The following is a 57671-nucleotide window of genomic DNA, read 5'->3' on the forward strand; positions in this document are numbered from 1 at the left end:
ACCAGCCCTCCGACCCCACCACCCCGGAGCCCGCGAGAGCGGGATGAGCCGGCCCGCACACCGCTCCCGCGCACGTGCCCGTGACGACGATGGAAGAGGACACCGGTGCGCTTCGAGGTCACCCACTACCTGTCCGGTCATGACGCCCCCACCAGCACCCTGACCGACGCCGCCGGGGTCGGCGCCCTGCTGGCCCGGGCCGAGACCCTCGGAACACGCCTGCACGTCCGCCCCCGCCCCCGCAGCGCGGGATCGGCGGCCTCCACCATCCGCGCCACCCTCCCGCACAGGGCGCTGTTCCTTCGCTTCCCCGCCGGTGAGGCCGAGCACCGAACCGACACGCCGTGAGCCCACCCGCCCGCCACAGAGAGCCGACAGCATGACAATCAAGTGGCACTACCAGACTCTGCCCGGCGTCGGGCTCCTGTCCCTGGCCGGCTACCTGGGCCACGACACCACCGGCCGTTTCTCCGGCGCCATGGGCTGGGCCCTCGCCCGAGGACACGGCCCCCTCCTCCTGGACGTGAGCGCCCTGTACGGCTGGTCTCCCGCCGGACAGGACATCGTCCACGCCGCAGCCCTGCGCGCGGCCGAACACCAACGCCCCCTGGAACTGGCCGGGCTACCGGTCAGCGGGGTCCCGCTGGCCTCCGGCGCCGGTCCTCAGATCCGCACCCACGCGGCTCTGGCCGAAGCCCTGGACGCCCACCACATCCCCGAGCCCCACCAACAGTCCGCTCTGCGGCAATTGAGGACGACAGGATGGCACGACACCCCCGCCTCCCCCGGTCCGTGACCCGCACACCTCACCCCGGCAACCGGAACTGCTCACCCGGCCGACAGACGCCCTTTCCCGAACCGGAGACACCTGTGCCCTACCAGCCTCCCAATGACACCGACCACCAGCTGGCCGAGGCCGCCGACCTGCTGCACAAGGCCCGCGCGGCGGGAGACAGCGCCGAGGTCGCGCGGTTGATGGGCTGGATAGACCAGCGCCTGGACCAGCGCTTGGAAGCCGGCCGGGACTGATCGCCGGCGCAGCTTCGCACCGTGCCGTTCCCACGGTCCGGGAGCCAGCCCCCCCCCGGGCCGTGGGAACGACCCCCCACCAGCAAGGAAGTGACCTACGACCACCATCCAGGCCCAGGAACCCACCGCTGCCGACGTCATGACCCCCGCCGACCTTCAGACCAGCGACCACACAACCGTCGACAAGGCCCTGTCGATCCTGCGCAGCGCGCACGCGGAGAGGGCTGACCACCGCCGTGCTCTTCGAACTGCACGACGAATGAATTGCCTTCCGCCGCCGCTACCTCCCCGACGGCAGCATTGACTCGCAGGCCGTCGCACTTCTTCGGGTCGTGGAAGGGGCGCCGCAGTCGTCTCTTTGGAACAGTGTGGTCCGAGTCGACATGCATGCCGTCATAGTGGGCACCAGACCCTCACCTTGTTCTCCACACTAAGGCGGCATCTGTGATCCCCTCCGTGAACGCCCCCGAAGCGACTGCTTCCAGTGCGGGAGCTCCGGAGGCTGTCGGTGACCTGCCGTGGATCGAGGACGGCGGCAAGATCGCTCCCAAGGACGCGCGGGCTCTGTCCCGGCTGTTCCTCGACCGGCTGCAGGAGCTGGAAGAGGGCACCCACGCATACCAGTACGCCCGCAACACGCTGATCGAGATGAACCTGTCCCTGGTCAACTTCGCGGCCCGCCGGTTCCGCAACCGCGGCGCCGGTGACATGGAGGACGTCATCCAGGTCGGCACCATCGGCCTGATCAAGGCCATCGACCGCTTCGACCTGTCGCGCGAGGTCGAGTTCACCTCCTTCGCCATCCCGTACATCGTCGGCGAGATCAAGCGCTTCTTCCGGGACACCACCTGGGCCGTGCACGTCCCGCGGCGGCTGCAGGAACTGCGCGTCGCCCTGGCCAAGAGCAAGGAAGCGCTCGCCGCCTCGCTCAACCGCCCGCCCACGGTCAAGGAACTCGCCGCCCACCTGGACCTGTCCGAGGAAGAGGTCATCGAGGGTCTGGTGGCCGCCAACGGCTACGTCGCCGGCTCCATCGACAGCTCGAACGGCGACGACGACTCCGGCGACGGCGGGCCGAAGTACGCCGACACCCTCGGCGAGACCGACCCGGCGATGGACCTCTTCGAGGACCTGCACACCCTCGCCCCGCTGCTGCAGGAACTCGACGAGCGGGAACGGGCCATCATCGAGATGCGGTTCGGCCAGGAGATGACCCAGGCGGAGATCGGCCGTGAGCTGAACCTCTCCCAGATGCACATCTCCCGACTCCTCACCCGCACCCTCGACCGGCTCCGCACAGGACTCCTCACCGCGTGACGGGACTCCTCGCCGCGTAGACGGCCTGAGCGCCGACTGAAGGCCTCCCTTCCCGCTGTCCGTGCCCATTGCCTGTGCCCGCTGTCCGTGCCCGCTGTCCGCGGACGGATGCCCTGCTCGGCGTTCTGCGTTTCGCCGGGCCGGCCCGGGTTGCACAGCATCCGCCCTCGGCCTCCACCTCAAGGTCGTGACTGTCTGCTATGGCAGGTGCCGGTAGGCTTTGCGGGTCAGCTTTGACACGCACAGAGGATCATTGAAGGAGCGCCTGCATGGCGAAGCGAGACAGCGCTGTTGACCTGGTGGGGCTCTTGTCGGTAGAGGGACAGGACCTGGCTGCGACGTGGGTGCGGGAGGTGTCGACGTCGCTGGGCGGGCGGATCGGCACGGCCGAACTCGACCGCGAGTTGCGGGAGTTGTACGAAGCTCTGGTTGACGCGTTGCGGCTGGGTGCCACCGATGTCCACTCGGAACAGATGTCCGAGGTGCGCGCCCTGTTGACGGAACTGTCGAGGAACAGGGCCCGTCAGGGTTTCCTGCCCACCGAGACCGCGATCAGTGTCTTCGCGCTGAAGCGGGTTCTCGAACCCGTCTTGCAGGACGGTTCTGCCGACGAGATCCGTGCCTATCTGCAACTCGGCCACATCCTGGACGGTCTGGGCCTCTTCGTGATCGAGACCTACACACAGACGCGGGACGAGATCATCACCGCGCAGGCCGAGCAACTCCTGGAACTGTCCACGCCGGTGGTGCGGCTGTGGGACGGGGTCATCGGCGTGCCGCTGGTCGGCACGCTGGACTCGGCCCGGACACAGGTGGTGATGGAGAAGCTTCTGCAGGCCCTCGTGGACACGGGCTCGGAGCAGGCGATCATCGACATCACGGGCGTTCCCGCGGTGGACACCCAGGTCGCGCAGCACCTGCTCAAGACCATCGTCGCCGCCAGGCTGATGGGCGCCGAATGCACCGTGTCCGGCATCAGCCCGCAGATCGCGCAGACCATCGTCGCGCTGGGCATCGAGTTCAACGACATCGTGACGAAGGGCAGTCTGGCCGACGCCCTGAAGCTGGCGTTGCGCAGGTCCGGCGTGGAGCTGGTCACCCACCAGGGTGCACAGCGATGAGTGAGCGTATTCCGATCCTGCGGATCGGCGAGACCCTGCTGGTGTCCGTCCAGTTCGATCTGGAGGACCAGATGGTGCTGAACCTCCAGGAGGATCTGGCCGAGCAGATCGTGGCCAAGTCGGCCCGGGGCGTCATCATCGACATCACCGCCCTGGAGATCGTCGACTCCTTCGTGGGACGCATGCTGGCGACGGTGGCCGCCATCTCGCGTCTGCTCGACGCCAGGACGGTCGTGGTGGGTATGCGGCCCGCGGTGGCCATCACCCTGGTCGAGCTGGGCCTTTCCCTCGGCGGCGTCGACACCGCCCTGGACCTGGAGAAGGGGCTGGCGAAGCTGAGCGGGCCCGCCAGTTCGGCCCTGAGGTGACAGCGCCCTGGACTGCGGGAGAAAAGCCGCAGGTCTATCCCATCGCGCGCAGCGCCGACCTCGTACACATCCGGCAGGCCATAAGGGCGTTGTCCCAGCAGTGCCGTCTCTCCCTGGTCGACCAGACGAAAATGGTCACCGCGGCCAGTGAGCTCGCGCGCAACACCCTGATCCACGGTGGCGGGGGCACGGTCAGTTCCGGACTGGTCAGTGTGAACGGCAAGCGTGGCGTGGCTGCCGTCTTCGAGGACTCCGGCCCCGGTATGGCCGACGTCGAGCTGGCCATGACGGACGGCTGGACGTCGGGCGCCGGTCTGGGTCTTGGTCTCAGCGGTGCCCGGCGCCTCGTCGACGACTTCCGGCTGGCCAGCGCGCCGGGCGAGGGCACGACCGTGACCATCGTCAAGTGGTCGCGGTGAGCGCCGCCGTCACGCTGGACAGCGAGGACGGAACATGGTTCCGGGACGGAGCGTCGCTGGCCGTGGTCGCTCGGAGCGCGGCCACCGCGCTGGCCAGGCGCATCGGGCTCAGCGGCCACCGGTCCGCCGAGGTCGCCCTCGCTGTCACCGAGGCCGCCACGAACGTGCAACGGCACGCCGTGGACGGGGCTCTGCTGCTGCGTGTGGTGCGCTCCGGGGACCAGGCCGGCGTGGAGTTCGTCACCGTCGACTCGGGGGCCGGAATGACGGATGTCCCCGCCGACCTGGCCGACGGAACATCCAGCGCCGGCAGCCTCGGTATCGGTCTGGGCATGGTCTCCCGCCTCTCGGACCACTTCGACCTGCATTCCGTTCCGGGCCGCGGGACGGTCATGACCGCGCAGTTCTGGCCGCGCACCGTGGACGGCCGAGCCGTCGTCGCCTCCCCGGGTTCGTTCCCGGCCGGCGGCGTGACCAGGCCCATCAGCGGTGAGAGCGTGTGCGGGGACGCGTGGGCCGTCCGTAACACTGTCGGCGACGACACCGGACACCGCCCGGCGATCCTGGTCATGCTCTGTGACGGTCTGGGGCACGGGCCCCTCGCGGCGCGCGCGAGTCAGGCAGCGGTCAGAGCGTTCCACGCCACCCGTGATCCCAGCCCGGAGGGTGTCCTCGGCGCGGTTCACCTCGCCCTGCGGGGAACGCGTGGCGGGGCGGTCGCCGTGGCGCGGATCGAGCCCGCCGCGGGACGACTGCTGTACTGCGGAATAGGCAACGTCAGCGGCTTCCTCGTCGGTGACGGCGGACGCAAGGCCCTGATATCGGCCCCCGGAATCGTGGGCTCGCACATGCGGCGGCTGCGGACGTTCGAGGAACCGCTTCCGCAGCACGGCGCCCTGGTGATGCACTCCGACGGGTTGACCGAACGCTGGGACCACGGGTCCCTGCCAGGCCTGCTGCAGCACTCACCGCTCGTCATGGCCGGCCAGTTGCTGCGCGAGGCGGGGGTGCGGCGGGACGACGCCGGTGTCGTTGTGATCAAGGGGGCATGGTGATCAGCGCGGAGCCGGACGAGCATGGTGTTTGACCCGGGCGCCCGCGGCGGTGCGCCCCACGACGACCGCTCGTCCGCCTCCAGGTCCGCCGACCCGGTGGCGTCCTTCGCCCTGACCTCGGCACAGGATGTGTTCGGCCTGCGCCGAAATGCGCAACAGGCGGCGGCAGCACTGGCGTTGGACCGCCAGGACCAGGTCCGTCTGGCGACCGCGCTGAGCGAACTCGGACGGGACCGGTGCGGATGCCGCGGGCTGGAGGTCTCCTTCAGTCTGGTCCCACCGGACCGACCGGTGTCCCTCCTCGTCACGTTCACCTGGACCGGCGGGCCACCCCCGGTGAAGGAGACGCTCGACCTGGCCGCGAAGCTCGTAGGAGTCCACTGCGAGGCAGGCCCGGCGGCCGGCCGCATCGTCGTCAGCCAGCCGATCGCCGCGGACAGCGGCAGCGCGGCCGAGCAGCACGCCCGCCTGACGGAGGTGCTCAAGCGCGCCTCCCGTTCCACCGAGGCGGACGATCTGCGCGCCCGGACCCGCGATCTGATCGCCACTCTGGAGGAGACCCGCGCCCAGCGGGAGGAACTCCTTCGCCTCAACGAAGAGCTGGAGGAGACCAACCGGGGCGTGCTCGCGTTGTACTCCGAGCTGACACAGGAGCTGGAAGCGACCAACAGCGGCGTTCTGGCGCTGCACTCGGAACTGGACGACAAGCGGCGCCAGTTGCAGGAGGCGAGCGAGGCCAAGACCCGGTTCTGGACGAACATCAGCCACGAACTGCGCACCCCGGTCAACTCCGTGGTCGCGCTCTCCACGATGCTGCTGGCTACCGGTTCCCCCGCTCTCACCGACGAGCAGCACGATCAGGCCGAACTCATCCTGTCCTCCGGCCATACGCTGCTGTCTCTCGTGAACGACCTGCTGGACGTCGCGAAGGCCGAAGCCGGTCACCTGGAGATCCACCCGGAACCGGTGGACCTGCGGCTGCTCGTCGCGCACCTCAGCGGCCTCCTCCTGAGCGGCCACGGCCACGACCGGGTCACCCTCGTCACGCCTCACCTCGAACCGCAGCCGACCCTGGTGACCGACGAGACGTTGCTGATCCGTATCCTGCGCAACGTCCTCTCCAACGCCTTGAAGTTCACCGAGCGGGGCGAAGTACGCCTGGAGATCGACGCCGACCCCGAACCACCGGTGCCCGCCGTGCTGTTCACCGTCACGGACACCGGGATCGGCATCCCGCCCGACGAACAGGGCCGTGTGTTCGAGGCGTTCTACCAGGTCCGCGGCCCTCATCAGAGCGGACAGCCCGGAACCGGCCTGGGCCTGCCCTACGCCCGTACGCTCGCGGAACTGCTCGGCGGCTCACTCACGCTCACCAGCACCGTGGGTGTCGGCACCCGGGTGGAGGTTCGCCTGCCGGATCTGGGTCATGCGTACACGAAGGAACCGCAGAACCGAAAGGGCGCCCCGTGACCGACAGCGCTCAGGAGCGTCTGCCCGCGACCGTACTGGTCGTGGACGACAACGAGACGAACCGCTACATCCTCACCAGCTGGCTGCAGCGCGCCGGACACATCGTCATCAGTGCCGACACGGGAGAGCAGGGCCTCACCCGGCTGCACGCCGGGCCGGGCGTGCTTCCGGACATAGCGATCATCGACGTCCTGCTTCCGGACATGAGCGGCTTCGAGGTCAGCGAACGCCTCAAGAGCAGCCCGCGGACAGCCCATCTGCCGATCATCCAGATCTCAGCCGCGGCCATCAGCCCCGCCGATCACGCCGAAGGACTGAGACGGGGCGCGGACGCCTATCTCGACCAGCCCATCGACCCGGACGAACTCCTCGCCACCGTCACCGCCACCCTGCGCTACGCCCGAGCCCGACAGCGCGCCGAACGGCTCGCCCAACGCCTCATCGCGCTGAACCGGGCCACGATGGACGTCTACAGCGCCGTGGGCTTCCACTCCTTCGCGGCGGCGGCCACCGGCGGCGCGGCCGCCCTCCTGGACACCCCGGCCAGCGCGGTGTTCCTCTCACCGCAGGCGCAGGCCGTCCACAGTATGATCGACGATCCGCAGGCCGCCGTACGCATCCATCCCGCTCACGCGGCTCTCCTGAAGCAGTTGGCGGCCCACGGTCTGAACCAGGACACCGGCGTCACGATCGTCCGGGTTCCGCGCGGACAGTGGCGGGCCATGCTGCCGGGCGACCACCTTCCCGGAGACATCGCTCTCGCGGTGTCCCGTACCAAGCGCGGCCGTCCCCCCGTCTGTCTGGCCGTCCCCGCGACGGCCCTGCAGAGCGCTGACGACGAGCAGCTCCTGCAGCAACTGGCCAACGCCAGTGCCCTGGCCCTCGAAGCCCTGCGGACCTACAACGAGGAACGCGCCCTGGGACTGGCCCTGCAACGTTCCTTCCTCCCCAAGGAGTTGCCGACCGTCCCGGGCGTCGAGCTGGCCTTCCGCTACCTCCCCGCCTCCGAGCACGCGGAAATCGGCGGAGACTTCTACGAAGCGGTGCAGACGGTGAACGGTCTGCTGCTCGCCATCGGCGACGTCGTCGGTCACTCGGTGACGGCCGCGACCGTCATGGGCGAGGTGCGGCACGCACTACGGGCCTACGCCATCGAAGGCCACCCTCCACACCACATACTGGAGCGCCTGGAGACGCTGCTGGGCCAGTCCCAGCCCGGCATCACCGTCACTCTCTGCCTCGTTCTGGTGGAACCGGACGGACGCCGCCTGCACATCGCCAACGCGGGTCACATCCCCCCGCTGCTGATCGACCCGCAGGACGGGCCACGGTTCCACCATCCGCACGGTCCGCTGATCGGCATGGGGCAGCGGCATCCGCAGCCCACCGTCGTACGGGCCCCGCCCGGCACCCGCCTGCTCATGGTGACGGACGGCCTCGTCGAGGTACGGACCGCCCATCTGGACGCCACCCTCGCCGAGTTCCGCGAGACCGTGGCCGACGGGCCGGACGATCTGGAAGAGATGTGCGACCTGCTCCTCGCGCGCTTCGGGCAGAACAAGGACGACGACATCGCCCTGATCACGGCCCTGTTCATCTAGGGCGTGTTTCGAAAGTAGCGTCGTCCGCCCGGAGGGCGGGCCCGGCGGCGTCAGGTGCGTGCTCTCGGTGTGCCGGGCGTAGGCCCTCGTACTGGACGTACTTGGGTCTGCGCCCGGTGCGGCGAGTGGGGGCACCTCCCACGCCCTTGAGGCAGTGGGGGAGCGTGCATGGCGTCGCCGGGCAGACGGGACTTTCGAAACACGCCCTAGTGCCGCGGCATTGGCTTCACAGCCAGGTCGTCGCCGGCCAGACGGTCAGGGCGGCAGCCAGAAAGAGTGTGATGTTGAGGGCGATCCGACGGTCTCCCCGGTTCAGGTGAACCCTGGCCGCGGCGAGCTGCAGAACCACGAACCCGATGGCCGCGGCGAGGGCCAGCCAGGGCGCGATGCCGGTCAGCGGCGGGAGGATCAGCCCGATCGCGCCGAGCACCTCGATCACACCGATGGCCCTGACGGCCGGCATCGGTATGTCGTCCACCCAGGCCATCATCGGGCGGAGCTGCTCCCGGCCGCGGACCACCTTCAACCCACCGCCGTAGAGGTAGAAGAGAGCGAGCAGGCCGGCGACGATCCAGTACGCGACGTTCATGATTCCCATTCAGGGCCACCGCACCGTGGCTGTCCAAGACCCGTTCCGACACCTCGATACCGTACGGGTATCGTGGCGACGTGGCAGCGATGGAGTTACGCACACTGCGGTACTTCGTGGCGGTCGCCGAGGAACTCCACTTCGGCCGGGCCGCCACCCGGCTGCACATGAGCCAGCCACCGCTGAGCCGGGCGATCAAACAGTTGGAGACGGAGCTCGGCGCCGCGCTGCTGGAGCGGTCCTCCGCCGGTGTCACGCTCACCGCGGTGGGCGCCGTGCTGCTCGACGAGGCGCGCGCCCTGCTCGACCGGGCCGACCGGCTCCGCGCACGCGTGGCCGGGGCCGCCGGCGCCGCGACCCTCACCATCGGCATCCTCGGCGACACCACCGACCCCGCTGCCGCCCGGCTGGCCGCCGCCTGCCGCCGGCGGCACCCGCACATCGAGGTCCGGGTCCGCGAGACCGACCTGACCGATCCGACCTGTGGTCTGCGCGCCGAGTCGGTCGATGTGGCCCTGACCCGCGGACCGTTCGACGAGACCGGCCTGACCGTGCGCGAACTGCGCGCCGACCCCGTCGGGGCGCTGCTGCGCGCCGACGACCCGCTGGCCCGCCGCGACAGCCTGGGACTGGCCGACCTGGCCGACCGCCGCTGGTTCCGGTTCCCGGCGGGCACCGACCCGTTCTGGCAGTCGTACTGGAACGGCGGGGAGCCTCGCGAGGGCCCGGTGGTGCGCGCCGTCCAGGAGTGCCGGCAGGCCGTTCTCTGGAACGGCACAGTCGGTATGACCCTGCTGGACCACGAGCCGGGGGAGGGCCTCACCGTGGTGCCGCTGACCGACATGGAGCCGAGCCGCGCGGTGGTGGCGTGGAACCAGGGCGACACGAACCCCCTGCTCCGCTCTTTCGTCCGGATCGCGATCGCCGCCTATCGCGACTGACCGCCGGCGCCCCGCGGGCGGCTGACGTCCGCAGGCTCCGCCGAGTAGTCTCCGGCACATGCGGATCTCCGTCTCCTCGGACATGGACGAACCCGTGGCCCGCTCGCTGCTCGCGGAACTGCGCGAGCGGGGCCACGAGGTACTGGCGCACGGGGCTTTGCGGCCCGGGGACGACGCGCGATGGGCGGTGTGCTCGGCGGCGGCCGCCCGCGACGTCGCCGCCGGGCGGGCGGACCAGGCGGTCGTGTGCTGCTGGACCGGCACGGGCTCGTCGATCGCCGCGAACAAGGTGGCGGGCGTACGCGCCGGGCTGTGCACGGACGCGTACACCGCCCGCGGCGCCCGCCGCTGGAACGACGCCAACGTGCTGGCCCTGGGACTGCGGCTGACGTCCGAGCCGCTGCTCAAGGAGATCCTCGACGCCTGGTTCGACACCGAGCCGAGCGCCGACGCCGACGACCGCGAGAACGTGTCCCAGGTGGCCCGTCTCGACGGCGACGACGGCAGCGATGGCAACGACGACGGCAATGGCGCTGACGGAACGGCTTCGTAGCCGCGTCAGGTTCGTAGCCGCGTCAGGCCAGACCGCTCGGGCGGCCGGTTCCGTTGTGCTGCGCCGAGGTCGCTATCAACTCGTCTATCAGTGCTATCAGCACGTCCCGGCACGAGTCCCGGTCCCGGGCGTCGCACAGGAGCACGTGAGCGTTCTCGGGCAGGGCCAGGGCCTCCCGGATCTCCTCGGGCGAGTAGGGGTGCTCGCCATGGAAGCCGTTGACACCGACGACGAACGGGATGCCACGCCGCTCGAAGAAGTCGATGGCGGCGAAGCTGGACTCCGGGCGGCGGACGTCGACCAGGACCACGGCTCCCAGGGCGCCGATGGCCAGGTCGTTCCACATGAACCAGAACCGCTGCTGCCCGGGCGTGCCGAAGAGATACAGCACGAGTTCCTGGCTGAGCGTGATCCGGCCGAAGTCCAGGGCCACCGTGGTGGCGTGCTTCTCCGGGATACCGCCCAGATCGTCGACGCCCAGGCCGGCCGCCGTGAGCGGTTCCTCGGTGCGCAACGGCACGATCTCACTGACCGCGCCGACCATGGTGGTCTTGCCGACGCCGAACCCTCCGGCGATCAGGATCTTGACCGAGTCGGGTGCTGAGGTACCCCGGATGACGGGGTCAGAGCCGGCCAAGACCCTCCCTCACTTTCTGCAGTAGGTCCAAGTCCGAGGTACGGGAGATCTCGCGCGGCGCCCGTGCGGTGATCCGGCCCGCCTCCAGCAGGTCGCTCAGCATGATGCAGACCACGCTCACCGGCAGATCGAGGTGGGCCGCCAGCTCCGCCACCACGACCGGCTTCACACACAGCCGCAGGATCCGCGCGTGCTCGGGCTGCGGCTTGGCGGCCCCGGCGGGCGGCGGGTCCACCGTGGTGACCGCCGTGATGAGAGTGAAGTCGGCGCGGCTGGGCCGGGTGCGGCCGCCGGTCAGCGCGAACGGCCGTACGAGACGGCCCGCCGAGTCGCCTCCGTTCACCTCACTCGCCGTTGTCGGTGGTGACGCCGGCGCGCGGTGCCGCGCTGAGGTGCTCGCCGATCTTCTTCACCAGCATGTTCATCTGGTACGCGACGACTCCGACATCCGCGCCCTTGCTGGTGAGCACCGCCAGATGGGCGCCGGGACCGGCCGTGGTGAGTATCAGATAGCTGTTGGCCATCTCGATGAGCGCCTGGCGTACGGGCCCGCCGCGGAAGTCCATGCTGACGCCTTTGCTGAGGCTCATCAGGCCGGACGCGGTCGCCGCCAGCCGCTCGGCGTCGTCACGCAGGAACCCCGTGGACCTACTGACGACCAGCCCGTCCTCGGAGAGCACGACGGCCTGGTTCACCTCGGCGACCCGTTCCACCAGTCCGGTGAGCAGCTGGTCGAGCTGGCTGTGAGTGGCGGGGATGGGGGGTGTCATTTCTCTGTCCTTCATGAGCGGTCTGCGGGCGGAGTCGAGGTGACGGATGCACCTTCGGGCGTGGCTTCTTCCCCTTGGTCGTACGTCGGATCCGCGTCGTTGTCACGTGCCTGCAGAGTTCCGCGCTGGAATCCGGCTAGGGAGGAGGCCGCGTGTTCCGCGGTGAAGTCGTCCAGGGAACTGTCGGCCTCGCCGGGCTCGTCGACCGCCGAGTCCTCGCGCAGCTCGGCGGCCAGGCTGGTCTGCGGCACCCGGCGCGGCAGCGGAGTGATACCGCCGCGTCGCTCCGCGGCACCGGAGCCGGAACGGGGTGGGACGGTGGCGGTCCGCGCCGTGGGAACCTCGGCCGTCCGCGCCCGGGCGACGGGCTGCGCCTCCCGTGAGCGTTCGTGCGTGGGCCCGTCCGGCTCGGGGCCCGTGGCGTCGGGGTCCGTGGCGGTCGTGCTCGTGCTCCTCGTTCCGGTCCGGGCCGCCTGCCCGACCGGCGACCGCGTCTCCTCGGTGTGCCGCGCGGCGCTCTCCGCGTTCCCGGAGCCCTCCGGGGACTCGCGCACCACGACCTCGTGCGGGATCAGCACGATCGCGGTCGTTCCCCCGTACGGCGAGGGGCGCAGCGTGACGGTGATGCCGTGCCGGTTGGCGAGCCGGGCGATCACGAACATGCCCAGCCGCAGGTCGTCGGCGAGCGCCACCACGTCGAACTGCGGGGGCATCGCCAACTGGGCGTTGAACGAGGCGTAGTCCTCCTCGGACATGCCCAGACCGCGGTCCTCGATCTCCACCGCCAGACCCTTGGCCACCAGACCGGTCCGCACTCCGACCACGCTGGGCGCGGGGGAGTACGTGGTCGCGTTGTCGATGAGCTCGGCCAGCAGGTGGATGACGTCGGCCACCGCGGGCGGGGCGAGGAACACTTCCTCCTCGGTCTGCACCTCCACCCGCTTGTACTCGGCCACTTCACCCACCGCGCTGCGCAGGATGTCGATCAGGGCGACCGGCTCGGTCCAGCTGCGCCCCGGCCGCTCACCGCTGATGATGACGAGGTTCTCCTCGTAGCGGCGCAACTGGCTGGCCGTGGAGTCGAGTTCGTACAGCCCCTTGAGGATGTTCGGGTCCTGGTGCTCGCGTTCCAGCGCGTCGAGCTTGGTGAGCTGGAGGTTGACCAGGTTCTGGCTCTGCCGGGCGATGCCCAGGATGACCTTCTGGAAGCCGCGCCGGGTGTCGGCGAGTTCCACCGCGGTGTTCACCGCCGTGCGCTGGGCGGCGTTGAACGCGTGTGCCACCTGCCCGAGTTCGTCCCGGCCGTAGTCCAGCTCAGGGGTGGCGGACTCCACGTCGACCGTCTCGCCGCGGTCGAGCCGCGCGACCACGTCGGGCAGCCGCTCCTCCGCGAGGCTGAGGGTGGCGAGGCGCAGCCCGCGCAGCCGCCGGGAGAGGGAGCGGGTGATGCGCCACGACATCACGACACACACCAGCAGGGCGACGAGTCCGCCGGCGCTCAGGGCGGCCGCCTTGACCAGCAGCGCCTGCGCCTGGTCGTCGCTGCGGTCCAGCAGCGCCGACGTCTGCTGGCGGATCAGGGCGCTGTACTGGTCCGAGAGCACGCTGAACGCCGTGTTCCAGCGTTTCCGCGCGTCCGGAAGGGCAGTCTTTCCACCGGCGCCGTCCTTCGCCCGGGCCGCGAGCACCTGGTCCTCGACGGTTTCGAGGGACTTCCACTCCGGGCCCTGGAGGATCCGCTCGGTCTGCGTTTTCACCGAGCCGCGCAGTGAGGGGATGAGCTGGTTCTCGACGAGGAAGCGCCGGGCGTTGACCAGCTGCGTGAAGTGGCTCAACGACTGCTCGTCGAGTTCGCCCGCGGGCCAGACCAGGCGGAGCTGGGCGTCCTCCTGGGAGACCAGCTCCGCCGAGTGCGCGAGGGCGACGAGCGGCCCCGACTGCGAGGTGAGGTCCCCGTCGTCGACCTGGGAGATCTCCTGGAAGGCGTGGATCTGGCCGTCGATGATCGACGTGTACTGGTCCAGCGCCTGCTCGGGGGTGATGTCGGTGGGTTTGTCCACCTGCCCCCGGTAGTACTCCAGACTGCCCACCGAGGCGATGACCGAGTACATCCGGTCGGCGATCCGCGCGGGAGCCTCCCGGATCCTGTCGGACTGGCCGACCAGGGTCGCGATCGCCTTGTCGGTACGGCCCCGCTGCTCGTCCAGGGCGGTGCGGGAGCTGTTGGGCGAGGCCATCAGCATGGCCGACAGGCTGCGCTCCCGCTGCAGCGCGAGTGTCGCCTCGGTGCCCATGGCCCCGGTCGACCTGCTCAGCCCGGTCTGGTCCTTCAGCCCCAGGCCCTCGGAGAACATCTGGATCGTCGTCACACCCCACATACCGGCGAGAGTGACGCTGGGGACCAGTGCCAGGAGGATCAGTGAGAGACGTATGGAGCCGAGACGGCGGCGGGTGCCGGTCCGTGGAGACATCGTCGTCCTAGAGCGTTCAGCGGCGAGCAGGGGGAAGTCGCGAGGGAGTCGAGTGGGTCGGCGGGAATGGGGGGGCGGACGGAGGGCGAACGCGGCGGGTGACCGCGTGTCCGGTACACACAGGGGGTGCGCAGATGCTATCCGTACAAGTGACCGTACGCATCGTGAGTACCCCAAACCTTGTCGTCGCCGTTATAAGACGACCGCGGGCCCGGCGGTTCCTGCAAGGCGGTTCAGCGGGTTCCGTCGGCCGCGAACCCGGCGACGCTGGAGACGTTCTCCTTGGTGACGAACGCCGGTCCGGTGAGCACGGGAGCCTCTCCGCCGCCGCTGAAGTTGCCGTTGGTCTCGTACAGCCAGAAGGCGTCCACGGCGAGATATCCCTGCAGATACGGCTGTTGGTCGACCGCGAACTGCACGTCCCCGCTCTGCACGGACTTGACGATGTCGTCGTTGAGGTCGAAGGTCGCGAGCTCGGCCTTGCTGCCCGCTTCCTCCACCGACTTCACGGCCGCGAGGGCGAACTGGGCGCCGTTCATGACGAGTTCGTCGATGGTCGGGTCCTGCCGCAGGGCGGCGGCGACGGAGTCGGTCACGGCCTCGTCGTCGGTGCCGTCCACGTAGAGGATCTCGGCCCGGCCGCCGAAGGTCTTCTTCATGCCGGCGCAGCGTGCCTCCATGGCGACGTTGCCCCGCTCGTGGATGACGCACAGGGCGTGCTTCGAGCGGAGGGCGTCCAGCTTGTCGCCGACGGCCCGGCCCGCGACACTCTCGTCCTGGCCGAAGTACTGCAGCAGGCCGGCCGGCTTCCAGTCGTCGATACCGGAGTTGAGGCCGACCACCGGGATGCCGGCCGCCTTGGCCGCGGTGATCGCGCCCTTCATCGCCTCCGGCTTGGCCAGGGTCACCGCGATGCCGTCGACCTTGTCGGCGACCGCCTCCCGCACCAGCTTCACCTGGCCCGTGGCGTCGGGATCGCTCTGGTACGACAGGTCGATGCCGTCCTTGGCGGCCGCCGCCTCGGCGCCCTTGCGCACCCGCTCCCAGAAGGCGTCGTCCGGGGCGCTGTGCGTGATCAGGGCGACCTTGATCCCGGCGGCGCCCGCCTTGCCCGCGGTGGTGGCGTCCGAGTCCGCCCCGTCCGAGCCGGTGCAGCCGGACGCGAGCAGGGAGACGGCGGCGCAGGCGGCCAGCGCCGTGCCACGCGTGGATCTGGCGGGAACGAGACGGGAGGGAGTGGGGTTCATGGGGATACGGCACCTCGCTGTGCGGCCGACAAGCGGATGGAAGCGCGAAGTCGCTGTGACGGCCGACGGGACGAGGATGCCGACTGTACGGACTCTTTGCTGGCCGGAGCCAACCGTGTGTGACGCCCGGTCGTCAAGTGAGCGTCCGCATGGCCGGAGTTGTCCTCGTTTGGAGCCGGGCCGGACGAGGACGATCGAGCGCTACCGGCGGCGGACGCACCGGGGGCGGACACATCGGGGGAGACGCACAGGGGGGAGACGTACGCCCCGGACCTGACGGCCCGGGGCGTGTTGCTCTCGAACGAGTGACACCCGCGGCCGGTTACGGCTTGAGGGCGACGGCCCCGTACATGGCGATGTCCTCATCCCGGACACCCTCTTCACCCGCACCGTCCGGGTGCCACTTGTGCACCTGGACAACGCCGGGCTCGACCAGTTCGAGGCCGTCGAAGAACTCCTCGGCCTCGCCGATCGTGCGCAATCGCATCGGCATGCCGCGCGCGGCGTACTCGCGGGCGACCCGGCCCACCTCCTCAGGGGCGAACTCGGCGGTGCCGATGGTCATCGCCAGATAGCTGCCCGAGGGGAGGGAGTCCAGGAGGCGGTGGACGATACCGGCCGCATCGTCCTCGTCCAGCACGAAGTGGACGATCGCGATGACGGTCAGTGCGACCGGCTTGTCCAGGTCCAGGGTCTCCCGGAACTCGGCGGAGCCCAGAACGGTCTCCGGGTCCTGGAAGTCGGCCTCGATGTACGCCGTCCTGCCCTCCGGGGTGCTGGCGAGCAACCCCTGGGACAGGGTGAGGACGATGGGGTCGTTGTCCACGTAGACCACCCGGGACTCGGGGGCCACCGACTGGGCGATCTCGTGGAGGTTGGGAGAGGTGGGGATGCCCGTCCCGATGTCCAGGAACTGGCGTATCCCCGCGTTCTCGGCGAGCCATCGCACGGCCCGGTTCATCCAGTCGCGGTTGGCCCGCATGTGCACGGGCAGGGCGGGCCACTCCCGTGCCATGGCGTCACCCGCCTCCTTGTCGGCGGGGTAGTAGTCCTTGCCTCCGAGGATGTAGTCGTAGATGCGCGCCGAGTGTGCGTTCTCGGTATCGATCCGGTCGGCAGGCCATCCGTTGTCGGGCAACGCCGATCTCCCATCATGTCGTCGGTCCACGGTGAACGCTCAAGCCGAAGCAGGAGTTTCGCAGCAGTGGGTCGGAGCAGTCGGAGCGGTTCAGATCAGTTCAGTTCAGTTCGATCAGATCAGATCAGTTAAGAGCGTTGAGAATGCTGAGAACGCTGAGAACGCTGAGGGCGTTCAGAGCAGGAAGTCGGCCCGTCCGGCCTTCACGCCCGCCAGGAAACTCGTCATCTCGCGCGGGGTGAAGACCAGCGCCGGACCGTCGGGGTCGGTGGACTGGCGCAGCGCGACCCGTCCGTCGCCGAGCTTCTTCGCCTCGACGCAGGCGCCGCCCGCGTCGTCGCTCCACGGCTTGTACCAGCCGCGGGTACCGAGATCGCGGGACGGCATGCCGTTGCGTATGTGGTGGTGCACGTCAGAGCTCCTTGCGGATCGCACCGAGGAGGGCCTCGGTCTTTCTGGCGGGCGTCGACTGGGCGCCCAGCCGGTCCAGAGCCTCGCGATAGACCACGACGTCGTCGCCCTTGTCCAGGTACACAGCGCCCACCAGGCCGCTGAGATAGACGATGTCGGGCAGCTCGCGCGCCCGGAACCGGAAGAGATGGAACGCGCCGGCCCGCATGGCCGGATGCGGACCGTTCTTGAACGGCATGATCTGCAGGGTCGCCTGGGGCAGTGAGTTGACCTCGATCAGATGATCGATCTGGGCGCGCATCACCTCGGGGCCGCCGACCGGCCACCGCAGTACCGTCTCGTCCATCACGATCCACACGCGCGGCGGCGAGGGCCGGGAGAGCAACTCCTGGCGCCGCATGCGCAGCGCCACCCTGCGGTCCGTCGCCTCGGCCGGGGCGTGCGGGTTGCCGGCGCTCAGGAGGGCGCGCGCGTACTCCTCGGTCTGCAGCAGCCCGTGCACGAACTGTGACTCGTACGCACGGATCTGCAGCGCCGCCTGCTCCAGGCTCAGATACGCGGAGAACCAGTCGGGCAGCACATCACGGTACGTGTGCCACCAGCCGCGCTTGTTCGCCTCGCGGACCGACTTCAGGAACGTTTCGATCTCCTGCTGGTCGGTCACGCCGTAGATCTGGAGCAGTTTCTCCGCGTCGGGGAGCCTGAGCCGGGCCACCTTGGCGGCCTCCATACGGCGGATGGTGGAATGGCTGACCCCGAGCGCCTCACCTGCCTGTTCGAACGTCAGGCCGGCCCGGATGCGCAGTTCCTCCAGCTGCCTGCCGAGGATCATGCGCAGGACGGAGGGCGCGCCGCCCCAGTCTGTTTCCGCGGTCACGCCATACCCCCTCACAGCGGGCTTCGAGGTCGCAGTCTGTCACGATCACTCGTTCGACAGACGAAGCATGCACCTGGCGAATTGCAATTTTCAACTTGCTGGTTGCGAGCTGATGTTGGCAGGTGCGACAGTGGGACGTACCGTCCGGCCCGGTGAACGGCGTGACGAAGCGGCCCAGTTGGGGGAGAACGGGCTGCCGGTCGTCACTGTGTGCCACGAGGTGTTCGCGCCTCGCGGTACATCCGATCCGTGCGGTACCGGCACCGGTCTGACCTCCGGTGCGAAGGCAGACGAAAGGCGAACGGCGATGGCTCCGCCCTCTCTCCCCAAGCCATTGGGCCGACTGCCCGCGGACAAAGCCCCGCACAGATCGGGCGCGTTCGGCCTCCCTCCCACACCCGCCTCGGTGGGCCTGGCCCGCCGGAACGTGCGCGAACTGCTCAGCGTGTGGGGCGTGGACCCCGAATCATGCGACAACGCTGTCCTGGTGACCTCCGAGCTGGTCACCAACGCGCTCACGCACACGGCGAGCAAGTGGATCGTGTGCCGACTCCGCACCGACGGACACCGGCTCCATCTGGAGGTCGAGGACCAGAACCGCGGTCTGGCGATTCCCGCACAGCGCACCGCCGGACCCGACGACCAGGGCGGCCGCGGACTCATGCTGGTCGGCGTACTCAGCAGCGACTGGGGTGTGCGGGACACCGCGCACGGCTCCGGCCGCGCCGTCTGGGCCGTCCTGCCGGCGCGGCCGTCTCCGTCGCCGCCGCTGTCTCCGTCGCCGTCGCCGTCGGAGCCACGGGAACACGCCTCCTCCGGGCCCGTTCCCACCACTCACCACATCCGGCCCGCCCCCCACTCGGCCGAAGGATCCCTCTCTCATGGAACTGCAGCACGCCCCTGACCACTGGTCGCATACGTCCGCGATGTCCCCGTCCGAGCGCCCGATGCGCCTGGTGATACCCGCTCAGCTGCGCACCGGTCTGGGGTGCGACGTGGTGGGCACCTCCAGGGAGCACGGCGAACGCATCCTGGACTGTCTGCCCCGCGTGGGCTGTGTCTTCGCCGACGGCTCCGCGGGCGACGAGCGCTGGTGGTGGATCGTCCCCGCCGGATCCCACATCGGCGTCAGCTGGCCGCCCTCCGTCACCTACACCGTCGGCGCCCACCGCGCGGACCCGTCCTGGACCCGGGCCCGCCGGGGTTCGCCCGCTGCCGCGCAGCCTCGCCTGATCCACAGCCCCGCGGGCGACTCGCCGTACACCCCACCGATCCCCCTGTACTTCCTCGCGTGCCGTCTCGCCGGCCGGGTCCCGCAGTGGTCCCTGGGGGCCTTCTGATGGATCTCCGCGGCGTCCGACCGGCGTGAACGGGTCCGCCACCTGCGACGTACACACCTGAGACGTACGCACCTGCGACGTTCAGACGCAGACGTATGCGACGAGGTGAACGCCGAGGGGGATGACGGGCGACCGTGCCGGGTGAAAGGGTGGGCCGGTGACGCGGGGTGAAGGCCGGACCGTCGGCCCTCGGCCGGGTTCCGCGGAGGCCTGGGTACGGGCCGTGGCGTTCGCCCTCGTCGGCAGTGTGCTCGGAACCGTCGGCCATCACATGGTCGACGGGGGACAGGTGCCGTGGCGGTTCGTGGCCGCCCTCGCCGTCGCGCAGTTCCTTGCAGTACGCCCCCTGACCGGCCGCCGCCCCGGACTGCTCGCGGTCGCCGGGTGCACGCTCGCCGCGCAGGGCGCGATACACCTCGCGCTGACGAGGGTCGCCGACAACGGCCACTCCACCGGTCACCCTGGCGGCCACCCCGGTACGGGGCACTTGGCGCACGCCGGTCATTCCGCGATGGCGGCGGATGGCGGCACAGCCGCCTGGCAGCACGTCGCCGGGGCGATGCCGGCCGCCCATGCCGGTGCCGCCCTCGTGGTCGCCTGGCTGCTCCAGCGGGCCGACGCGGCCATCACGACGGCGCTGGCCATGGGGCGTACGCTCCGTGCGCTCGCGGCGACGGCGCTGCCCCGGCTCTTCCTGTCACGCGGTACCGGCGCGACCGCGTACGAGCCGCCGCCCGTGCCCCGCACCGGCTCCTTCGAACACCTGGCAGGAACACGGACGACGACACTGCTCCACACGGTGGTGCGCAGGGGACCTCCGGGACGTACGCCCGTCCCGCTCGTCCCTCACACCGGATCCGGCCTCGGCCCGTCCGGTTCCACCAGCAAGGAGTTCCGTCGTGTCCCTGCCCAGAAACGTGTCCCCGTCCACCAAGCACCGCCGTATCGGCTGTCGCCGTATCGGGCTGACCGGTGCCGCCGCGCTGACGGCCGTCCTCGCGCTGGCCGGCCCCGCCTCGGCCCACTCGGAGGTCGAGGCCGACAAGCCGCAGGCCCTCGCCGAGAACGTCACGCTCACCTTCGTCTCCGAGGCGGAGTCCGCGTCCGCGGGCTTCCGTGAGGTGCGGGTCGTCCTGCCCGAGGGGATCGCCCCGGCCGACGTGTCGCTCGGCAAGGCGCCCAAGGGCTGGAGCTTCAAGGTCACCGAGGATGGCTATGTGGTCGGCGGTCCGGCTCTCAAGACCGGGGTCGACGCCGAGTACGAGGTCGAGATCCGGCAGCTCCCGGACGCCAAGGAGGTGGCGTTCAAGACCGTGGAGACCTACAGCGACGGTGAGGTCTCCCGCTGGATCGAGCTGCCCGGGAACGGAGAGGAGGCGGAACAGCCCGCTCCGCTCCTGAAGCTGAAGGCCGCGGCGCCGGGTGCGACTCCCATCGCCCCCAGCCCCAGCCCGAGCGCGAGCCCGACAGCCGGCTCGACCCCCTCGGCCGCCGTGACGCCGTCGGATGCCACGGCCACGGCCACGGCTGCCGAGGCCGGCGCGAAGAAGGACGACGACGGCTCCTCCACCGGGCTCGTCGTCGGCGGCGCGGTCGCCGCGGTGCTCGTCCTCGGCGGCGGGGCGTGGTGGCTGACGAAGCGCCGCGCCTCCACCGGCGGCTGACCTTCACCCGGCCCGTGGGGCGGTACGCGTCCCACGGGCCGGGGTCGGGGGGCGTGCCCACGGACGGGGCCCGTAGGCATTTACTTGAGTCAGGCAAGTAGATGTAAAGTGGTGCCATGCCTACCCCGTCATCCGAGTCCGATCCTGGCTCCGGCTCCGGCTCTGTCCCTGGCTCCGGTTCCGTTCCTGCCGCCGGGCCCGCCGCCGGGCCTGCGTCTGCCCCCTCGGGGGATGTGATCGAGATCGAACGCGCTCTCAATCGCATCGTCTATCTCACGGGCCGGGTCAGGCAGCACGACCGCCTCATGGCGATGGCCGGGGTGTCGCTGGATCGCGCGGCCGTGGCGTTGCTGCGGCAGATCTCCGATTCCGAGCCCATGCGCCTCGGCGAGCTGGCGGCCCGGCTCGCTGTGGAGGCCTCGCACGTCACCCGGCAGGTGCAGCAGCTGCAGAAGGGCGGTTATGTGACCCGGGTCCCGGACCCGGACGACCGCCGCGCCCAGCGTATCCAGCTCACCGCGGCCGGCCAGGAGGCGATCGACCGCATCCGTATGGCGAGTTGTCAGGGTATGCAGGTCGCGCTGGACCGCTGGTCGCCGGAGGATCTGCGGCAGCTCTCCTCGCTGTTCCACCGGATGGTCGACGACTTCCTGAGCACCGACATCGACGTGGCGATCGAGGGCGAGGATGCTTCGTCGCGGCCCGGCTGACGGGCCGGGAGTGCCGCCGCCCGACCGCGGGTCCTCCGCTCCTGCGCGGCTCCTCCCTCAAGCCCGACGCGAGGTGGCCTATTCATGAACGAGGTGCGTGCGATGCACGGGATGGACGAGGCGGGCCGGGTACACGGAGCGGGCCGGGTACACGGATCGGACGGCGCCCTCGGGGAGGCTGGGCTCGGGGGGCCCGGACTCGGGGAGTTCAGGCCAGGGGAGTTCGGAGCCGGGGACTTCGGGACAGGCGCCGCGGTGACCGTGCCCACGCGCGGGGCGGGGCAGCGTGTCCTGGTCGTGGTCCACGACCCGTTGGTCGCCGAACTGCTCACGACCACACTGGAGTTGGCGGACTACCGGGTGACCGCCGAGCGCACCGGCACCCAGGGGGTGGCGCGTCTGGCGGAGCGCGGCTTCGACCTGGTCGTCTTCGATGTGGCGGTCCCGGATCTCGACAGCCTGGATGACGGTCGCCGGTTCCGCTCCGCCGACCGCCCCCCGGTGCTCTTCCTGACCCCGCACGAGAGGTTGGGGCGCCTGGTCCCCGAACTCGGCCTGGGGCAGGCGGACTACGTCACCACGCCGTTCCGTATCTCCGAAGTCCTCGCCAGGGCGCATGTGTTACTGCGCGGCCGTGCCCCGGTGCACCAAGGGCCGTGCTACGGCGATCTCGTGCTCAACGACGCCACCTGTCAGGCCTGGCGAGGCCGGCGGGCGCTCGACCTCACGCCCGCGGAGTACCGGCTGCTGCGTCATCTGCTGGTCAACGCGGAGCGCGTGCTGTCGAAGGAGCAGATCTGCCGGCATGTCTGGGGAGAATTCCGGGCCGGCAACGCGATCGAGAAGCTCGTCTCCCGCCTGCGCCACAAGGTGGACCAAGGGCTGGAGCAGGGGCAGCCCCCGCTGATCCACACGCGGCGCGGCTTCGGCTACCGGCTGGGCAGCTGAACCCGCCGTCTCCTCCCCTCCCCGGAGCAGGGGGCTGGGTGTGATCCGGGTCACGTCAGCTTCATGTCAGGTAACCGGCCGGAAGCTGTCAGGCCGCTCCGGTTGCATGTGACCACAGAGGTCGAAGCCAGAAGTCGTAGTCAGAGGTCGAACCCAGAAGTCGAACCCAGAAGTCGCCATCCCTTCCCCGTGCTCCGCTCCGGCGGAGCCCCCACCGAGGAGTCACATGGCCGAGGCACCGGACGGCGTCGTGCCCCACGCGACCGTCGTGTCCCACGCGACAGAGGAGATGCCGGAGTTCCCGATGCCGAGGGCGGAGGGCTGTCCGTTCGCCCCGCCGCCGGCCGTGCGGGAACTCCGCGCCGAGCACCCGATCAGCAGGATCCGGATCTGGGACGGCAGCACGCCCTGGCTGATCACCGGACACGAGGCGCAGCGGGCACTCCTGACCGATCCCCGGGTGAGCGCGAACGACCGGAACCCCGGCTTCCCGTTCGTCACCGCGTACCGGCAGGAAATCGCGAAACATACCCCCGAACTCATCGTCAACACGGACGCCCCCGAGCACACCCGGCTGCGCCGGATGGTGAACGGACCGTTCCTGGTCAAGCGGATCGAGGCGATGCGGGCCCCGGTCCAGAAGATCGTCGACGGCCTGATCGACGACATGCTGGCCGGCCCCAACCCGGCCGACCTCCTGACGGCACTCGCGCTGCCCGTGCCCTCGCTGGTGATCAGCGAACTGCTCGGAGTGCCGTACGACGACCACGAGTTCTTCCAGAAGAACAGCAGCCTCGCGCTCGACCGCGCCGCGGCTCCGGAGGACTCCCGCGCGGCGAGCACGGCCCTCTCCTCCTGCCTGGACGACCTGCTCGGCAAGAAGCTCACCGAGCCCGGCGAGGATGTGCTGTCCGAGATGGCGGGGCGTGTCACAGCCGGGGAGATGACCCGCTCCGAGGCTGTCCACATGGGGGTCGCGATGCTCATCGCCGGCCACGAGACCACCGCGACGATGATCAGCCTCGGCACCCTGGTCCTGCTGCAGAACCCCGATCAGCTCGCCCTGGTACGGGACTCGGAGGACCCGAAGGTCGTCGCGGGCGCGGTGGAGGAACTGCTCCGCTATCTGAGCATCGTCCAGGTCGGCCTGCGCCGGGTCGCCACCGAGGACATCGAGATCGGCGGCCGGGTCATCCGGGCCGGTGACGGAATCATCGCCGACCTGCACGCCGCCAACTGGGACTCCGAGGCGTTCCCCGGTGCCGACCGGGTGGACGTCACCCGGCCCGCGCGCAAGCACAACGCGTTCGGCTACGGACCCCACCAGTGCCTGGGCCAGTCCCTCGCCCGCCTGGAACTCCAGGTCGTCTACAGCACGCTCTACCGGCGTGTTCCCACCCTGCGCCTGGCGGCCCGGGTCGAGGAGCTCGAGTTCGACCACAGCGGGACCACCTACGGCGTCGCTTCCCTGCCCGTCGCCTGGTGAACGCACACCGGCCGATGTACTGACACGTACCGACACGTGCTGAACGTACTGACTCGTACGGACACGTATGGAAGGGCGAGGGAGAAGCGCATGCGAGTGGAACTGGACGAACCGAAATGTGTGGCTTCGGGGCAGTGCGTGATGGCCTCCCCGGAGGTCTTCGACCAGCGGGACGAAGACGGGGTGGCGATCGTGCTGGAGGAGCGGCCCGCCGACGACCTTCTCGACGACGTGCGTGAGGCCGTGGCGATCTGCCCGGCGGCGGCGATCCGACTGGTCGACCAATGAAAAGCGTGGTGGTCGTGGGCGCCTCGGCGGCCGGACTCGCGGCCGCCGAGACGCTGCGCCGGGAGGGGTCTCCACTTGCTGGTCCTCGATGTCGGGTAGGCGAGCGTAACCATGTAGGAGTGAGTGTCGTTGTCAGAGTGTGAATCTGACGGAATGGGCGAAGACGCAGGGCGTGCATCCGCAGACCGCGTATCGCTGGTTTCGTGAGGGGATGTTGCCGGTACCGGCTCAGCGGGTCGGGCCACGCACGATCCTGGTGAACATCGACGCGAACACCACGCCCGGGGCCATCGGCGGTCTGGGCCTGTATGCCCGCGTGTCCTCGCACGATCAGAAGACCGACCTGGAACGCCAGGTCGCTCGGCTGTCGGCGTGGGCAGCGAAGGCCGGTCACCAAGTCGTTCGTGTTGAGGGGGAGATCGCTTCCGGGATGAACGGCTGCCGTGCCAGGGCCCGGCGTCTGCTGGCCGACCCGAACGTGACCTGCGTGGTGGTGGAGCACAAGGACCGGCTCGGCCGGATGAACGTCGAGCTTGTCGAGGCCGCCTTGTCCGCGACGGGCCGTCGCCTGCTGGTCCTGGACGACGGCGAGGTCGAAGACGACCTGGTGCGGGACATGGTGGAGGTGCTGACCTCGTTCTGCGCCCGCCTGTACGGGCGCAGGTCGGCGAAGAACCGCGCCCGCAAGGCACTGGAAGCCGCCGAACATGGCTGACCTGCGCCCGGTTGCCGCGCCGTTCGTGACTCCCGGCCCGTCCGGTGCTGCGATCCGTGCCCGGCTGGGGGACCTCAGGCCCGAGGATGAGAAGGTTCTGCGCTTGGTGGGGGCGCACCTGGGCTCGCTCGCCTCGAAGGACCTCAAAGCGCGTTGCGCTGACGGCCTGGAGCACTCCACCGAGTCATGGGCGGCCCGTAAGAGGGACCTGACGGCCGAGTCGTCGTCCAGGTGGGCCGGGTCGATCACGAAGGCCACGCATGACCAGTGGGCGCTCGCTCGGCGCGGCCAGGGGGCACACGCGCAATCCCTCGAAGCCGGTATCACGACGATCCGGCACCGGTTGTCGCTGCCGGTCGGGGAGAAGGGCACCAAGCGGGCTCCGGGCGGCTACCGCTGCGCGCACGAGTGGTTCCACAAGACGCGACGGCTGCATGTGCTGGAGGACCGAATCGACCAGGTTCGGGCCGACCGGGAAGCGGGCCGGGTACATGTGGTGCGGGGCGGCAAACGTCTGCTGGGCACCCGCCACCACCTCGACAAGGCGCAGCTCACCGAGGCCGAGTGGCATGAGCGGTGGGAAACCGGGCGCTGGTTCCTCCAGGCGGACGGCGAGTCGGGGAAAAAGTTCGGCAACGAAACGATCCGCATCACGCCCGAGGGCGAAGTATCGATCAGGCTCCCGGCCCCGCTCGCCGACCGGGCGAATGCCGAGCACGGCCGGTACGTACTCGCTGCGCAGGTGCGGTTCCCTCACCGGGGGCAGGAGTGGGCCGACCGCGTGGAGGCCAACCGGGCCGTGGCCTACCGCATCCACTACGACACGGGGCGCGGGCGCTGGTACGTGGACGCCTCCTGGCAGATCCCACCCACAAAGACCATCCCACTCGAAGCCGCCCTCGCCGATGGCGTGATCGGCGTGGACACCAATGCAGACCACCTCGCCGCATGGCGCCTGGACACTCACGGCAACCCGATCGGCCGGCCGCGCCGGTTCCTGTACGACCTGTCCGGCAACGCCCAGTACCGCGACGCCCAGGTACGGCACGCCCTCACACGGCTGCTGAACTGGGCCAAGAGCTGCGGCGTCAAGGCCATCGCGGTCGAAGACCTCGACTTCCAGGCCGAGAAAACCAGAGAGAAACACGGTCGCAAGCGCCGGTTCCGGCAGCTCATCTCCGGCATGCCGACCGGCAGGCTCCGCGCCCGGCTGGCCTCCATGGCCGACGCCACAGGTATCGCGATCATTGCCGTGGACCCGGCCTACACCAGCAAGTGGGGCGCCCAGCACTGGCAGAAGCCGATGGCCGGCCCGACCCGTATGACCACCCGGCACGATGCGGCGAGCATCGCGATCGGACGACGCGCCCAGGGGCACCCGATCCGGCGACGGACGACACCGCCCCGTGCACACCAGAGCGATGTGCACGGGCATCGGACCGTCCAGGCCGACCGGCGTATCCCTGGGCGTGAGGGACCCCGCCCCCGCATCCCCGGACCACGGACACGATCCGTGCCGCCGGACGCGGCGAGTACGCGGGCGACCAGGACATCCAAAACCGTTCGGGGTGTCCGCAGTGACCAGGTATGGGTCCAAGACTCACTCCTGCTCACTGATTAGGAACGGTACGACGGCACGCTCACCCTGGTGGGCGACGAGCCGCACGCCCCGTACGACAGACCGCCGTTGTCCAAGCAGGTCCTGGCGTCGGAGTGGGAGCACGACCGGCTGACGCTGCGTTCGCCGGGCGATCTGGACGCGCTGGGCCTGGAGTTGAGGCTGGGCACCGCCGCCACGGGCCTCGATCCCGAAGGGCGCGCGGTGCTGCTGGCCGACGGTACCCGGCTCGCGTACGACGGACTGGTCGTCGCCACCGGGGTACGTCCGCGGCGGCTGCCCGGCGACGGGGCCGCGCATGTGCCGCGGACCCTGGACCTAGCCCTGCGGGACCGGTTGGGCGGCGGGCGGCGACTCGTGGTGGTCGGCGCCGGGTTCCTCGGGGCCGAGGCCGCCGCCGTGGCCCGGGGGCTCGGCATCGAGGTCACCCTTCTGGAACCGGCACCGGTACCGCTCGCCCACGCGGTCGGCGACGAGGTCGGACGGGTGCTCTCCGCGGCCCATCTGGAGCACGGGGTGGACCTGAGCACCGGGGTCACCGTGGCCGAGGTGGCCGACGGCGGGATGCGCCTGGCTGACGGTGAACTGGTCGGGGGCGACGAGGTGTTGGTGGCCGTCGGGTCGCTGCCCAACACCGAGTGGCTGGCGGGGAGCGGGCTGAGGGTGGACGACGGGCTGGTGTGCGACCAGTACTGCGAGGCCGCCTCGGAGCCCACCCGCCCGGCAGCCGGGGGAGTGTTCGCGGCCGGTGATGTCGCCCGCTGGCACAACCCCCTGTTCGGGGTGCCGATGCGTGTCGAGCACCGTACGAACGCCGCCGAGCAGGGCATGGCGGCGGCCCGCAACCTGCTGCACCCGCAGGCACGCAAGCCGTTCGCACCGGTGCCGCACTTCTGGTCCGACCAGTACGGCCTGAAGGTCCAGGCGTTCGGCCTGCTGCGCGGACACGACGAGGTCGCCGTGGTGGAGGGGAGCCTCGACGAGCGCCGGTTCATCGTCGCCTACCGCACGGGCGACCGGCTGACCGGGGTCCTCGCGCTCGGCATGCCACCGAAGGCAGCAGGCACCGGCAACAGGTACCGAGAACCAGCACCGACGACCGAAGGACAGGTATGCCCACCACCCCCCACGCCTCGTCCGGCACACCTGGGCCCGGCCCGGACGGGCCCGGGTTCGACCCGGACGCCCTGCGTGCGCGCTATCGGGCCGAGCGTGACCGCCGTATCCGGCCCGAGGGAAACGCGCAGTACCAGCGCATCGCCGGGGAGTTCGGCTACTACGCGGACGACCCGTACACGGAGACGGCGGAGTTCACGCGGGAGCCGCTGCACGACCGGGTCGAAGCGGTGGTCATCGGGGGCGGCTTCGGCGGTCTGCTCGCCGGCGCGCGGCTGCGACAGGCGGGCGTGCGGTCGATCCGCGTCATCGAGAAGGCCGATGACTTCGGCGGGACCTGGTACTGGAACCGGTACCCCGGAATCCACTGCGACATCGAGTCGTACGTCTACATGCCGCTGCTCGAAGAGGTCGGCTACGTCCCCGAGTGGAAGTACGCGCCAGGCGAGGAGATCCGGCAGCACGCGCGGGCGATCGCACGGCACTTCGACCTGTACGGCGAAGCCTGCTTCCAGACCCAGGTGACCGAACTGCGGTGGGACGACACCGAGTTGGAGTGGGGCTGGCCGTGCGCGGGGACGAGCTGTTCACGGTGGACACCGGGCACCGGTGCCTGCGGGCGGTGTCCCTCGCCACGGGGGAGAGCCGGATCGACGCCGAGAACCTCGCGGTCGGCCTGCCGCCGGGCATCACCCGTGCCGATCCCGCGCTGTTCGCCGGGGACATGCCCGGCTCGCCGCGCCGCTTCGCCGGCCTCGCGGTGGCTCCGGACGGCTCCCTCGTCCTCTCGGCGAACGGCGAGGGCAGTGTGCTGCGGCTGACCGATACCACCGCCACCGCCACCGCCACCGATACCGCCACCGATACCGGTGGCGGTGGCGGGAACGGGAGGGAGCCGCGCGGCCCGCGTCCGTGAGCGCGGGGCCGCCCGGCGGTAAATCCCTACGGTCCTGTCAGTGGCATCGGCGATACTTCAACGACCCCTTCCACTCCGGGCGTTGTTCCGGTAGCCGGTCGCCGGTCGCGAGCGGGAGGGCAAGCCGACCGTCCGAGGGGGAGCACCGTGCCGCAGTCCCAGCTGTCAGACCCAGCAGCCACACCGCCATGGCGGCTGCTTCTCGCATACGTACGCCCGTATCGCTGGACGCTGCTGCTCGGGGCCGTGCTGTCGCTGCTGACCGGTGCCGCGGGGCTCGCCCTGCCACTGGTGGCCAGATCGCTGATCGACGACCTGGGACACGACCGGGCGATCACCGGCGCCCTGCTGGCCATGTCGGCGCTGGTCGTCGCCAACGCCGCGATCGGCGCGCTGGGTGCGTACGTGCTGCGGTACACGGCCGAGTCCGTCGTGCTCGGCGCGCGGCGGGGGCTGGTCTCGCATCTGCTGCGGCTACGGATAGCCGCCGTCGACCGGAGCGAGCCCGGTGACCTGATGGCCCGGATCACGTCGGACACCACCCTGCTGCGCGAGGTCACCAACGACTCGCTGGTGGGTCTCGGCACGGGCGGGCTCACCCTGGTGGCCACGCTCGCGATGATGGGGTTCGTCGATCCGGTGCTGACGGCCGTCACCCTGGGCGTGGTCCTGGCCGCGGGCACCGTGATCGGCGTGATCGTGCCGCGCATCAACCGGGCCAGCCGGCGGGCGCAGGACGCGGTCGGGGCGATGGGCGCCTCACTGGAGCGGACCCTGGGCGCGCTGCGCACCATCAAGGCGTCCGGCGCCGAGCACCGCGAGGAGCAGGCCGTGCACGCGGCGGCCGAGGAGTCCTGGCGGCAGAGCGTCCGGGCCGCCAAGTGGGCGGCGCTGGCCGGGAACACGGCCGGCCTTTCGATGCAGATCGCGTTCATCACCGTCCTCGCCGTGGGCGGTGCGCGGGTCGCGACCGGGGCCGTCGACATCGGCACACTCGTCGCCTTCCTGCTGTACGTCTTCTACCTGATGTCGCCGATCCAGCAGGTCGTCGGAGCGGTCTCCCAGTACCAGGCCGGCTCGGCCGCCCTGGCCCGCATCGAGGAGGCGCGGCGACTTCCCGCCGAGCCGGTCGCCGAGCCCGCGCCACTGCCCGGGCCCGACGCCGAACCGGCCTCGCTCGCCTTCGAGGACGTCCGTTTCCGCTACGACGAGGATCTGCCGTACGTCCACCACGGCGTGACCTTCGCCGTCCCTCCGCGCGGCATGACCGCCTTCGTGGGACCGTCGGGCGCCGGCAAGACCACCGTGTTCTCGCTCATCGAGCGGTTCTACGACCCCGAAGAGGGGACCATCGTGCTGGACGGCCGCGACCTCACCGACTGGGACGTCTCCAAGCTCCGGTCGGCCATCGGCTACGTGGAGCAGGACGCACCGGTCCTCTCCGGCAGCCTCCGCGACAACCTCCTGCTCGGCAACCCCGACGCCGACGACGACGAACTGCTCCGCGCGCTCAAGACGACCCGGCTCGACTCCCTCATCGACGGGCTGCCGAAGGGCGTGGACACGCTCGTGGGCCACCGCGGCACCAAGCTCTCCGGCGGTGAGCGGCAGCGCGTCGCCATCGCCCGCGCCCTGCTGCGGCGGCCCCGGCTGCTGCTGCTCGACGAGGCCACCAGCCAGCTCGACGCGGTCAACGAAGCCGCGCTGCGGGACACGGTCGCCGACGTCGCCCGCACCACCACGGTCCTGGTCGTCGCCCACCGGCTGTCCACCGTCACCATGGCGGACCGCATCGTCGTCATGGACGCCGGGCTGGTACGGGCCGTGGGCACCCACCGGGAACTCGTCGCGGGCGACCCGCTGTACGCCGAACTCGCCGCCACGCAGTTCCTCGCGGCCACCGACGACGCCGGAGTGCCGGCGACGACCTGAGGACGCCCCCGCTTTTCCTCCTGTCGCGGGAGGGTGGAACCGATGCTTCCCGGGACAGGATGCCGGTATGAAGGGTGATCTGTTTTCCAGCGAGTACATGGTGCAGCCGGCCGCCACGGCGGGCATGAGCGTGCAGAACGCCAAGTCCATCAGGTACGCCGTCAACGGCGAGATGCTCGCCCGGCAGGGCGCGATGATCGCCTACCGCGGCAGCCTGCAGTTCGAGCGCAAGGGCCAGGGCGTCGGGGGCATGCTCAAGCGGGCCGTCACCGGCGAGGGCCTGCCGCTCATGGCGGTGCGCGGACAGGGGGAGGCCTGGTTCGCGCACGAGGCACAGAACTGCTTCATCATCGACATCGACCCCGGTGACGTCTTCACCGTCAACGGCCGCAACGTCCTGTGCTTCGACGCGTCGTTGAAGTACGAGATCAAGACGGTGAAGGGCGCCGGCATGACCGGCGGTGGACTGTTCAACAGCGTCTTCACCGGGCAGGGCAGGCTCGGGCTCGTCTGCGAGGGCAACCCGCTGGTCATCCCGGTCTCACCGCAGTGGCCGGTGTACGTCGACACGGACGCGGTCGTCGGCTGGACGGCCGACCTCCAGACGTCGCTGCACCGTTCGCAGTCCGTCGGCTCGATGATCCGCGGCGGCTCGGGCGAGGCAGTGCAACTGATGCTCCAGGGGGAGGGGTTCGTCGTCGTACGGCCGAGCGAGGCCACACCGCAGAAAGCCCAACAACACTGACACGGGGCCCTGCCGGGCCATCTCGTGGTGGCTGGACCTTCCAGGTCAACCCGGATGTCGTCAACCCGGCCTGCCGGGGAGAAAGGTGACCGCGGACCAGGCCGCGTGAGGCGGAGCGCGTGAGACATCGACAGGAACTCCTGTTCGACCTCCTCGGCCCCCTCGACCTCCTCGGCCCCCCTCGGCGCTCAGACCCGTACCCGTGAGGACCTTGAGGATCTCCTGCTGGAAATCCATGGATGACCATTAGCTCTTCTGGCCGAACGGGTCGGTCGGGTGTTCTTCTTGCGGAAGTGCCCATCGGGAAAGAAGCGCCGACCGGCTCGCGTCACCCCCGCTGTCCGGGCAGGATGCTGCCCGTAACCCCTTTTGACCCACGGAGGACCGGATGACCGGCACGCCCGCGCCCTTCACCGCCGACGACTACGAGGCACGCATGGAGCGCGCCGCACGGGCCGCCGCCGACGCAGGGCTCGCCGGAATGCTGGTCGCGCCCGGACCCGACCTCGTATGGCTCACCGGTTACGCCCCGCCCGCCGCCACCGAGCGGCTCACCCTCCTGGTGCTCGCCGCCGGACAGGCCCCGGTGCTCGTCGTGCCCACCCTGGAGGCCCCGGACGCCGAGAAGGCCGTGGGCGCGCCCGCGCTGACACTGCGCGACTGGACCGACGGCAAGGACCCGTACACCACGACGGCCCCGCTCCTCGACGCCTCGGGCCGCTTCGGTGTCAGCGACAACGCCTGGGCGCTGCACCTGCTGGGCCTCCAGAAGGAACTGCCCGGCACCTCGTACGTCTCCCTCAGTGCGGGACTGCCGATGCTCCGGGCGGTCAAGGACTCCGCCGAACTGGAGCGGCTGTCGGCCGCGGGCGCCGCCGCCGACGCCACGTACGAGGAGATACTGAAGGTCGCCTTCGCGGGCCGTCGCGAATCGGACGTGGCCGGTGACCTCGCCGGCCTGCTGCGGCGGTTCGGGCACGAACAGGTGGACTTCACGGTCGTCGGCTCGGGTCCGAACGGCGCCAATCCGCATCACGAAGCGGGGGACCGCGTCATCGAACACGGCGACACTGTCGTCCTCGACTTCGGCGGGCTGAAGCACGGCTACGGCTCCGACACCTCCCGCACGGTGCACGTCGGCGAACCGAGCGCCGAGGAACAGCGGGTCCACGACATCGTCCGCGCCGCTCAGCAGGCCGCGTTCGAGGCCGTCAGGCCCGGTATCGCCTGCCAGGACGTCGACCGGATCGCCCGCGCGTACATCACCGAGGCCGGGTACGGCGACCGCTTCATCCACCGCACCGGGCACGGCATCGGCGTCACCACCCACGAACCGCCCTACATGATCGAGGGCGAGGAGCAGCCCCTCGTGCCCGGGATGTGCTTCTCCGTGGAGCCCGGCATCTATCTGCCGGGCCGCTTCGGGGTACGCATCGAGGACATCGTGACGGTCACCGAGGACGGCGGACGCCGCCTCAACGACACTCCCCGGGAGATGGCCGTCGTGAACTGACCACGCGCAGCGGAAAGCAGGCGGAAAAGCAGGTGGCCCAATCCCGCACCCCGGACTCCCGACGTCGGACGGCGCGACCATGACCCAGGCAGCGACACCCACCGCGGACACCGTACGACGCCTCGTCCGCTCCCTGCTCCCGGACGGCGGCAGGCCCCGCATCACGCCCGCCACCACGCCTGTCGCCGAAGGCGGTGAGCACCTCACCTGGTTCGTCGGCGCACACCATGTGCTGCGGCTCGCCCCGGACCGCGAGGCCTCCCGGCGCCAGTGGCGCGAACTACGGCTGCGCGACCTGGTACGCCCCCACATCGGCGTCGCCGTCCCGGTGAGCATCGCGCACGGTGAATGGGCGAGCGGACTGACGTACACACTCGACACACTGATCGCCGGCGGGTCCGTCGAACCGCGGGACGTCTCCGCCCTCGGCGAGGCCGACCTGGCGGGACTGCTCACCGGGCTGCGTGAGGTGCCGGGGCGCGAGGCCGAGGCGCTCGGCGTGCCCCGCGCCACCCCCCGGCCCCTCGAAGCGCTCCGAGTCGCCGCCGAACGCGCGGCCGATCAGCTGGCCGCCGCTGACGAGTTCGACCCCGCCCGGCTCCACCAGCTCACCGCGCCCGCCGTCGTCCAGCTCGCCCCGCAGCCGGGCACCGCCTTCCTCGTCCACCACGACCTCAAGGGCGAGCACCTCGTGGTCAGCGGCGACGGACGCGTCCGCGGCGTCCTCGACTGGACCGACGCCGTGGTCGGCGACCCCACCGAGGACATCGCGGGCCTCGCCCTGGCCGTCGGCGCCCCCGCGGCCGTCCGCGCGGCCACCCTCGCCGGTTACGGCGCCCGTCCCTGTCTGCGCGGCCTGTGGCTCGCCCGCTGCGACACCCTGACCCGCCTCGCCGGCCGCCTCCACCACCACGACGACAGCCCCCTGCCGCTGCTGCGCGCCCAGCTGCGGCGCGCCTGGGAGGCGATCCTGCTGGAGCGGGTAACGGAGTTCCGGGACGGAACGGACGAGCCGCTCTGACAGCGACGGGGGAGACGCGGGAACGGACCGCGGCCCCTGAACCGCCACCCCAGGACCACCACCGCTGGACCGTCCCCCCAGGACCATCACTCCTGCATGAGCACCACGCACGACTCACCCGGCAGGCCGAGCAGCCCGCCCGCGCCGGGGAGCTCCACGGGCTCCCACGCGGCCAGCACGCGCGCCCGCCGTGCGCCCAGGGGAATCGCCGCGCGCTCCTTGCCGAGGTTCACGGCGACCCGGACGTCACCGCGGCGGAAGGCGAGCCAGCGGGCGTTCTCGTCGTACGCGACCTTGACGTCCGCGAGATCGGGGTCCGTGAGGTCGGGCTGGGCGTGCCGCAGAGCGATGAGTTCGCGGTACCAGGCGAGCACGCGCGCGTGGACCCCGCTCTCCGGCTCGGACCAGTCGAGACAGGACCGGTCGCGGGTGGCAGGGTCCTGCGGGTCCGGGATGTCCTCCTCGGCCCACCCGTGCGGCGCGAACTCCCGGCGCCTTCCCCGGCGTACGGCCTCCGCGAGCTCGGGATCCGTGTGGTCCGTGAAGAACTGCCAGGGCGTCCCCGCCGCCCACTCCTCGCCCATGAACAGCATCGGCGTGAACGGCCCGGTGAGCGTCAGAGCGGCCGCGCAGGCCAGCAGGCCGGGGGAGAGGGAGGACGCGAGCCGGTCCCCGAGGGCCCGGTTGCCGATCTGGTCGTGGGTCTGGGAGTAACCGAGCAGGCGGTGCCCGGCGACCCGCGTGAGGTCCAGCGGACGGCCGTGCCGCCGGCCCCGGAAGGTCGAGTACGTGCCGTCGTGGAAGTAGCCCGCCGTCAGTGTCTTCGCCACCGCCGCGAGGGGGGCGCGGCCGAAGTCCGCGTAGTAGCCCTGCGCCTCACCGGTCAGCGCGGTGTGCAGCGCGTGGTGGAAGTCGTCGTTCCACTGCGCGTGCAGCCCGAGCCCGTTCTCCTTCCGGGGCGTGATCAGCCGCGGGTCGCCCAGATCGGACTCGGCGATGAGGAACAGCGGTCGGCCCAGCTCCCCGGAGAGCCCGTCCACGGCGGCCGACAGCTCCTCAAGGAAGTGGCACGCGCGCGTGTCGTACAGCGCGTGCACCGCGTCCAGGCGCAGCCCGTCCATCCGGTAGTCGCGCAGCCACGAGAGCGCGCTGCCGATGAGGAACGCGCGCACGTCGTCCGAACCGGGCGCGTCCAGGTTCACGGCCGAGCCCCAGGGGGTGTGGTGCGTGTCCGTGAAGTACGGCCCGAAGGCCGGCAAGTAGTTGCCGGACGGCCCCAAGTGGTTGTGCACGACGTCCAGGACGACGCCGAGGCCCAGCTCGTGCGCCCGGTCGACGAAGCGCTTCAGGGCCTCGGGCCCGCCGTACGGCTCGTGCACGGCCCACAGCGACACCCCCTCGTACCCCCAGCCGTGCCGCCCCGGGAACGGGCACAGGGGCATCAACTCGACATGGGTGATCCCCAGTTCCACCAGATGCCCGAGTCGTTCGGCGGCCGCGTCCAGAGTGCCCTCGCGGGTGTACGTGCCCACGTGCAGCTCGTACAGCACGGCGCCCGGCAGCCCGCGCCCCGCCCATTCGGTACGCCAGGCGTACCGCTCCTGGTCAACGACCGCGCTCAGGCCGTCCGGTCCGTCCGGCTGCCGGTACGAGCGGGGATCCGGCAGTACCGGACCGTCGTCCACCGCGAACCCGTACCGCGTGCCGTCCCGCGCCTCCGCCTCTCCCGTCCACCACCCCGCGCGCTCGGGAGCGGGCTCCAACGCGCGCGTGGTCCCCGCGCAGTGGAGCGTCATGCGGTCGGCCTGTGGTGCCCACACCTCGAACTGCACGGACGGTTCTCCCTCGTCTGCTCACCGTGACCTCGCCGGTCCCATGGTGCGCCCAACGAGATCAATTCACCTTCGGATCCGCTCGATCGGGCGACGGAAAACGGCCGTACCCGAAAGTACGCGCTCCACTGAAGTGTCATGCTTTCTGGACACTCCGGCCGTGCTGCCAGACAATCAGCTGCGTGACGTCGTCCTCCGAGTTCCACACCTACCCCGCTCCCGTGCGGTTGTCGGACGCCGAGCGGGACAGGACGCTGAAGGCGCTGCGGGAGGGCGCCGCCCTGGGGAGGCTCTCGCACGACACGTTCGTCCTGCGGATGGAGCTCGCGTTCGCCGCCCACACCTCGGACGAACTCGCCGCGCTCACCGCGGACCTGCGCACCGAGAGCCGCTGGTCCCGGCTGCTGTTCGGCACGGTCGAGGCGGCCTCCGGTTTCACCGTGCGGCTGCGCAGGGCCTGGCAGTCCGAGCGGCTCCCCAAGCTGCTGCTGCCCCGCCCCGAGAGCCCGTACCCGTTGCGCATAGGCCGCGACCCGGCCAGCGGCCTGCGGCTCAGCCACGAGACGGTGTCCCGGGTGCACGCCGAACTCACCCGCCAGGGCGGCCTGTGGGTGCTCCGCGACCTCGGCTCGACCAACGGCACCTCCGTGAACGGACGCCGGGTGATCAGCGCCGCCGTCGTCCAGGTCGGCGACCAGGTCAGCTTCGGCCGGATGACGTTCCGGCTCGCGGCGGACTAGGGCCGTGACAGGCAGTGTTCGCCGCACCGGTGTTGACGTACCTCCCTGATCGTGACTCACTGTGCTACACCATGCACACCAAGTGAACCGATGGCCGCTTCAAGTGGGCTGAGGGTCACTCGTCGCGGAGGTAAGACCCTGCCGCCACTCCTCCGCTACCTGTCCGTCGACGAACTGGGCGTCCGGGCGGCCGCGCTCGTGGACCGCCACCCTCGGGACGCCCGACTGCGCCGAGTGGGCACCTCCCGGGCCGGACTTCCGCTGCGGCTCCTGTCCGTCGGACACGGCAGCCGACAGGTCCTCGTCGTCGCGGGCCCGCACGCCAACGAGCCGGTCGGCGGCGCCACCGTCCTGCGGCTGGCCGAACGGGTACTGGCCGACCCCCGGCTGTGCGACGGCGCCGACGTGACCTGGAACCTGCTGCTGTGCCTGGACCCCGACGGCTCACGCCGCAACGAGGGCTGGCTGTCGGGTCCGTACACACTCGGCCACCACTTCCGGAACTTCTTCCGTCCCGGCTTCATGGAGCAGCCGGAATGGCTGCCCGACGGAGCGGCCGGGGCCGCCCTGCCGGAGACCCGCGCCCTGCTCGCCCTCCAGGACGAGCTGCGGCCCTTCCTCCAGTGCTCCCTGCACGGCGTCGACGTGGGCGGCGGCTTCGTCGAGCTCACCCACGACCTGCCCGGTATGGCGCCCCGTCTGGCGCGCATCGCGACCCGGCTGGACATCCCGCTCGAACTCGGGCCGTACGACACGCTGTACTGGCCCACCCTGGGACCGGCGGTCTTCCGGATCCCGCCCCCGCCTCCGCGCCCGCGCCGAGGCGGCCTGACCGCGGCCATCACGGAGGCGGCGGTCGAGTCCACCTGGTTCCATCCGCACCCGTACGGCACAGTGACCGCGGTCGTCGAGGCACCCATGTGGGGCGTGGCGGCCGTGCAGGATCCCTCGACACCCGTCGGCACCGAGGACGCGCTGAGGGAGGTCACTCGCATCCTGCGCCGGGACGCGGCCCTGCTGGAGGGGCTGCTGGCCCGGATCCGCCCGTACCTGGGCGCGGCCGGTGACGTGGACCGGCTCCTCGCGCCCGTCGACGACTACGTACTGGTCGGCCCGGGCCTCGCCGACTCCTGGGACCCCGACACCGGCCCGGCCGCGAACGCCGACACCGACGCCCGCACGCTGCCGCCGCTCACCACGGCCCGGCTGACCGCGCTGCGCATCTCCGCCCGCCGGATCGCGCTGCGCACGGCGGGGCTGCTGCACCAGCTGGTAACCGCGGCCGGACAGGACCCGTACGACGCGACGGCGGACCTCGACCGGCTCATCGACATGTGGTGCGCGGATTACCACGACGGCCACGAGGCCCGCTGGATCCCGGTGGTGCGGCAGGCCGAGTACCAGGCGCGGGTGGTGCTCGCCGCGTTCGACCTGGCCCGGCACCGGGGCCCCGCACGGGATCCCGGGGTGCGTCCGGTCGGCACGCCTCCGACGAGGGCCGAAGTGCCGTTCGAGTGAGTCGGGGTGGGCCCGAGGGGTTCGTGTGCCGATGAACAGGTAATGACGAACTACCAGAAAGCGACCGTGGCGGTACGGGCCTGTCTGCTGGCCGCCTGCGCACTCCTCGTGGCGGGGCCGGTGCCGGCCCGGGCGCAGGCGCTCCCGGAGTCGATCCAGGGCGACTGGCTCTACGTGTCGGTCACGCGGGGCGACGGCGGCTCCGGCGCCACCCGTGGCACGCTCCTGCTCTGCGACCCGCCCCAGGGGCACGAGCAGGCGGTACGGGCCTGCGGGGAACTCCGTGCCGCGCGCGGTGAGGTCGACCGGATCCCGCTCAAGGACACCTTCTGTCCGATGGTCTACGCGCCGGTGTCCGCCGCCGCGCGCGGTGAATGGGGCGGCCACGCGATCACGTACAAGGAGACGTTCGCCAACTCCTGTCTGATGGCGGCGCGGACGGGGGCGGTGTTCGCGCTGCCGCACGGACCGAACTGACCGGACGGACTGACCGCACGGACCGGACCGACCGGACCTACCGGTGTGGGCCCGTGTGGGCCGGCGAGGGCCGGTTCCTCAAGGGCCTCACACCGACCGGTCCCGGGCGCGCCGTGCCGCGGCCACCACCGTGCGGCTCTGGTGCTCGACCTGGTGCTCCAGCGGCACCCAGCGCGCCCGGAAGCGTTCGGTGAAGGCCTCGCTCCAGGACACGACCAGGTGCTCCAGGCGGGGCGCCGTCCGGTCGTCGGCCTCCCGCAGGACCCGCAGGAGCATCGCCGCGGCCCGCAGCGGGAGCCGGCGGCCGAACGCGTCCACGCTGCCCACGTGCGCCATCGTGGTGCCCGGGGGCGGCGGCCGGCCCCAGTCGCCGGCCAGCCCGGGGATCAGCTCCAGCGCCCACTTGGCGGCGCGCAGCAGCGGCCCCTCGGGCCCGGGGAGACGCGGCAGTGCCTCGGTGAGGATGGTCTCGACCTGCTGCCCGTCCTGAAGGAGCCGGTGGGCCAGGCGCCGCATCGCCGCCGCCGGAGCGGGGTGCGGCGCGGGATCGTCCACCAGGTCGCTCGCCCACATCGGCACCTCGACGACCGCGGTCAGCCCGCCGTACAGGTGGGCGCGGTACCAGGTGCTCTGCCGGGCGTCGTCCGGCATGCTCGGGTACGCCAGCTCCGAGCCGGGCGGGGGCATCACATGGACCCCGGGCCCGGAGGCCGGCCAGCCGGCGGCGTCCGAGGCGCCCGTCTCGACCGGGATGTTCAGTTCCGCCGCCGACTTGGCGAACGGCTCGGCGAGGCCCGGGATGTCCTTCGTGAGCTGCACCCAGCTGCCGCCCAGGTCGGTGGCGTGGAGCGTCACCTGGAGGTAGGGGCGCAGCTCGTCGATGACCCGGATGAGGGCGAGGGTCTCGGACGGCAGCCGGTCGGGCGGCAGCACGGCAGGCGACCACTCGGGCTGCTCGGGCCCGGCGGGGCGGAAGAAGCCGAGGTGGTAGTCGAGCAGAGTGCGCGGCGCCGGTGTCACATGGAGGCGGGCGCCGTCCGGGTCCGCGCACAGCAGGAAGTGCCAGGAGGTGTCGCCCCGCAGCGACCGCTCGTACAGGACCCGTTCGGCCAGTGCCAGCAGGGTGGCGCCGCCGGTGGGCTCGTTGGCGTGGGCGCCCGCGACGACCAGCACCGAGCGCTCGGCGTGGCCCACGGACAACAGGTGCAGGGGCCGGCCGGCGCGCGAGGCGCCGATCTGTCTGAGAGAGCACAGGCCCGGCCGGTGGGCGGCCAGAGCCCGGGCGGCGCGGACGAGTTCGGTGACAGTGGGGTAGCGCAGCTCCGGCAGGAGACTCACCCCCGACTTAGTCCGCCCGACGTCGCAATCCGCAGTACTCCACGGGCTGGATGAACTGTCAAGTATCTGCGGGGGCGCCTCGGGGGAGCGCCCAGCAGCACTCAGCGGTGACCGGGTCGCCGATTCACTCGGGACAGCGGACGCGGCAGGCGTGGGCGCTCCGGCGCCGCCCGTCGGCGCCCGGCGCTGAGCCGCCTCACACCCGTTCCAGCAGCGCCACGGGCAACCGACCGAAAAGCGCCTCCACGCGTGCGTGCCCGGTGAATTCCTGTCCAGGGGCGAGCAGGTCGGCCCATCGCCCCTCGGGCAGCGACAGCTCCGTGTCGCGCCAGCCGCCCTCCTCCTCCAGACGCAGCGACAGCCGGGTGACGGCCGTGATCACCTCTCCGGAGCGCGTGAACGCCAGACAGTGCGCCGCCCCCTGCCCCCGCGCGGGCAGCGGCTCGTAGGCGGCGGACTCGCCGAAGACCACCGGGCGCCGCCGACGCAGCCGCAGGGCGGCCTTCGTGAGCGTGGCCTTCTCGGCGGACAGGCCGCCCAAGCCCCCCGAAGGGACCTCCGAAGCGCCCCCCGGAGAGCCCCCCGAAGGAACCCCCGGCGGGAAGGACACCGGCTGCCGGTTGTCCGGGTCCACCAGGGCCCGGTACTCGGACTCCGTGCCCTGGTAGAGGTCCGGCACGCCCGGCATCGTCAGATGGACCAGCGCGGCCCCGAGGACGTTCGCCCGCACGTACGGCTCCAGCGACCTCCTGAACTCGGAGACACGCCGGCCGGGCGCCCCGCACGGGCCCGCCTTGAGGAACGCCGCCACGGCGTCCTCGTACGCGGGATCCTGCTCGGTCCACGCCGTGGCGAGGCCCGCCTCCCGGATGTGCTTCAGAAGTGCGTCCCGCAGCCGTTCCCCGGCCGCGGGACCGAGCCCGACGGCGGTCTGCCACGCGGCCCAGGCCACCTGCGGGTCCGGCGCGCCCACGCCTTCGGCGGCAGTCCGCCCGGTCACCTCGGCGAGCAGATCGGCCCAGCGCGAGGGGGCCTGGGTGAGTACGGAGATCGCGGCCCGCACGTCGGCGCTGCGCTTCGTGTCGTGCGTGGACAGTACGGTGCCGGTCGCGGGCCAGTCGCGCTGCACGCGCGCGCAGTACGCGTGGAAGACCTCCGGGGACACCGCGGGCGACCCCGGCTCGCCGCCCACCTCGGTCGCCGACAGCAGCGGAACGTACCGGTAGAACGCGGTGTCCTCCACGGACTTGGCCCGCAGCGCCGACGCGGTCTGGGCGAAGCGGGCCCGGAACGCCGCGTACTCGGGACCCTCGCCGGCGCGGCCCAGCACCAGGTCGCGCACGAGATCGACGGCGTGGGCCTCCTCGGGCACCTTGAAGGCCTGCTTCGCCTCGTCCGCGGCCTCCTCGGTGACGACCGACGCGGCGTCCCCGGAGGTGTACGGCCGGTAGACCTCCAGGCGGACGAGGAGCTCCCGCAGGGCGGTGCGCAGGGCCCAGGGGGCGCGGTCGCGCAGCGCGGGGTCCTCGGACGTGCGGCACAGCCGGTCCGCCTCGCGCGTGAGCCGGCCGACCTCGGCGGCCAGTTCGTGGTGGATCACCTTGTACGCGGCCCGCCGCACGGTCGCCTCCCAGACACCTCCGCGGTCGGCCTGGGGAGCCGCGAACCGCCGGTACAGGCCGAGGAGTTCCCCGAAGCCCGCCGGGTCCGTGAAGACGCCGTCCACGTGCCGCAGCGCGTCATAGCCGGTGGTGCCCGCGACCGGCCAGGCGGCGGGCAGCTGCTCGCCGTCCGCGAGGATCTTCTCCACCACCGTCCAGCGCCCGCTCGTCGCCTCGTTCAGACGGCGCAGATACGCGTCCGGGTCGGCGAGGCCGTCCGGGTGGTCGATCCGCAGTCCGTCGACGACCCCCTCGTCCAGCAGCTCCAAAATCTTGGCGTGGGTGGCCGTGAACACCTCCGGGTCCTCGACGCGCACCCCGATCAGCTCCGAGATGCTGAAGAACCGCCGGTAGTTCAGCTCGGTACGGGCCAGCCGCCACCAGGCCAGGCGGTACCACTGCGCGTCCAGCAGAGCGGGCAGTGCCAGCGTCTCGGTGCCGGCCCGCAACGGGAACGCGTGCTCGTGGTAGCGCAGGACGTCCCCGTCGACCACCAGGTCGCCCGTCTCCGCGCCCACCGGCTGTCCGAGCACCGGCAGCAGCACACGCCCGCCCTGGGCCTGCCAGTCGATGTCGAACCAGCGCGCGTACGGCGAGTCGGGGCCCTCGCGCAGCACCTCCCACAGGGGGCGGTTGTGCCGGGGAGCCATCGCCATGTGGTTCGGCACGATGTCCACCACGAGCCCGAGGCCGTGCTCGCGCGCGGTGCGGGACAGGGAGCGCAGGCCTTCCTCGCCGCCGAGTTCGTCGCGTACGCGCGCGGGATCGACCACGTCGTAGCCGTGGCCCGAGCCCGGTACGGCCTCCAGGACGGGTGACAGGTGCAGATGTGAGACGCCGAGCCCGGCCAGGTACGGGACGGCCCGCGCGGCCGAGCTGAAGGGGAACTCCGGCTGGAGTTGGAGGCGGTACGTGGCGGTCGGAGCGGCTTGGGCCACCGGGCCCGGGTGCTCAGGTGTCATGGCACCTTACGTACCCGGCTGGGGGCGTTTCGTGTCATCCGACACGCACTCGCCCCGCGGGGCGCGCAGTTCCCCGCGCCCCCTTGGAGGGGGGCGCGGGGAACCATAGGCCTTGTCGGGCCGGCTAGGCCGGGCGCTGGAGGACCATCATGCTTCGGTCCACCATGGAGAGGCTGTCGCCCGCCTGGACCTTTGCTCCTGTGCCGGGCTCCACGCCGCCGGGCCGGCCGGTGTCCACGATCACCTGCCACTGCCGTCCGTGGTCGACCGGCACCACGAAGTCCAGCGTTTTCGGCGAGGCGTTGAACAGCATCAGGAACGAGTCGTCGCTGATCCGTTCACCGCGCGGGCCCGGCTCCGAGATGGCGTTGCCGTTGAGGAACACCGACAGCGCCCGCGCCTGCGTGGAGTCCCAGTCGTCCTGGATCATCTCCTCGCCGGCCGGCGTGAACCAGGCGATGTCCGACAGCTCGTCGTGGGTGCCCTCCACGGGCCGCCCGTGGAAGAACCGGCGCCGCCGGAACACCGGATGCTCGCGCCGCAGCCACACCATCGCGCGTGTGAACTCCAGCAGTTCGCTGCCGTCCTCGGGCCACGGCACCCAGGACAGCTCCGTGTCCTGGCAGTACGCGTTGTTGTTGCCGCTCTGGCTACGTGCGAACTCGTCGCCGTGACTGAGCATCGGCACGCCCTGCGAGAGCAGCAGGGTCGCGGTGAAGTTGCGCATCTGCCGGGCCCGCAGCTCCAGGACCTCCGGGTCGTCGGTGTCGCCCTCGGCCCCGCAGTTCCACGACCGGTTGTGGCTCTCGCCGTCGCGGTTGTCCTCACCGTTCGCGTCGTTGTGCTTCTCGTTGTACGACACCAGGTCGTGCATCGTGAACCCGTCGTGGCAGGTGACGAAGTTGATGGAGGCCAGCGGGCGCCGCCCGTCGTCCTGGTAGAGGTCCGAGGAGCCGGTCAGCCGGGACGCGAACTCCGCGAGCGTCTGCGGCTCGCCCCGCCACATGTCCCGTACGGTGTCGCGGTACTTTCCGTTCCACTCGGTCCACAGCGGCGGGAAGTTGCCCACCTGGTAACCGCCCTCGCCGACGTCCCAGGGCTCGGCGATCAGCTTCACCTGGGAGACGACCGGGTCCTGCTGCACCAGGTCGAAGAACGACGACAGCCGGTCCACCTCGTGGAACTGCCGGGCCAGGGTCGCCGCCAGATCGAAGCGGAACCCGTCGACGTGCATCTCCGTGACCCAGTACCGCAGCGAGTCCATGATCATCTGGAGCACGTGCGGGGAGCGCATGAGCAGGGAGTTGCCCGTGCCGGTGGTGTCCATGTAGTAGCGGGGATCGTCCGTCAGCCGGTAGTACGAGGCGTTGTCGAGCCCCTTGAAGGACAGCGTCGGCCCCAGGTGGTTGCCCTCGGCGGTGTGGTTGTAGACCACGTCGAGGATGACCTCGATGCCGGCCTCGTGCAGTGCCCGGACGGCCGACTTGAACTCCAGGACCTGCTGGCCGCGGTCGCCCCAGGACGCGTACGCGTTGTGGGGGGCGAAGAACCCGATCGTGTTGTAGCCCCAGTAGTTGTTGAGGCCCATGTCGACCAGACGGTGGTCGTTCACGAACTGGTGAACGGGCATCAGCTCCAGTGCCGTGACGCCCAGTTTGGTCAGGTGTTCGATGACGGCCGGATGGGCGAGCGCCGCGTACGTGCCGCGCAGCTCGTCGGGCAGCCCCGGGTGCCGCATCGTCAAGCCCTTCACATGGGCCTCGTAGAGCACGGTGCGGTGGTACTCGGTGCGCGGGAGCCGGTCGTCGCCCCAGTCGAAGTACGGGTTCACCACCACGGAGCTCATCGTGTGGGGCGCCGAGTCCAGGTCGTTGCGCCTGCCCGGTGACTTGAAGTGGTAGCCGTACACCTCCTCGCCCCATTCGATGCTGCCGCTTATGGCCTTCGCGTAGGGGTCGAGCAGCAGCTTCGCGGAGTTGCAGCGCTGCCCCCGCTCCGGCTCGTACGGACCGTGCGCGCGGAAGCCGTACCGCTGGCCCGGCATGATGCCGGGGAGGTACGCGTGCCGTACGAACGCGTCGGTCTCACGCAGCTCTGCCGCGGTCTCCGAGCCGTCGTCGTGGAGAAGACACAGCTCGATCCGGTCCGCGGCCTCCGAGAAGACCGCGAAATTCGTGCCGGCGCCGTCGTACGTGGCACCGAGTGGGTACGCCTGTCCAGGCCAGACCTGCATGGATGCAACTCTTCCAGTTGTGCGACGCCGTAGAGGGCGACTCCCGCCCGAGTGTCCCCGAAACTGATGGAACCACCTAGGACTTACCTCCCTCTTACCGGTCGACCAGTGCATACGCGGTATGCCGAACCAGTGGGACTCGAGCGACTCCTAGAGATGCAGGGGAAGTAGGGGGAAATGTGCGCACAATAGTGCACCGCCATCTGGGCAAAGTGGTGGCGGGTGCGGCCATAGCGGTCGCGGGGACCGCCGTGATGATCGGAATCACCCTGCCGGGCTCGGCGGGCGCGGACGACTCCGGGGGCCAGGGCACCGAGCAGACCGCCCAGCAGGCGGGCCAGGCAGGGCAGGCCGGGGGACAGGGGAAGGCCGCCGTACAGCCCGGCGTCGTCGAGGAGGCCCCGGCCGAGGGCGACACGGGCAAGGGACGCGACCCGCTCACCGACGACGAGACCGAGCGCGTCGAGAAGCTCGCCCTCGACCGTCAGCTCTTCCGCTCCGGTGAGAACGTCGAGGGCGACAAGGGGCCGCAGCGGATCACCGTCGACCTCGCCGAGCCCGAGCTGAACGAACTGGACGACCCGAACGCGCCGCGCCGCGCCGACGTGTCGTTCTACGACTACAAGGACGACGCGCTCGTCACCAGGACCGTGAACCTCGACACCGGCAAGGTCGAGGCGACCGACACCCAGCACGGCGTTCAGCCGCCGCTCAGCCGCGCCGAGACCGTCGAGGCCACGCAGCTCCTGATCGCCGACCCGCTGGGCGCCGGCCTGAAGGCCGACTACAAGGACGCGACGGGCAAAGAGCTGACCACTCCTGACCAGTTGCTGCTCAACAGCATGGTTTTCCGCGCGACCACCGGAACGCCGGCCGCCGTCAGCGACTGTGGCAAGCATCGCTGCCTGCGGCTCTTCGCGAAGGTCAAGAACGGGCCCTGGATCGACAGCCGTGACCTGGTGATCGACCTCAGTGCCCGCAAGGTCGCCAAGATCGGCTGAGTTTCTACGGTCCACCGGCCTCCGTTCATGGGCTCGACTCATCGACTCGACTCATTGGCTCAACGACCTCACTTCACCTTTCCCACTTTCCTGCTTGTGCAAGGGAGTCATTTCTTCATGCGCATAACGCAATTGCTCAGCGGTCTCCGGCCGCGGGGAATCAGCCGTGCCCCCAGACGGGCGGCGGTGGGCCTCTCGGTGGCCGCCCTGACCGTCGGCGCCGCGACGGCCGCGGGACCGGCCGTCGCGCAGACCGCCGCCCAGACCAAGGCCGCGCCCGCGGCGGCCGCCGAATGCAGCGCGGCGTACAAGATCGAGCAGAAGCTCTCCACCGGCACCACCTGGACGATGTGCTGGCACTACGAGAGCGAGGCCGGGCTCGTCCTGGAGAACGTCTCGTACCAGCCCAAGGGCGAGACCAAGCCGATACGGGTCCTGACGAGTGCGAAGCTCGCCCAGATCCACGTCCCCTACGACGACGGCTCGGTCGAGTACGACGACCTCACGGGCTTCGGCTTCGGGCAGGGCCTCATGGAGATGGCTCCCGGCGAGTGCCCCGGCGGCACCATCAAGACCGTCAAGGTCCCGGACGCCTGGGACCCGGAGCACCCGGACGTCAAGGGCCTGTGCACCACCACCCGCTCGCGCGGCCACGCCTACCGCATGCAGGGTGACACGGCGGGCAAGGTCTTCCAGGAGCAGGGCAAGGACCTGCTCGTGTACACCGTCAACCAGGTCGGCTGGTACGAGTACATGACCGAGTGGCGCTTTCAGGACGACGGCACGGTCAACATGAACGTCGGCGCCACCGGCAGCCTTTCGCCCGGTGACTACGACGCCGGCGACGGCCGCGGCTGGCCGATCGGCAAGGGCGCCAAGTCGTACGCCACCAGCCACAGCCACAACGTCTTCTGGCGGCTCAACTTCGGCCTCGACGGCAGCTCCAAGAGCAAGGTCGAGCAGTACGACTCCAAGGTCAGCCCGCCGGCCCAGGGCGCCCAGGCCCCGAGCAACAAGACCACCCGCACGAAGGTCACCAAGGAACTCGCGGGCGACGCCAAGAACATGCGCTGGTGGCGCGTCGTCAGCACGGCCGGAAAGAACAAGGACGAGCACGCCCGTTCGTACGAGTTCGTCCCGGGCGCCAGCTCCAAGTATCCGGGCCGCAGCTTCACCAAGCACGACGTCTATTTCACCCAGTACAAGAAGTGTGAACAGTTCGCCAGCAACAACATCCGCAACTGCGGTGCCGGAGGCGGCAAGTCCGTCGACAAGTGGATCAACGGACAGACCCTCACGCACCCCGTGGCCTGGGTGAACGTTGGTTTCCACCATGTCGCCCGGGACGAGGACCAGCAGCCCATGCCGGTGCACTGGCAGGGCTTCTCGATCGCCCCGCGTGACGTCACCGCTATGAATCCGCTCACTCCGCCGGAGCTGGCCGATCAGAACGGCCAAGAGCAAAACGGTAGTTGAGAAACGACCTGTCCATCCGGCTGCACCGCCCGCCGCTCCCGGAGTACCCTTCCTTGATCGTTGGCTGGGGGAGTGCTCGGGGGAGCGGAAGGCGGTGTGCGGGTGGGGTCCGGAGGGCTGGAGTTGCCCCCTGGTGACGGTGGTCACGAGGGGAGCACCGCAGACGCCCCACCCGGATCGGTGTCCCTCGCCCGTCCGATGGAGATCGGCGCGGAGCTGGACTGGGGCGCCGACGCCTGGCGTGAGGTGCGTACGCGCGCCCAGCGAGCCGGGCGTGCCTACATCTGGCTGAACCTGGTCGAACAGCGGCTGCGCGCGGTCGTGGCCGCTGTTCTGCGCCCGATCTACGAACCCGTGCACGGCGAGGACGACTGGGTGGTCGCCGCCGCCGGACCCGCCGGCCAGGAGTGGGTCCAGCGCGCTGTCGCCGTCCGGGAAGTCAGCCGGCGCAAGGGCTACCTGCTCGACCCGGCCGACGACAACGTCCTGAGCTTCCTCACGTTGCCGCAGCTGCGCGAGCTGATGGTGCAGCACTGGCCGTGCTTCGAGCCGTACTTCGACGAGCGCCGGGACGTCGAACTCGCTCTGGACGAACTGGAAGTCACCCGCAACGTCGTCTCGCGGAACAGGGCCCTGTCCGAGGCCGTCCTGGCCCAGGCCGAGCGCGCCTCCGCGAAGCTCCTGGAGATCCTCGGCGCCGGCAGCGACGTACCGTCCGCCCGCCGGCTGCCCGTCGACGCAGTCGAGAACCTGGTCGGCGACCGGTACGCGGACGTGGTGGGCGTGCACTCGGACCGGGTGCGGCTGCTGCGGCAGTTCCCCGCCGAGAACCTCTTCGGCGGGGCCCGCCGCCTCGACGTGATCGGTATCGGCCTGAACCTCCTCGTGCAGAACTTCTCGGGACGACGGCTCGTGCGGCTGGCCGAGTCCGGCTGCCGGGCGCGGCTGCTGTTCCTGAACCCCGCGTCCAGCGCGGTCAAGCGAAGAGAACGTGAACTGGGCATCAAGCGCGGCGAGTTGAGTCGTTCCGTCGAGATGAACATCCTGCACATGCGCCGGGTCAGAGCCCGGCTGCGCGACCCCGATGCCTTCGAGATCCAGGTCTACGACGAGACGCCCCGCTTCACGGCGTACCTCGTCGACGGGGACGGCTCGGACGGCGTGGCGGTCGTCCAGTCGTATCTGCGCCGGACGCGCGGCATGGAGGCGCCCGTGCTCGTGCTGCGGGGCGGGAGCCGGGTACTGAAGCCGGACGAGGCGGACGAAGAAGGACTTTTCGGAACGTATCGCGAGGAGTTCGAGATGGCCTGGGCGGACTCGCGGCCGGTGTCCTGACAGACCCCTCTGGTCCCGACGGATCCTCGGCTCCTGACAGGTCGGCCCGGCCCCGGGAGCCGTTCCCCGACCGGACCGGACCGGACCGGGGCCGGTAAGCGGAACGCGGTCCTCGGATTGTCAGTGGCCCATGCGATTGTGGAGGTCACTGGGGGAACGCACCACGATGAAGGGGGCCGGCATGGGCTGGCACGGGGAGTTGCTGATCGGCTTCGACTTGGAAACGACCGGGACCGATCCGCGCGAGGCGCGCATCGTCACCGGGGCGGTGATAGAGGTCCGGGACGGGGAGCCGGCCGGGCACCGCGAGTGGCTCGCGGACCCGGGCGTCGAGATCCCGGCGGACGCGGTCGCGGTGCACGGGATCAGCAACGAAAGGGCGGCGGCCGAGGGCAGGCCCGCCGACCAGGTGGCCGACGCGATCGCCTCGGTACTCGTCTCGTACTGGCAGACGGGCGTCCCGGTCGTGGCGTACAACGCCGCCTTCGACCTGACCCTGCTCACCGCCGAACTACGGCGGTACGGGCTGCCGTCACTGCGTGAGCGGCTCGGCGGCGCCGACCCCGCGCCGGTCATCGACCCGTACACGATCGACCGCTCCGTGGACCGCTACCGCCGCGGCAAGCGGAATCTCGAAGCGGTCTGCGCGGAGTACGGCGTTCTGCTCGGCACCGCCCACGACGCCTCGGCGGACGCCCTGGCCGCGGCCCGCCTGGCCACCGCGATAGCCGTCCGCCACCCCAAGGTGGCCGCCCTCGGCCCGGCGCAGCTGCACCACCGTCAGATCGAGTGGTACGCGCAATGGGCGGCCGACTTCCAGAGCTTCCTGCGTCGCAAGGGGGACGCCGAAGCCGTGGTGGACGGGACCTGGCCGGTGCGGGACCTGGCGGACGAACGGGTCTGAGCGGGTCCGAGCCGAGCTGCCGGCCGCCTCCGCGCCGGCGTCAGACCGCGGCGGGCCTCGCGACGCGCTCGATGCGCGGCCCCGAGCGCAGGCCCGTACGCACGGTGCTCACCGAACTGCACCGGGCGGCCGGGACGATCCGCGGCGGGGGATGAGGCGCCCCACAACGCGGGCCGGGCGCTCAGAACGGGTACCAGCGGACCGTTTCGTCGCCGTCCCGCAGTGAGGCCACCCGGCGTTCGAACTCCGCCAGCGCCTTCGGGTTGCTCGGCGCGTGCTGGGCGACCCAGGCGCAACTGGCCGTCTCGCGCGCGCCGCGCAGCACCCCGCAGCCCTCCCACTCGCGCACGTCCCAGCCGTACGTGCCCGTGAACGAGTCGTATGCCTCGGCGGGCAGCCCGTACCGGTCGCGGGACAGGGCCATCACGACCAGGTCGTGCTCGCGCAGGTCGGCGGAGAACGTCTCCAGGTCGACCAGGACCGGGCCTTCGGGGCCGACATGCACGTTGCGGGGCAGCGCGTCGCCGTGGATCGGGCCCGGCGGCAACCGCGGTGTGAGCGCGGCGGCGGCCTTGGCGAAGCCGTCACGCCGGTCCCGCAGGAAGTCCGCGTCCGCCGGGTCGATCACGTCACCCGCGAGCCGCAGCCACCGCTCCACCCCGCCCAGCAGTTCACGGCGCGGCAGCGTGAAGGCGGGGGCGTGCAGGGCGTGCACCACCCTCAGCAGGCCGGCCAGATCGCGCGGTTCGGCCGGGCGTACGGGGTCGGGAAGCCGGTGCCACAGCGTCACCGGGTGACCGGCCACGAACCGGGCCTCGGGCTCGGCGGGCCGTACCGCGGGGACGCCCGCCTCGGCGAGCCAGAGCGCGACGGCCAGCTCCCGCCGCGCCCGGTCGAGGAGTTCGGCGTCGCGGCCCACCTTGACCACCAGGTCCCCGGTGGCGAAGACGGCGTTCTCGCCCAGGGCGAGCAGCACCGCGTCCCGGCCGCCCCGGCCGTCCCGGCCGATTTTCGCCTCGGCGAGTACGTCCCGCGCCTGTGCCTCGTCCATCACTCGCCTCCCGTGAAGCCCTCGGCTCCCGCAGTTCTCTCCCATGGCATCACACGACATTCTGCCTCGGCCCAGAGACGCCGAGATCACGCCATACGTCGGCCGGTGTCACATTCGCACTGGTGGGAGCGTTCAGCGCGGCGTGCGCGCTGTCTTGACGCCATGTCGACGGGTCAGCACGATGACGGGGGCCACCGGGACGGCCAGACTGACACAAACTGCTCAGAGGAGCCGAATCCGTGACATTGGCGACCGTGAGGAAGCGGTCAACGAAGCCCACGTCGAAGGGCGGCGGGCCGGGCCGCCCCGTCGACCACGGCGCCTGGTTCCTGGTGCTGCCCGCGCTCATTCCGATCCTGGTCCTCAGCGTCGGCCCGCTCCTCTACGGCATCGCCCTGGCGTTCACCGACTCGCAGTCGGGCCGGACCGAGCCCACGCAGTGGATCGGCACCCTCAATTTCCAGGATCTGCTGCACGACACACTGTTCTGGGACTCGTTCCGGATCGGCCTGCTGTGGGCGGTGGGCGTGACCGTCCCGCAGTTCCTGCTCGCACTGGGGCTCGCCCTGCTGCTCAACGAGGAGTTGCGGCTGCGCTGGCTGGCGCGGGCGCTCGCGATCATCCCGTGGGCGATGCCCGAGGTGGTGGTCGGCATCATGTGGCGGCTCGTCTACAACCCGGACGCGGGCATCCTCAACGAGACGATCCGCGACCTGGGTCTGGGCGACGGGCGGGACTGGCTCTCGGGCCTCGCGACCGCGCTGCCCGCGGTGATCGTCGTCGGTGTCTGGGCGGGCATGCCCCAGACGACGGTCGCCCTGCTCGCCGGACTGCAGAACACCCCGCGCGAACTGCACGAGGCGGCCGCCATGGACGGCGCCGGCGCCTGGCGGCGCTTCCGCACGGTCACCTGGCCCGCCCTGAAGCCGGTCGCGCTCGCCGTCACCGCGCTCAACTTCATCTGGAACTTCAACTCGTTCGCCCTGGTCTACGTGCTGACCAACGGCGGCCCCGGCGGCCGTACCCGGCTGCCGATGCTGTTCGCCTACGAAGAGGCCTTCCGCTACGGGCAGTTCGGCTACGCGGCGGCGATGGGATGCGTGATGGTCGCGGTGATCTCGGTGATCCTCGCCTTCCACCTGGTCGGCCGGCTGAGGGGAGGCGCGGACGCATGAGGACGAGCAAAGGGGCCCGCACGGGCCAGTACGCGGCCCTTCTCGCGTATCTGGTCTTCCTCGCCTTCCCGTTCCTGTGGCTGATCTCCACGGCCTTCAAACCGCCGCGCGAGCTGGGCAGCCTCCATCCGACCTGGCTCCCCCGGAACCCGACCCTCGACAACTTCCGGCAGGCCTTCGACGAACAGCCGCTGCTGGACGCGGCGCTGAACTCCCTGGTCGCGGCGCTCGGCGCGGCGGTGATCGCCGTACTGATCGCCACCCCGTTGGCGTACGTCATGGCCCGGCACCGCACCCGGCTCGCGAAGGCGGCGACCGGCTGGGTGGTGGTCAGCCAGGCGTTCCCGTTCGTACTGGTGATCATTCCGCTGTTCCTGGTCCTGAAGAACCTGCGGCTGATCGACTCCGTAGCCGGTCTGATCATGGTCTACGTGGTGTGGGCACTGCCGTTCGCGCTGTGGATGCTGGTGGGGTACGTACGGGCGGTCCCTGCCGAGATGGAGGAGGCCGCGGCGGTGGACGGCGCCGGCAAGGTGCGGACGCTGGTCTCGATCACCGCGCCGCTCCTCGCGCCGGGCATCGTGGCCACGGCACTGTTCGCGTTCATCAGCGCGTGGAACGAGTTCTTCTTCGCGCTGGTGCTGCTCAAGACCCCGGAGAAACAGACCTTGCCCGTCGTCCTCACCCACTTCCTCGGCGCCGAGGGCGTGGCGGACCTCGGCCCGCTCGCCGCGGCCGCGTTCCTGGCGACCATCCCGTCGCTCGTCGTCTTCGCGCTCATTCAGAAACGGATCACGGGCGGAATGCTCGCCGGGGCGGTGAAGAGCTGATGCGTATGCGCACGAGATGGCTCACCGTGCTGTTCGCGGGCATGCTGCTCGCCGCGGGCTCCGGCTGTTCCGGCGACGGGGACGGCTCCGAGGACGGCCGGATCACGCTCCGGTTCCAGTCCCTGGCCTGGCAGGAGGAGTCCGTCGACGTCAACAAGGAACTGGTGCGGGAGTGGAACGCCGCGCATCCGGACGTCAAGGTCGAGTACGTACAGGGCTCCTGGGACAGTGTCCACGACCAGCTGCTCACGTCCTTCGAGGGCGGGGAGGCGCCGGACATCATCCACGACGCCTCGGACGACCTGGCGGACTTCGCGTACGGCGGGTACCTCGCGGATCTGCGCGGCCTGCTGTCCGAGCGGCTCACGGCCGACATCCCGCGGCGGAGCTGGGAGACGACGACCTTCGGGGACGGCGTCTACGGCGTGCCGTTCCTCCAGGAACCCCGCGTCCTGATCGCCAACGCCAAGTGGCTCAAGGAGTCCGGCGTACGCATCCCCACGCCTGAGAAGCCCTGGAGCTGGGCCGAGTTCAGGAGGATCACCGACGAACTGAGCGGCGGGGACGGGAAGTACGGTGTGGCCTGGCCGCTCAAGGAGCCCGTCTCGGCCACCCTCAACCTGTCGCTCTCGACCGGTGGACAGCTGTTCCACCGCGGCGCCGACGGCAAGGTGCGGATCCGGTTCGACGAGTCCGACGCGGTGGTGCCGCGCACCATCCACGACCAGGTCAACACCGATGGCAGCGCGTCGGGTTCCACGCTCGGCAGCGGCGGCTCGGACACCCTTCCCGGCTTCTTCGGCGGCAAGTACGCGATGGTTCCGCTCGGGTTCTCCTACCGGCAGCAGATCGTGCAGCAGGCGCCGAAGGGCTTCGGCTGGCAGGTGCTGCCCGCGCCCGCCGGGGCGGACGGGCTCACTCAGGGGGTGAGTCCGCAGACGTTGTCCGTCGCCAAGGACAGTCCGCACAAGAAGGAGGCCGCCGCGTTCATCGACTTCCTGCTCCGGCCGCCCAACATGGTGCGGCTCGCCCTGGGGGACTGGATGCTGCCGACCGGTGCCGAGGCCCTGCGGGATCCGGCGCTGCGCACCGCCGAGAACGGCTGGGCGACCGGTACCGCGCTCGCCGGGCGGCTGCGGTCGGCGCCTGCGCAGACCGTGCGGGGGTATGCGGAGTGGAAGGACAAGGTGGCGACTCCCGCGCTTCAGGAGTACTACAGCGGGGCGTTCGGGTTGGGGGAGTTGCGTCGGCGGCTTGTGGAGGACGGGAACCTGGTGCTGGCCCGGTACCAGAGGTGACGGTCGCGTACGTGGTCGCGGTCGCGAGTCGCGTGCGCTCGTCGGGGAGGTGGGTCCGGAGCAGTGACTGGGGCTCCACCGGGTGTTGCGGTAATTGCCTTGCACGAGACGTCTCGTCTCGCCTAAGGTCCGATCATGACTACCTCACGCCCCGCCCACATCGCCATGTTCTCCATCGCGGCCCACGGGCATGTGAACCCGAGCCTCGAAGTGATCCGGGAGCTCGTCGCCCGCGGCCACCGGGTCACGTACGCGATCCCGCCGGTCTTCGCCGACAAGGTCAGGGAGACGGGCGCCGAGTCGAAGCTGTGGAAATCGATCCTGCCGTCGCCCGACGACGATCCCGAAGCCTGGGGGAGCACCCTCCTGGACAACGTGGAACCTTTCCTCGAAGACGCCATCCAGGCGCTCCCGCAGCTCATCGAGGCGTACGAGGGCGACGAGCCGGACCTCGTACTGCACGACATCACCTCGTACCCGGCCCGCGTCCTCGCCCATCGCTGGGGCGTCCCGGCGGTCTCCCTCTCACCGAACCTCGTCGGCTGGGACGGGTACGAGGAGGAGGTCGGCGAGCCCATGTGGGCGGAGCCGAAGAAGACCGCGCGGGGGCAGGCGTACTTCGCCCGCTTCCAGGCCTGGCTGGACGAGAACGGGATTGCCCAGGACCCCGACTCCTTCGGCGGGCGTCCCGCCCGTTCCCTGGTCCTCATCCCGAAGGCGCTCCAGCCGAACGCCGACCGGGTCGACGAGTCCGTGCACACGTTCGTCGGCGCCTGCCAGGGTGAGCGTGCCACCCAGGGGGAGTGGCGGCGGCCCGACGGCGCCGAGCGTGTCGTCCTCGTGTCGCTGGGGTCCTCCTTCACCAAGCAGCCCGCCTTCTACCGCGCCTGTGTGCAGGCGTTCGGTGATCTGCCGGGCTGGCACCTGGTGCTCCAGATCGGCAAGCACGTCGACCCGGCCGAACTGGGCGAGATCCCGGTGAACGTGGAAGTCCACGACTGGGTCCCGCAGCTGGCGATCCTCAAGCAGGCCGACGCCTTCGTCACGCACGCCGGAGCGGGTGGCAGCCAGGAGGGCATGGCGACCGCCACGCCGATGGTCTGCGTACCCCAGGCCGTCGACCAGTTCGGCAACGCGGACGTGCTCCAGTCGCTCGGGGTCGCCCGCCACCTGCCGATGGAGGAGGCGACCGCGGGCGCCCTGCGCGAGGCCGTTCTCGCGCTCGCCGACGACCCGGAGGTCGCGCGGAAGCTCAGGGGGATCCAGTCGGAGATGGCGGCGGAGGGAGGAACTTTCCGCGCCGTGGATCTGATCGAGGCGGAGATCCTCAAGGGCGCGAGCGAGCCGCGAAAGGCCTGATCCGGTGACCGTCGGCGAACCCGGAATCTCCCCCGGTCACGGTTGCGCGAGATTGGTGAAGCCATGGCGCACTTTGAATAACAGGACGGTCATTCGATAACGCTCAGATAACGCGGGGTCCGTCCTATCAGGACGTGGACTGGGTTATCAGGTACGACCGTTACCCCTCGCAGAAGGTTGCACGAGCCCCCTCTTGTTCTTTTCCTGAACGGCTTCTTAGCGTGAGGTGAACGAGTTTCGAACTTTTGGGAAGTTGACCTATGCGCCGTGACATACCGCCCCTCGCAGAGGTGCGCCGCATCACCGAGAAGAAGCGGGACGCGTGGTGGACCGTACTGCTCGTGGACCCGGTCGCCACCCCGCTGGTGCGGTTGACCGCGAAGTACACGCGGATCACGCCGAACCAGATCACCTGGGGGGCGTTCCTGCTCGGTCTGGTGTCGTCGGCGTTCTTCGCGCTCGGTGACTGGCGGTGGCTGATCGCCGGCGCGTTCGTCTACCACCTGAGTTTCATCCTCGACTGCATGGACGGAAAGGTGGCCCGCCTCACCGGCCAGGGGTCGGTCTTCGGCGCCTGGCTGGACTTCGTCTTCGACCGCATCCGGGTGGCGGTGTGCGGTGTCGCGCTGATGGCCGGGCAGTACGACCGCACCGGCGAGACGATCTACATCTGGCTGGCCGCCGTCGTCGTCTTCCTCGACACGCTGCGTTACATCAACGGCCTGGAGATCTTCAAGATCCGCCACACCATGCGGAAGCAGATCAAGTCGCGGGTGCGGGCTGCTCGTCGCGCGGAGAACGCCGCTGAGCTCGCCTTCATGGAGGACTTGCTGCGCAACAACCCCGAGGCGGACATCGAGCAGGACATCCGTCAGGCGGCGGAGAAGACGGCCACGGTGCCGGGAGCCGTTTCCGAACCGGGTTTCCAAACCACCGTCGAAGTCCCGCAAGGGATCGCGGCAGAAGCACAGGCAGTAGCACAGGCACAAGGACAGGCAGTAGCACAGGCGGAAGCACAGACAGAAGCGCAGGCGGAAGCACAGGCCGAGGACGAGACGGAGGACGAGACGGCGGGCGAGGGCCGGCCCCGCACCCGGGTGATCGACCTCCACCAGGAGTTCCGGGGCCGCTTCCCGGCCTATCTCCGCGCCCGGTCCTTCTTCCTGCGTCACCGCATCCGGACGCACCTGGTGAGCGGCATCGAGTTCCAGATGGGTGTCTTCATCATCGGCCCGCTGTTCGACTCGGTCATCGGGGCGACCATCGTCTCGGGATCCCTGCTTCTCGTCTTCGAGCTCGCCATCATCTACAAGCTGTTGCTCTCCACCCGCGACTTCACGCGCACGATCGACTCCTTTGAGCGGGAGCACGAGTCCGAGTCCGAGCCCGAGAACGAGCTCGGGCAGGAGCGCAACGAGGTGCCCGCCGCGGTCTGAACGACCGCGGACGGAGGCGTCGACCGACCGGAACGGCAGCGTGGCCGGGGCACTTGCCCCGGCCACGCTGCCGTTCCGTACCTCTTCAGTCGGTCAGTCGGTCAGACGCCGACCTTCTCTCCCTCGACCGCCGGAGGCGGAGGCGTCACCGACGCTTCGGGCGACTCGTCGTGGCTGAGGTCCGGCAGGCGGTGCAGCCACTTCGGGAAGTACCAGTTGCGTTCGCCGAGCATGGCCATGACCGCCGGGAGCAGCACACCGCGGATGATCGTCGCGTCGATGAGTACCGCGGCCGCGAGGCCCACACCCATCTGCTTCATGGACTGCATGGAGAGCGTGCCGAAGATCCCGAAGACGGCGACCATGATGACGGCGGCGCTGGTGATGACACCGGCCGTTGTGACCACCCCGTGCTGGATGGCATCCCGTGTCGTCAGGCCCCGCATCCGCGCCTCGCGGATGCGCGAGACCACGAACACGTGGTAGTCCATCGAGAGCCCGAAGAGGATCACGAAGAGGAACAGCGGCAGCCAGGTGATGATGGCGCCCACACCCTCGGCGCCCACCAGCGACGCACCCCAGCCGTGCTGGAAGACGGCGACCAGGATGCCGTACGCCGCCCCGACCGAGAGGAGGTTGAGGACGATCGAGGTGATCGCGATCGTCAGCGAGCGGAACGACAGGAGCATCAGCAGGAAGGCGAAGACCACGACGAAGGCGAAGACCGGGGCCACCGCGCTGCCGAGCTGGTCGTTGAAGTCCTTCGAGCCCGCCACCTGACCGGACACCGGGGCCTCGACCCCGTCGACCTTGCCGAGCGTCGCGGGGCGGACCTCGTCGCGGATGATCACCAGGCTCTTCTCGGCCTTGTCGAGGTTCGAACCGCCCACCAGCGGTACGTACACGAAGGCGACGTTCTGCGCGTCGTGCACCTTTATGTCGACCGGGCCGCGTGAGGCGCCCGAACTGATCGCCTGCTCACGGAAGTCGGCGAGAGCGGACTTCACCTCGGCGGAGTT

The 57671-nt window shown here is 70.5% G+C and carries 54 protein-coding genes and 3 pseudogenes (2 of these 57 running past the window's edge); 41 read left to right on the top strand and 16 right to left on the bottom strand.

Annotated elements, in window-relative coordinates; genetic code table 11:
* The 11 genes from AB0D14_RS19750 to AB0D14_RS19800 all read left to right on the top strand — a co-directional run.
* On the top strand, positions 1-47 hold the 3' portion of the coding sequence (locus tag AB0D14_RS19750) for a SulP family inorganic anion transporter (RefSeq protein WP_362780766.1). Its footprint begins 1612 nt before the window's first position; 47 of the gene's 1659 nt are visible here — the last part of the coding sequence; its start codon lies off the left edge, out of view; the stop codon is at positions 45-47.
* 58 nt (positions 48-105) lie between these two features.
* On the top strand, positions 106-348 hold the full coding sequence (locus tag AB0D14_RS19755; protein WP_362780619.1) for a hypothetical protein: 243 nt from the start codon (positions 106-108) through the stop codon (positions 346-348).
* A gap of 31 nt (positions 349-379) precedes the next feature.
* Positions 380-796: an anti-sigma factor antagonist gene (locus AB0D14_RS19760; protein WP_362780621.1), complete on the top strand. Its 417-nt coding sequence runs from the start codon at positions 380-382 to the stop codon at positions 794-796.
* 74 nt (positions 797-870) lie between these two features.
* Complete coding sequence (locus tag AB0D14_RS19765; RefSeq protein WP_362780624.1) at positions 871-1029, top strand: hypothetical protein; 159 nt, start codon at positions 871-873, stop codon at positions 1027-1029.
* A 456-nt stretch (positions 1030-1485) separates the two neighbouring features.
* Entirely contained in the window at positions 1486-2346 is an 861-nt protein-coding gene (locus AB0D14_RS19770) for a SigB/SigF/SigG family RNA polymerase sigma factor (protein ID WP_362780626.1), read from the top strand.
* Positions 2347-2615: 269 nt separating this feature from the next.
* Positions 2616-3467, top strand: coding sequence for an STAS domain-containing protein (locus AB0D14_RS19775; protein WP_362780629.1), 852 nt, complete (start codon positions 2616-2618; stop codon positions 3465-3467).
* Positions 3464-3835, top strand: coding sequence for an STAS domain-containing protein (locus tag AB0D14_RS19780; protein WP_362780632.1), 372 nt, complete (start codon positions 3464-3466; stop codon positions 3833-3835). Before AB0D14_RS19775 ends, AB0D14_RS19780 begins: the two co-directional genes overlap by 4 nt.
* Complete coding sequence (locus AB0D14_RS19785) at positions 3832-4254, top strand: ATP-binding protein (protein ID WP_362780634.1); 423 nt, start codon at positions 3832-3834, stop codon at positions 4252-4254. The genes AB0D14_RS19780 and AB0D14_RS19785 overlap by 4 nt, the downstream gene beginning before the upstream one ends.
* Complete coding sequence (locus AB0D14_RS19790) at positions 4242-5309, top strand: ATP-binding SpoIIE family protein phosphatase (protein WP_362780636.1); 1068 nt, start codon at positions 4242-4244, stop codon at positions 5307-5309. Before AB0D14_RS19785 ends, AB0D14_RS19790 begins: the two co-directional genes overlap by 13 nt.
* A 21-nt stretch (positions 5310-5330) precedes the next feature.
* Positions 5331-6779 carry an ATP-binding protein gene (locus AB0D14_RS19795; RefSeq protein WP_362780638.1) on the top strand — a complete coding sequence of 483 codons (1449 nt, stop codon included), beginning with the start codon at positions 5331-5333 and terminating at the stop codon, positions 6777-6779.
* Positions 6776-8380, top strand: a complete 1605-nt coding sequence (locus AB0D14_RS19800; protein WP_362780640.1) for a fused response regulator/phosphatase — start codon at positions 6776-6778, stop codon at positions 8378-8380. Before AB0D14_RS19795 ends, AB0D14_RS19800 begins: the two co-directional genes overlap by 4 nt.
* A gap of 226 nt (positions 8381-8606) precedes the next feature.
* On the opposite strand, the gene AB0D14_RS19805 is transcribed toward AB0D14_RS19800, so the two are convergent.
* The gene (locus AB0D14_RS19805) at positions 8607-8969 is read right to left on the bottom strand and encodes a DoxX family protein (RefSeq protein WP_362780642.1); all 363 of its coding nucleotides are present in this window, start codon (positions 8967-8969) and stop codon (positions 8607-8609) included.
* Positions 8970-9058: 89 nt separating this feature from the next.
* Here AB0D14_RS19805 and AB0D14_RS19810 point away from each other — a divergent pair, with 89 nt between their 5' ends.
* Both AB0D14_RS19810 and AB0D14_RS19815 read left to right on the top strand, forming a co-directional pair.
* Complete coding sequence (locus AB0D14_RS19810) at positions 9059-9910, top strand: LysR substrate-binding domain-containing protein (protein WP_362780768.1); 852 nt, start codon at positions 9059-9061, stop codon at positions 9908-9910.
* 58 nt (positions 9911-9968) lie between these two features.
* On the top strand, positions 9969-10463 hold the full coding sequence (locus tag AB0D14_RS19815) for an RpiB/LacA/LacB family sugar-phosphate isomerase (protein WP_362780644.1): 495 nt from the start codon (positions 9969-9971) through the stop codon (positions 10461-10463).
* Positions 10464-10485: 22 nt separating this feature from the next.
* Here the strand turns inward: AB0D14_RS19815 and AB0D14_RS19820 are convergent, their stop codons facing one another.
* The 8 genes from AB0D14_RS19820 to AB0D14_RS19855 all read right to left on the bottom strand — a co-directional run bounded on the left by AB0D14_RS19820 (position 10486) and on the right by AB0D14_RS19855 (position 18014).
* A complete protein-coding gene (locus AB0D14_RS19820) occupies positions 10486-11100 on the bottom strand; it encodes an ATP/GTP-binding protein (RefSeq protein ID WP_362780645.1) in 615 nt (204 codons plus the stop codon).
* On the bottom strand, positions 11087-11443 hold the full coding sequence (locus AB0D14_RS19825) for a DUF742 domain-containing protein (protein WP_362780647.1): 357 nt from the start codon (positions 11441-11443) through the stop codon (positions 11087-11089). The genes AB0D14_RS19820 and AB0D14_RS19825 overlap by 14 nt, the downstream gene beginning before the upstream one ends.
* Before the next feature lies 1 nt (position 11444).
* Complete coding sequence (locus AB0D14_RS19830) at positions 11445-11870, bottom strand: roadblock/LC7 domain-containing protein (protein ID WP_362780649.1); 426 nt, start codon at positions 11868-11870, stop codon at positions 11445-11447.
* A gap of 11 nt (positions 11871-11881) precedes the next feature.
* Entirely contained in the window at positions 11882-14341 is a 2460-nt protein-coding gene (locus tag AB0D14_RS19835) for a nitrate- and nitrite sensing domain-containing protein (protein WP_362780650.1), read from the bottom strand.
* A 233-nt stretch (positions 14342-14574) separates the two neighbouring features.
* A complete protein-coding gene (locus AB0D14_RS19840) occupies positions 14575-15588 on the bottom strand; it encodes a substrate-binding domain-containing protein (protein WP_362780652.1) in 1014 nt (337 codons plus the stop codon).
* A 322-nt stretch (positions 15589-15910) separates the two neighbouring features.
* On the bottom strand, positions 15911-16726 hold the full coding sequence (locus tag AB0D14_RS19845) for an SAM-dependent methyltransferase (RefSeq protein ID WP_362780653.1): 816 nt from the start codon (positions 16724-16726) through the stop codon (positions 15911-15913).
* Positions 16727-16900: 174 nt separating this feature from the next.
* Complete coding sequence (locus AB0D14_RS19850) at positions 16901-17113, bottom strand: DUF397 domain-containing protein (RefSeq protein ID WP_362780771.1); 213 nt, start codon at positions 17111-17113, stop codon at positions 16901-16903.
* 25 nt (positions 17114-17138) lie between these two features.
* Entirely contained in the window at positions 17139-18014 is an 876-nt protein-coding gene (locus AB0D14_RS19855) for a helix-turn-helix transcriptional regulator (protein ID WP_362780655.1), read from the bottom strand.
* 307 nt (positions 18015-18321) lie between these two features.
* Here AB0D14_RS19855 and AB0D14_RS19860 point away from each other — a divergent pair, with 307 nt between their 5' ends.
* Both AB0D14_RS19860 and AB0D14_RS19865 read left to right on the top strand, forming a co-directional pair.
* Positions 18322-18918, top strand: coding sequence for an ATP-binding protein (locus AB0D14_RS19860; protein ID WP_362780658.1), 597 nt, complete (start codon positions 18322-18324; stop codon positions 18916-18918).
* 22 nt (positions 18919-18940) lie between these two features.
* Positions 18941-19354 (top strand): hypothetical protein, encoded by a 414-nt coding sequence (locus tag AB0D14_RS19865; protein WP_362780772.1) that lies wholly within the window; start codon positions 18941-18943, stop codon positions 19352-19354.
* Positions 19355-19855: 501 nt separating this feature from the next.
* Here the strand turns inward: AB0D14_RS19865 and AB0D14_RS19870 are convergent.
* On the bottom strand, positions 19856-20101 hold the full coding sequence (locus AB0D14_RS19870; RefSeq protein ID WP_362780661.1) for a hypothetical protein: 246 nt from the start codon (positions 20099-20101) through the stop codon (positions 19856-19858).
* A gap of 152 nt (positions 20102-20253) precedes the next feature.
* On the opposite strand from AB0D14_RS19870, the gene AB0D14_RS19875 reads away from it, so the two are divergent.
* The 14 genes and pseudogenes from AB0D14_RS19875 to AB0D14_RS19940 all read left to right on the top strand — a co-directional run bounded on the left by AB0D14_RS19875 (position 20254) and on the right by AB0D14_RS19940 (position 34026).
* Entirely contained in the window at positions 20254-21018 is a 765-nt protein-coding gene (locus AB0D14_RS19875; RefSeq protein WP_362780662.1) for a DUF1775 domain-containing protein, read from the top strand.
* A gap of 233 nt (positions 21019-21251) precedes the next feature.
* Positions 21252-21728: a MarR family transcriptional regulator gene (locus AB0D14_RS19880; RefSeq protein ID WP_362780664.1), complete on the top strand. Its 477-nt coding sequence runs from the start codon at positions 21252-21254 to the stop codon at positions 21726-21728.
* 84 nt (positions 21729-21812) lie between these two features.
* Entirely contained in the window at positions 21813-22676 is an 864-nt protein-coding gene (locus AB0D14_RS19885; protein ID WP_362780666.1) for a response regulator transcription factor, read from the top strand.
* A gap of 289 nt (positions 22677-22965) precedes the next feature.
* Positions 22966-24162 carry a cytochrome P450 gene (locus tag AB0D14_RS19890; RefSeq protein ID WP_362780775.1) on the top strand — a complete coding sequence of 399 codons (1197 nt, stop codon included), beginning with the start codon at positions 22966-22968 and terminating at the stop codon, positions 24160-24162.
* A 90-nt stretch (positions 24163-24252) separates the two neighbouring features.
* Positions 24253-24450, top strand: a complete 198-nt coding sequence (locus tag AB0D14_RS19895; protein ID WP_362780669.1) for a ferredoxin — start codon at positions 24253-24255, stop codon at positions 24448-24450.
* A gap of 139 nt (positions 24451-24589) precedes the next feature.
* Complete coding sequence (locus AB0D14_RS19900; protein WP_362780671.1) at positions 24590-25165, top strand: IS607 family transposase; 576 nt, start codon at positions 24590-24592, stop codon at positions 25163-25165.
* Positions 25158-26786: an IS200/IS605 family accessory protein TnpB-related protein gene (locus AB0D14_RS19905; RefSeq protein ID WP_362780674.1), complete on the top strand. Its 1629-nt coding sequence runs from the start codon at positions 25158-25160 to the stop codon at positions 26784-26786. Before AB0D14_RS19900 ends, AB0D14_RS19905 begins: the two co-directional genes overlap by 8 nt.
* Positions 26787-27839 (top strand): annotated as a pseudogene (locus AB0D14_RS19910) (FAD-dependent oxidoreductase); the annotation flags it as partial.
* A gap of 56 nt (positions 27840-27895) precedes the next feature.
* Positions 27896-28459: pseudogene (locus tag AB0D14_RS19915) on the top strand (NAD(P)-binding protein); the annotation flags it as partial.
* A pseudogene (locus AB0D14_RS19920) lies at positions 28459-28815 on the top strand (hypothetical protein); the annotation flags it as partial. The pseudogenes AB0D14_RS19915 and AB0D14_RS19920, both read left to right, overlap by 1 nt.
* A 147-nt stretch (positions 28816-28962) precedes the next feature.
* Positions 28963-30747, top strand: coding sequence for an ABC transporter ATP-binding protein (locus AB0D14_RS19925; protein ID WP_362780676.1), 1785 nt, complete (start codon positions 28963-28965; stop codon positions 30745-30747).
* 67 nt (positions 30748-30814) lie between these two features.
* Positions 30815-31492 (top strand): AIM24 family protein, encoded by a 678-nt coding sequence (locus AB0D14_RS19930; RefSeq protein ID WP_362780679.1) that lies wholly within the window; start codon positions 30815-30817, stop codon positions 31490-31492.
* 388 nt (positions 31493-31880) lie between these two features.
* Entirely contained in the window at positions 31881-33005 is a 1125-nt protein-coding gene (locus tag AB0D14_RS19935) for an aminopeptidase P family protein (protein WP_362780682.1), read from the top strand.
* 79 nt (positions 33006-33084) lie between these two features.
* Positions 33085-34026 (top strand): aminoglycoside phosphotransferase family protein, encoded by a 942-nt coding sequence (locus AB0D14_RS19940; RefSeq protein ID WP_362780684.1) that lies wholly within the window; start codon positions 33085-33087, stop codon positions 34024-34026.
* A gap of 86 nt (positions 34027-34112) precedes the next feature.
* Here AB0D14_RS19940 and treZ read toward each other — a convergent pair whose 3' ends face one another.
* Positions 34113-35858, bottom strand: a complete 1746-nt coding sequence (gene treZ, locus AB0D14_RS19945; RefSeq protein WP_362780686.1) for a malto-oligosyltrehalose trehalohydrolase — start codon at positions 35856-35858, stop codon at positions 34113-34115.
* Between the two features lie 182 nt (positions 35859-36040).
* On the opposite strand from treZ, the gene AB0D14_RS19950 reads away from it, so the two are divergent.
* The 3 genes from AB0D14_RS19950 (at position 36041) to AB0D14_RS19960 (ending at position 38593) form a co-directional block, all read left to right on the top strand.
* Positions 36041-36598: a DUF1707 and FHA domain-containing protein gene (locus AB0D14_RS19950; protein WP_362780687.1), complete on the top strand. Its 558-nt coding sequence runs from the start codon at positions 36041-36043 to the stop codon at positions 36596-36598.
* 90 nt (positions 36599-36688) lie between these two features.
* Positions 36689-38116 (top strand): M14 family zinc carboxypeptidase, encoded by a 1428-nt coding sequence (locus AB0D14_RS19955; RefSeq protein ID WP_362780689.1) that lies wholly within the window; start codon positions 36689-36691, stop codon positions 38114-38116.
* A 42-nt stretch (positions 38117-38158) separates the two neighbouring features.
* Positions 38159-38593, top strand: coding sequence for an SSI family serine proteinase inhibitor (locus AB0D14_RS19960; RefSeq protein ID WP_362780691.1), 435 nt, complete (start codon positions 38159-38161; stop codon positions 38591-38593).
* An 87-nt stretch (positions 38594-38680) separates the two neighbouring features.
* Here the strand turns inward: AB0D14_RS19960 and AB0D14_RS19965 are convergent, their stop codons facing one another.
* From AB0D14_RS19965 to glgX, 3 genes are all read right to left on the bottom strand, one after another.
* Positions 38681-39931: a M14 family zinc carboxypeptidase gene (locus AB0D14_RS19965; protein WP_362780694.1), complete on the bottom strand. Its 1251-nt coding sequence runs from the start codon at positions 39929-39931 to the stop codon at positions 38681-38683.
* A gap of 196 nt (positions 39932-40127) precedes the next feature.
* Positions 40128-42554 (bottom strand): malto-oligosyltrehalose synthase, encoded by a 2427-nt coding sequence (gene treY, locus AB0D14_RS19970; RefSeq protein WP_362780696.1) that lies wholly within the window; start codon positions 42552-42554, stop codon positions 40128-40130.
* Between the two features lie 124 nt (positions 42555-42678).
* The gene (gene glgX, locus AB0D14_RS19975; RefSeq protein ID WP_362780699.1) at positions 42679-44787 is read right to left on the bottom strand and encodes a glycogen debranching protein GlgX; all 2109 of its coding nucleotides are present in this window, start codon (positions 44785-44787) and stop codon (positions 42679-42681) included.
* Positions 44788-44966: 179 nt separating this feature from the next.
* Here glgX and AB0D14_RS19980 point away from each other — a divergent pair, with 179 nt between their 5' ends.
* From AB0D14_RS19980 to AB0D14_RS19995, 4 genes are all read left to right on the top strand, one after another.
* A complete protein-coding gene (locus AB0D14_RS19980) occupies positions 44967-45788 on the top strand; it encodes a Tat pathway signal sequence domain protein (RefSeq protein ID WP_362780702.1) in 822 nt (273 codons plus the stop codon).
* Between the two features lie 117 nt (positions 45789-45905).
* Complete coding sequence (locus tag AB0D14_RS19985) at positions 45906-47264, top strand: copper amine oxidase (RefSeq protein ID WP_362780703.1); 1359 nt, start codon at positions 45906-45908, stop codon at positions 47262-47264.
* Between the two features lie 102 nt (positions 47265-47366).
* Entirely contained in the window at positions 47367-48599 is a 1233-nt protein-coding gene (locus AB0D14_RS19990; protein WP_362780777.1) for an SAV2148 family HEPN domain-containing protein, read from the top strand.
* Between the two features lie 181 nt (positions 48600-48780).
* Positions 48781-49503, top strand: coding sequence for a 3'-5' exonuclease (locus AB0D14_RS19995; RefSeq protein WP_362780779.1), 723 nt, complete (start codon positions 48781-48783; stop codon positions 49501-49503).
* 181 nt (positions 49504-49684) lie between these two features.
* Here the strand turns inward: AB0D14_RS19995 and AB0D14_RS20000 are convergent, their stop codons facing one another.
* Positions 49685-50554, bottom strand: coding sequence for an aminoglycoside phosphotransferase family protein (locus tag AB0D14_RS20000; RefSeq protein ID WP_362780706.1), 870 nt, complete (start codon positions 50552-50554; stop codon positions 49685-49687).
* A gap of 239 nt (positions 50555-50793) precedes the next feature.
* Between AB0D14_RS20000 and AB0D14_RS20005 the strand changes: the two genes are divergently transcribed.
* The 5 genes from AB0D14_RS20005 to AB0D14_RS20025 all read left to right on the top strand — a co-directional run bounded on the left by AB0D14_RS20005 (position 50794) and on the right by AB0D14_RS20025 (position 56652).
* Positions 50794-51729: a sugar ABC transporter permease gene (locus tag AB0D14_RS20005; protein ID WP_362780708.1), complete on the top strand. Its 936-nt coding sequence runs from the start codon at positions 50794-50796 to the stop codon at positions 51727-51729.
* Positions 51726-52559 (top strand): carbohydrate ABC transporter permease, encoded by an 834-nt coding sequence (locus AB0D14_RS20010; protein ID WP_362780710.1) that lies wholly within the window; start codon positions 51726-51728, stop codon positions 52557-52559. The genes AB0D14_RS20005 and AB0D14_RS20010 overlap by 4 nt, the downstream gene beginning before the upstream one ends.
* 5 nt (positions 52560-52564) lie before the next feature.
* On the top strand, positions 52565-53857 hold the full coding sequence (locus tag AB0D14_RS20015; RefSeq protein WP_362780712.1) for an extracellular solute-binding protein: 1293 nt from the start codon (positions 52565-52567) through the stop codon (positions 53855-53857).
* A gap of 135 nt (positions 53858-53992) precedes the next feature.
* A complete protein-coding gene (gene mgt / locus AB0D14_RS20020) occupies positions 53993-55216 on the top strand; it encodes a macrolide-inactivating glycosyltransferase (RefSeq protein WP_362780715.1) in 1224 nt (407 codons plus the stop codon).
* Between the two features lie 260 nt (positions 55217-55476).
* The gene (locus AB0D14_RS20025) at positions 55477-56652 is read left to right on the top strand and encodes a CDP-alcohol phosphatidyltransferase family protein (RefSeq protein WP_362780717.1); all 1176 of its coding nucleotides are present in this window, start codon (positions 55477-55479) and stop codon (positions 56650-56652) included.
* A gap of 101 nt (positions 56653-56753) precedes the next feature.
* Here the strand turns inward: AB0D14_RS20025 and AB0D14_RS20030 are convergent, their stop codons facing one another.
* Positions 56754-57671: the final stretch of an MMPL family transporter gene (locus tag AB0D14_RS20030; protein ID WP_362780720.1), read on the bottom strand. It continues 1347 nt past the right edge of the window; only the last 918 of its 2265 coding nucleotides appear in the window; the start codon falls outside the window, past its right edge — the gene reads right to left on this strand; it ends in the stop codon at positions 56754-56756.

This window comes from Streptomyces sp. NPDC048484 (assembly GCF_040651415.1).
In the GTDB taxonomy this organism is placed as follows: domain Bacteria; phylum Actinomycetota; class Actinomycetes; order Streptomycetales; family Streptomycetaceae; genus Streptomyces.

Excerpts from the sequence above, each read along its gene's own strand:
- AB0D14_RS20015 (WP_362780712.1), top strand. The coding sequence starts at position 52,565 with ATGCGCACGAGATGGCTCACCGTGCTGTTCGCGGGCATGCTGCTCGCC.
- glgX (WP_362780699.1), bottom strand. The coding sequence starts at position 44,787 with ATGCAGGTCTGGCCTGGACAGGCGTACCCACTCGGTGCCACGTACGAC.
- AB0D14_RS19865 (WP_362780772.1), top strand. The coding sequence starts at position 18,941 with ATGTCCCCGTCCGAGCGCCCGATGCGCCTGGTGATACCCGCTCAGCTG.
- AB0D14_RS19930 (WP_362780679.1), top strand. The coding sequence starts at position 30,815 with ATGAAGGGTGATCTGTTTTCCAGCGAGTACATGGTGCAGCCGGCCGCC.
- AB0D14_RS19895 (WP_362780669.1), top strand. The coding sequence starts at position 24,253 with ATGCGAGTGGAACTGGACGAACCGAAATGTGTGGCTTCGGGGCAGTGC.
- AB0D14_RS19835 (WP_362780650.1), bottom strand. The coding sequence starts at position 14,341 with ATGTCTCCACGGACCGGCACCCGCCGCCGTCTCGGCTCCATACGTCTC.
- AB0D14_RS19960 (WP_362780691.1), top strand. The coding sequence starts at position 38,159 with ATGACGAACTACCAGAAAGCGACCGTGGCGGTACGGGCCTGTCTGCTG.
- AB0D14_RS19850 (WP_362780771.1), bottom strand. The coding sequence starts at position 17,113 with ATGCCGTCCCGCGATCTCGGTACCCGCGGCTGGTACAAGCCGTGGAGC.
- AB0D14_RS19955 (WP_362780689.1), top strand. The coding sequence starts at position 36,689 with ATGGCCGCTTCAAGTGGGCTGAGGGTCACTCGTCGCGGAGGTAAGACC.
- AB0D14_RS19760 (WP_362780621.1), top strand. The coding sequence starts at position 380 with ATGACAATCAAGTGGCACTACCAGACTCTGCCCGGCGTCGGGCTCCTG.
- AB0D14_RS20025 (WP_362780717.1), top strand. The coding sequence starts at position 55,477 with ATGCGCCGTGACATACCGCCCCTCGCAGAGGTGCGCCGCATCACCGAG.
- AB0D14_RS19810 (WP_362780768.1), top strand. The coding sequence starts at position 9,059 with ATGGAGTTACGCACACTGCGGTACTTCGTGGCGGTCGCCGAGGAACTC.
- mgt (WP_362780715.1), top strand. The coding sequence starts at position 53,993 with ATGACTACCTCACGCCCCGCCCACATCGCCATGTTCTCCATCGCGGCC.
- AB0D14_RS19985 (WP_362780703.1), top strand. The coding sequence starts at position 45,906 with ATGCGCATAACGCAATTGCTCAGCGGTCTCCGGCCGCGGGGAATCAGC.
- AB0D14_RS19780 (WP_362780632.1), top strand. The coding sequence starts at position 3,464 with ATGAGTGAGCGTATTCCGATCCTGCGGATCGGCGAGACCCTGCTGGTG.
- AB0D14_RS19795 (WP_362780638.1), top strand. The coding sequence starts at position 5,331 with ATGGTGTTTGACCCGGGCGCCCGCGGCGGTGCGCCCCACGACGACCGC.
- AB0D14_RS20000 (WP_362780706.1), bottom strand. The coding sequence starts at position 50,554 with ATGGACGAGGCACAGGCGCGGGACGTACTCGCCGAGGCGAAAATCGGC.
- AB0D14_RS20010 (WP_362780710.1), top strand. The coding sequence starts at position 51,726 with ATGAGGACGAGCAAAGGGGCCCGCACGGGCCAGTACGCGGCCCTTCTC.
- AB0D14_RS19935 (WP_362780682.1), top strand. The coding sequence starts at position 31,881 with ATGACCGGCACGCCCGCGCCCTTCACCGCCGACGACTACGAGGCACGC.
- treY (WP_362780696.1), bottom strand. The coding sequence starts at position 42,554 with ATGACACCTGAGCACCCGGGCCCGGTGGCCCAAGCCGCTCCGACCGCC.
- AB0D14_RS19885 (WP_362780666.1), top strand. The coding sequence starts at position 21,813 with ATGAACGAGGTGCGTGCGATGCACGGGATGGACGAGGCGGGCCGGGTA.
- AB0D14_RS19905 (WP_362780674.1), top strand. The coding sequence starts at position 25,158 with ATGGCTGACCTGCGCCCGGTTGCCGCGCCGTTCGTGACTCCCGGCCCG.
- AB0D14_RS19775 (WP_362780629.1), top strand. The coding sequence starts at position 2,616 with ATGGCGAAGCGAGACAGCGCTGTTGACCTGGTGGGGCTCTTGTCGGTA.
- AB0D14_RS19890 (WP_362780775.1), top strand. The coding sequence starts at position 22,966 with ATGCCGGAGTTCCCGATGCCGAGGGCGGAGGGCTGTCCGTTCGCCCCG.
- AB0D14_RS19840 (WP_362780652.1), bottom strand. The coding sequence starts at position 15,588 with ATGAACCCCACTCCCTCCCGTCTCGTTCCCGCCAGATCCACGCGTGGC.
- AB0D14_RS19815 (WP_362780644.1), top strand. The coding sequence starts at position 9,969 with ATGCGGATCTCCGTCTCCTCGGACATGGACGAACCCGTGGCCCGCTCG.
- AB0D14_RS19995 (WP_362780779.1), top strand. The coding sequence starts at position 48,781 with ATGGGCTGGCACGGGGAGTTGCTGATCGGCTTCGACTTGGAAACGACC.
- AB0D14_RS19805 (WP_362780642.1), bottom strand. The coding sequence starts at position 8,969 with ATGAACGTCGCGTACTGGATCGTCGCCGGCCTGCTCGCTCTCTTCTAC.
- AB0D14_RS19830 (WP_362780649.1), bottom strand. The coding sequence starts at position 11,870 with ATGACACCCCCCATCCCCGCCACTCACAGCCAGCTCGACCAGCTGCTC.
- AB0D14_RS19860 (WP_362780658.1), top strand. The coding sequence starts at position 18,322 with ATGGCTCCGCCCTCTCTCCCCAAGCCATTGGGCCGACTGCCCGCGGAC.
- AB0D14_RS19940 (WP_362780684.1), top strand. The coding sequence starts at position 33,085 with ATGACCCAGGCAGCGACACCCACCGCGGACACCGTACGACGCCTCGTC.